A 57671-nucleotide genomic window follows, 5' to 3' on the forward strand; every position below is an offset into this window, starting at 1 on the left:
CTCTATGGCCCCGGACGCACACAGCTGTTCGAACGTCTGCGGAGCGGCCACGCGCGGGTGCGCAGCGAACCGCCCTTCTGGAGCAACAGAGTGCATGTCGACGATGCCGCTGCCGCCATTGTGCATATTCTCGGTTTACCTGATCCAGCACCGCTTTATCTAGGCGTGGACAACACGCCGCTCCCAATTGCCCAGCTGTATGGTGAGCTAGCGCGCGAGCTCGGCGTGCCCCCGCCCGGCGAAGGGCCCGCACCGCAGGGTATCGGGAGCAAACGGCTTTCCAATACGCGGTTACTCGCGTCCGGATTCTCACCGCGATGGCCCGACAGCCGTGTTGGCTACGCCGCACTCATAAATAAGTGACGATCAAGATTTCTTGTTCGCCTTCTGATCCGCCATCGATTGTTTTTTCGTTTCTAGCATGGGCGCTTCCAGCTCTCGCAAATCGATGTCCTTGGACACGACCTTTGAAAACATTTCATCCTCTTCCTCTTTTATGTGGTGATTGGTAAATTCTCCAAGCACGGTAAAGCGAGCGTCGTATAAATCATCGCCAGGCTTCATTTTTTTCAGTAGTGCAATGAGATCCTTCGCACTGCCGTGCTCTACCTTACCTTCGTCCAACATATCGCCAAAGGTATCCGGATCAGCCTTTCGTAGAAATGGATAAAAATGATTCTCCTCGATTTCTGCATGCGCCGTGAGCGCCATACAGGCGTGCTGAACTATTTCATTCTTTTTCGCATCATCTTTGGCTGATTTAAACTCTTTGAATAGCGCCTGAACCTCGCGATGATCATCAATGAGCATTCCAAGCACGCTTTTTTGAGCGGCAGGCGCATGTGTTTTGTTCATAGCCATTTACATTTCTCCTCGTCTATTCCACGATATGTGCTCGTGGGCGGAAGAGAATAAGCAAAAGCCGTGCCCATCTCGAAAAATGTGCAGAGCCAATTGCAAGATCGCACCACACTAGGGTTTACACGACTGGGCAGCGGGAACAAGGCAAGAATCGCTCGCAAAATGATTATGCAAGTAAAGCGATACAATGAGAGTGTCAAAACTTCCAACAAGGATAACGTGAAGCCTACGCTTTATACGCTGCTGCAAGAACGCCTCGACGGTAAAGAGTTTATCGAAATAAAAATTTCAGAATTGGAAGCCATTGCAGGTGATGATTGGCTTTTGGAGGTAAATGAGCAAGCGATGAAGCTAAACGTTATCGTCGAACCGCATCCTAGCGAGAGGTTGTCGGTGCTTGTTACTCATTTTGTAGATTGAACGGGCGCAAGGCCCTACTGTCAGATCAAGCCAAAAGTACTTCAAATAAAGCTGTCGACACCAAGGGACTATGCCGTACTTTAACTAAAGCAAAAACGCCATTAACGCATCATCATGGCGTTCCATTGCGACATGAGTCTGTTTTCACACCCAATAATTACGCCCTTTTCCGCGTTCAGAACGCTTATTCAAGCGCTTTCATTGCCTGCGTCAGCGTTTGTGACGTCCCCGCATAGTCGGCCCATGGCCTATTACCGACGTCCATGCGCTCGTGAATGTTGCGCAGATGCCATTGATCGGAACGCGATAGTTTTTCGACCTCAGCCCACTCGATAGGCACAGAAACACCCAAGCCGGGACGAGCTCGCAACGACCAGGCCGATACGGTCGTGGCGCCGAAACCATTGCGAAGATAATCAATAAAGATTTTTCCCACACGGTTGCGTTGGCCGCTTTTTGCGGCGAAGCGGCTTGGCAGCGTGCTTGCCATATGATTCACAACGTCTTGCGCGAAGCCTTTGGCGGTATCCCAATCATGGCGCCGCTGTATCGGCACGACAACGTGGAGGCCTTTGCCGCCGCTGGTCTTGACGAATGATGCAAGGCCAAGCTGTTGCAAAAAAGCGCGCAGAACCAGCGCCGCTTCCTGCATAGCCGACCATTCCACGCCCTTACCGGGATCCAGATCAAAAATCAGGCGGTCAGGCTTGTTTATGTTGGATTTAACGGCATTCCAGGTATGAAACTCCAGCACATTTATTTGCGCGGCAGACATTAGCCCCTGCGGCATGGTGATCTCAAGCAATGGCTCGTGATCTGGGTCCAGCTTGGCCGGCATGGGGCGCACGCCGGTCATACCCGAGGTGTTCATGTGTTTCTGAAAAAACAACTGGCCTGCCACGCCCTCTGGTGCCCGAACCAGCGACACAGGTCTGGCTTTAAGGTGCGGCATGATCAGCTTGGCGACCAGGGCGTAGTACCGCATTACTTCGATTTTGGTAAGCCTCGTCGTTTCATCCACAACTCGCTCAGGATGGGTAATTTTGAGCGTGTTGAGCAAAGCGTGTTGCTGACTGGAGGGTGACCCGCTCGTCGTTGCCATACTGCTCTCCCTGACAATTGCCTTCGCTGGTTTATCTGTCCGCAGCCCCTGAAACACGGCATGTCGAATATGCCCGTCTCGCGTCCATTCTGCAAATGAAACCTCCGCCAGAAGTGACGGTTGCACCCAATGCACTTTGCGATAGCCACCGGTCGTATCTGCGAATGGGCGCTTTGAAGCCAGCAACGTGTCAAGCTTGCGTCGGATATCTTTAAGACTTCGTTCATCGAAGCCGGTGCCGACATTGCCCGCGTAGCGTAACTTGCCTGTTTCGTCGTGCACCCCAACCAGCAGTGACCCTATCCCTTCACGCGCGCCCTTCGGATCGGTAAAGCCGCCAATGACGAATTCCTGTCTTAGCGTGCACTTTAGTTTGATCCAGTCACCTGAACGTCGCGTGCGATAGCTTGAGTTTTTTTTCTTGCCGATGATGCCTTCGAGCCCCATGCGGCACGCGCTGGTGTAGATGTCGCGAACTTCTACCTCAAAGGCCGCGCTGAAACGTACAGGGCTCTGGGCGACCGATGGCGTGCCAGCCTGCAGCAAGGCTTCGAGCTTCTCGCGACGCATCCATAAAGGATCGCCTCGAAGATCATTTCCATCGCAGTAGGGCAGGTCAAACAAAAAATAAACAATCTCACTGCCTTGACCTTGATCGAACGCGGACTGCAGGGCCTGGAAACTGGGGATTCCGTTTTGGTTAAGAACAACGATCTCGCCATCGTACCAACCATCAGGAAGCTTCATGTTCTTTAGCGCTGTGCACAGTTCGCCCAATCTGTCGGTCCAATCATTACCGTTGCGCGTATATAAGCGTGGCCGCGTTCGCTCAATGCGCGTAAGCATGCGATACCCATCAAACTTGATTTCATAGATCCAGTTTTGGGTATCAGTGGGTGGGCTATCCACCAGCGTGGCTAGCTGGGGCGACAAAGTGGCAGGCAGCGCGGAAGGCCTGCCTGTGCCGTTTACGCCGTCAGGAAACTCATCCAACACACTACATTCGCTTGACGCGCGCGCATGGCCGTCCTGCTTCTTGAACAACAGCCACGACTTCTGCTTGCCGCCCTTGCCCCCCATGCGTACAAGCACCCAAACGCCTTGCAACTTGTGTCCGCGAAGCTCAAACTCCAACTTCCCCTTGAGATAGGCTTTTTCGGCATCCCCGATAGGCTTCCAATATCCCTCGTCCCAAATAATGACCTTTCCCGCACCGTATTGTCCGGCTGGGATCTCGCCTTCGAACTGATTGTAAGAAATAGGATGATCTTCAGTCTGGACCGCCATGCGTTTGACGGAAGGGTCAAGACTGGGGCCTTTGGGTACAGCCCAGCTCTTCATTGTGCCGTTTATTTCCAGACGAAAATCATAATGCAGTGTGCTGGCCCAATGCTTCTGAATTACAAAAGAAGGCTGCTTGGCATTGGCCTGCCCTACTTGATCGGGTTCTGGCGTCTTACTGAAATTACGCTTGGCTTTGTAAAGCTCCAAAGGGTCTGATTTGGCCATCCCGACCTCCTAGGCCGCTTTACGCCCGCGTGGTGGCGATTTTTTCGCAGTCTTTTTTGCGGTGACTTTTCTCTCTGTCTTGGCTGTAGTTTTGCTGCCCTTCGCCGAGTCGGTGGTCTTGCCTGCGCGGCGCGTCCCGCCGGTTTCGGCGGATGTGCTGGCAGACTTGGCTTTTGCTGAAGCCTTTGTGTTTGCTGCCTTGCTTGTGCTTTGAGGGGCGGGCTTTTTAGAGGTTGATTTCTTGGAACTGCCAGTATCCTGGCCTTTGTTCTTCCCTAGACTGCGCTGCAGCATTTCCGTCAGGTCGAGTATTTTTGCACTGCCGGTCGTCTCTGTATCTTCTTCCACATTATTGACGGACTCGGTGTCGCCGCTTTCGACCTTCTCTTTGACGAGTTGCAGTATCTGTTCCTTGAAGCTATCGGTAAAGGCATCCGGCTCCCATGCCCCGCTCATATCCTTGACCAATTGCTCCCCCATGGTCATTTCCTTGGCCGTGATCCCGGTCGATTCCGTGCCTTCCTCAGGCAGCCCCAGTTCGTCCCAGGGGCGTATTTCATCACCCCAGCGCAACAGGTTCAGGATGAGAGCAGGACCACAAGGCATCAAGATGGCAAGATGCTGTTTTGTCTGAATGACAACCTTGGCAATGCCTACCACGCCAGTTTTACGCAGCACTTCGCGCAGCAAGGCATACACTTTGGCACCTTTTGCGATGGGCGATGTGTAATAAGGGCGGTCAAGATACACGAAGGGAATGTCGTCCACAGAGACAAATCTTTCTATTTCTATTGTCTGTGTCGTCGTGGGGTAGGCAGCCTGTATCTCTTCTGCTGAAAGTACGACGTACTGGCCTTCTTCGTACTCCACGCCCTTGACGACGTCGTCGCTGTCGATTTCTTTGCCTGTTGCTTTGTTTATGCGCTTGTAACCCACAGGATCCATGCTGCGCTTATCCAGCCAGTCAAAGTCTATGCCCTGACTGGCGGTTGCAGAATGCAATGAAATGGGAATGTGAACAAGGCCGAAGGAGATTGCCCCTTTCCACAAAGCTCGCTTGCTTGTCGCTGCCATGATCGCCCTCCACCCTCTATCGCGTTAAGAAATGTGAGCAAACAGTGTGCCCAGCATCGCGGTCTCAAAGCGCCTGCTCACAATGACTGCGTACAACTTTACATAAGCACGCCCTCAGAACCGGCGCCTAAACAATAAGCATGAAGGTCGACGCTGTTGGTGCGAGCCTTTTTATGCACGCAAATCGACCAGGCCTTTCGGGGTATCCAGCGTCACCGTAAAATACGGATCAACCGCAGTCGCCAGCGGCATTTTGAAACCAATTTCATCCCATAAAGCCTGAAGCCTCTCTGGTTCAGGATGGCCGGCTGAGCACGCAACCACGCTGCACGGCGCACTTGGCAAAGTACGGGCGGGGTGTGTTGCGGTGCCCCAATCAATAAACAGCGGCGCAAAAATCCCATACTCGTTTACAGCTGCCGGCATAAGCAATTGCCAGCGTAAGGTTTCGCCTGAGGCAGTTTGGCGGCTTAGATGCTTCACCTCTGCCGCTACCCCGACGCGTTGGTAAGCGCTCAGAATGCCAGGAAAGTGATGCGCCTGGCTTTGCACAATGAAGCGATGCAGATGAGGTTGGGCCATTTGCTCGAGCACATTACGCAACCCGGTGCGCGTGTCTGAAGTCGGGTTGGGGGCTATCAGTTCAAGATAGAGATCGCTGCTGGTGGCAACTAACTTGTTGTGCGTGCCCAAATCAGGATGAACGCCACCGCTGGCAACCGGAATACCCGTCAGGTCAGTAAAGTACTGCGAAAGGCTATCAAGATTGTTGCCCGCCAGCATGAAGTGGTCAATGTTGTACATCGGCTTTTCCTTAGTTTTGTATATTTGTGGATGTTTAGCGCAATCAATCTTGATGGGCAGAATTGGGGTAAAAGCTTTCCCGAACAATCTCCTCAATATCGTTCAAAACCTCAGCAGGAACCATCAAAGAAAACTGCTTGCGTCTGCGCATTGAAAGACGCCCTTCCTCACTGACGATCATACGGATAAGGCTCATGGCATCTTTGTTGCTAATATCGTATTGGTTATTGATCCGTGCCAAAGCGCAGTCAAAACGCTCCAGATACTGCACCTCTTCGACCAGTGTATGGTCAAGCGCATAGTGAGCCATACGCAGGCCAAACTGCGCGATCAAAGTACCGTCCCAATACCTATAGGGGTCACCTGATGCCGTAAGGGTCGCGTCGATATCCCGATCAGTGACCTCATTGACCTTCCAAAGCTTCCTAATTGCAACTGATACAGACTCAAGGCTATTTAAATACTCACCTTCATGCTGCTGAAAAGCCACTGATACCGGCAAGATTAGGCCTTCTTTAACAAGCCCCGCTCGGCACAAACCGTGGTGAATCAGAAAGCGAGAGATCCTGCCGTTGCCATCAAGAAAAGGGTGATTGAATACGAAGCCAAAAGAGACCATGAAGCATTTAAGTAGCGCTTCTCTGCTATTGCTTGGGTATGGCGCATTGGCATAATGCAGCAGCCCCTGCATCAGACTCAAATTGTGCTCTGGCGCGGGAGGGATGTAAGTAACATTACTCGCCCTCACATGGCGAGCTGCTTTCTGCAACCAGTTTTGTCTTCTTCGAAAAGAAAGCTCTTGCAAAAAGGGGTTGCTGATAACACCCGATTGCAACTCAGCAAGGTATTGCTCGGTGAGGTCTTGGGCGTGATGCGCTTGATGCAACAACTGCACAAATCGCTGCGCCTTGTCCTCTGAGAGAGATTCGCCTTCGATATCAAAGCTGCTTCGCGTTTCAGACAAATAAGCCCAACCCAGTGCTCTGTCGAGGTTGCGTGGCCCGCCCACGCGCTCAACAAAACTGGCCAAATCGGCAAACAAGTCGCGTCTTAAAAGTTGCTCAAGCTCGGACGTACGTCGGATTGTTGGGCAAAAACTAAAATCACCCAAGCCGTTCTGGTTAACCTTGAACTTCCGGTTTCTACGGTTAGATCCGGTAACGTACTGCGCCTCATCAAACAGATCTACGTAGGCACTGGCCCTGACATTTGCGGCAAGCTCCTTTCCCGTAAACTGTTCATAGAGAAAGCCGATAATTCTGGCGTACTTTCCATTTGGATTGGCGTTCAGGGCTTGTTGCACAGATTGTTGTGAAAGCTTGGCGCTTATAGCCTGAATAGCTTCAAGGTGAATGCCCTGATGCTTGATGGCGAAAACAAGATGACCGATCGGATCGTCATTTTCAATAGCCATAGAGATCGGCACCCTCAATGAGTCTGAGGCGGAGACCACGGCCTGAACACGACGATCAACGATCGCAAGTCTGACTTTACCAGCGACCTTAAGCCCCATCTGGTCGATCAGATACGTGTAACCTATATTCATCGCGCTGCCGGGAAAAAGTTATTTGTAACTGTATTTTGTTATTTTTTTGGTATATTTACAAGATTATTTTATTCTAAAGTAAAGTAAGTATGTGAGATGTGGCATACATACCCACTTTCAGTCTGTCGGATCCATTAATTGCACCGGTCCAGATGCTGGCTCGCCGGCCCAATAGTCGTGCTGGGTAAACCGCGCTCATGAGACGAAGAAACGATATTCGAGATTTTGACGTCTTGTGCTTATATATGTTTTTGCTTTTCGGTCGCGAAGGCGGGTTTGAGGGCTGCCAACCAACCCAACACCCCTCGACCAGCCACCCGCCCACTGGCAAAGCTGGCCGTCAGTAGATAGCCACCTGTCGGCGCCTCCCAGTCCAGCATTTCTCCCGCGCAAAATACCCCGGGCAGTGCCTGTAGCATCAAATGCTGATTCAACGCTTCAAACTGCACACCACCCGCAGTGCTAATGGCTTGCGCCAGGGGCCGCATACCATTAAGGCTTAGGGGTAATCGTTTGATACCCGCGGCCAGCGCATGCGGGTCGTTAAACACGGTTTTGGGAAGGCATTCGTGCAGCAACGCCGTCTTGACGCCGCGCAGACCCAGGCGACTGCTTAGGTGGCTGGACCATGAGCGGCTGCCGCGCGGGCGGGTGACTTCAGCCAGCACCTGCGCCGGGTCGCGATCAGGCAGTAAATCAACATAGAGCGTAGCGCCCCCCTCGCGCAGCAGGGTATCACGCAGGTTGGAGGACCACGCGTAAACAAGCCCACCTTCCACACCATCTGCAGTGACCATGCATTCGCCACGACGCATGTTGAAGTCGCCCTGCGGTGCCAAGGCTATGGCTTTAAGCGGCTGACCTGCAAACCGCTCTGAAAAATACCCCGACCACTTGGTAAGAAAGCCGCAGTTGGCGGGGAGCAGCGGTGCGACGGCCACGCTACGCGCCTCGAGCACGCTTTGCCAGGCGCCGTCTGATCCCAGGCGCGGCCAGCTGGCCCCTCCCAAGGCCAACACCACGGCATCGGGACGCGCACTGACCGCACCCTGCGGCGTATCAAACGACAAAGCGCCATCCTCGGACCAACCGTGCCATTTATGCCGCGTGTGAAACTGAACACCGCTGGCACGCAGCCGATGCAGCCACGCGCGCAGCAAGGGTGCGGCTTTCATTTCTTGAGGGAACACGCGGCCCGATGAACCAACAAAGGTTTCGACACCCAGATCCAGGGCCCACTGGCGCAATACCGTTGCATCCAGCTGATCCAGCCAAGGCGAGACTTGCTCTGCACGATCGCCAAAACGAGCCCGAAACGCGGCCGATGCTTCACTGTGCGTTAAGTTCAAGCCACCCCGCCCAGCCAGCAGAAATTTACGGCCTACCGAAGGCATAGCATCGTACACAGCAACGTGTACACCCGCGTTGGCGAGTTCTTCGGCCGCCATCAACCCGGCCGGGCCAGCGCCTATTACGGCTACGATATTAGAAGGCATGAGATAAAAATTAATGAATTGCGCAGACAGCGACAGCAAAAATGCCACGGTATCACACGGCATGCCAAGTATGACTGCCACGCGTCAACCATCTTGGCTGGCGTGTCCAGTTAATTGTCGCTGAACCTATGACTTTGGGCCGGAACACCAGAGCAGCTTGGGCTATATTGTGATGGTGTTTTTTTTCGCTATCGAGATAGTGACTGACGCGCACGGACTCGTGCGCGACTATGCTTTCAGCCCACCGGAGCAACAGCCTTGCCAGTAATCCTACTTCTTCCAATCGCAGCCTGTATTTGCGCGTTTTTTGCTTTTCGCGCTGCAAAACGCGCTCGAGTGGCATGGATAGCGGCTGCCGTCGCACTGCTGCTGCTTTGGGGGTGGTACTTCTTGGCGCTGCTAAACATGAGCTTGCCGGACTGACTCACACACATTCGAAATAGCACCGTACTATTTAGCGCGTGCCAATCAGACAGCGAGCCCGCTCAACAATGGTTGGCTCGAGGCGTTTTCCGCCCCCAAGGTAGCCGCCGGGCATAGGCTTTTTTTAGGATAGACATGAGCATTCATTCGAGTTTTGCGGGCGTTTTCCCCTATCTGGCTTCTCCGATAAAGGAAAACGGTGAAGTTGATACCGAGGTCCTTCATCGCTTATGCGTTGACCTCATTGGCCATGGCGTGCACGGATTGACGCCGCTAGGATCAACAGGTGAGTTTGCGTATCTAAACCCCGATCAAAAGCGCGTCATTGTTGAAACCACTGTTGCAGCCAGCGCAGGCCGCGTACCTGTCGTGGCTGGCGTTGCTGCCACGACGACTGCAGATGCTGTGCGTCAGGCAAAAGAATATGAGCGCATGGGGTGTGACGGCATTCTTGCCATGCTGGAGGCCTATTTTCCTATAGACCAGGAGGGTGTATTTGATTATTTCAGGCAAATTGCCAATGCGGTAGATCTGCCCATCGTCATCTATACCAACCCCAATTTTCAGCGATCTGATCTGACTGCAGGCGTTATTGAGCGCCTGAGCCATATACCGAACATTCGCTATCTGAAGGATGCTTCCACGAATACAGGCCGGCTGTTGACCATCATGAACCTGGTTGAAGACCGCATGCGCATTTTTGCAGCGTCATCCCACGTGACGACCGCCGTCATGCTGCTGGGCGGCGCGGGCTGGATGGCTGGCCCGGCATGCATCGTACCCAGGCAAAGTGTTCAGCTGTATGAATTGTGTCGCGACGAGCGCTGGCAGGAAGCCATGGTGCTGCAACGCGAGTTGTGGCGGGTTAATCAGGTTTTTGCGGATTATCGGCTGGCAGCCTGCATTAAGGGCGCACTGCAGATGCAGGGTTACGACATGGGTGTGCCGCTGCATCCGCAGGCACCGTTGTCAGATGAAGGCGCGCGCGCTGTTCGTGAGGCTTTGGTGTCGGTGGGGGCTTTGTGATCCAAGGAAAGCGCGAGCCACGTAATAGTGCGGCTCACATCTGACTCACGACTGCACGACACAGAGCCCGTCAGTTTAAAACACCCAAGTCAGACTCTTCCAGCTTTTGTACTTCTCCTAATTCGAGTACGGCGTCCACTGCCCAGGCCCCTGTCGGCGTCGCGATCACGGGGTTAAGATCCACAGACCTAAGCCGTGACCCAGCTTGGGCGGCAAAGACGGATAGCCTTGACAGCATTTTTGCCAATGCATTGAGATCAACGGCGCTACTGCCACGAACGCCTTCCAACAGGGGCAAGCTCCGTATAGACCTAATAACCTCGTGCGCCTCACTGACACCAAAGGGACAACGGCGCAGAACGACGTCCTTGAATACCTCGACGTGCACGCCACCAAGCCCGAATAAGGCCATGGAGCCAAAGATGGGGTCATTCTGAATACCCATGATGCACTCCACACCCTGCCCGATCTGCTGGGACACCAAAACACCATCTATTCGCGCATCCGGTACTGCCGTTCTTGCACGAGTAAGCAGCGTTTCATAACCACTAGAGACCTCTTCGACGGAACTCACATTAAGCAACACGCCGCCAATCTCGGTTTTATGCAGGATATCGGACGAGAGAACCTTCATGACAACGGGATAGCCAATTTGTGCGGCGGCGTCTATGGCTTGCGCGACGCTTGTGCACGCATAGTCTCGCGTAACGCTTATGCCCGCCTCGGCCAGCACACGCTTGCTCATTGCCTCGTTTTGGGTTTGCTCGGGCAAAAAGAAGTGAGGAAGATCATGGGGTAGAGATGATTCGCCAGCCGCAAATGACCGGCCTAGTCTACCCATTGCACCAAGTGCACGTACTGCACGCCCTGGGTCGTCGAAAACTAGAAAGCCGTCTTCTTCGTACCCAGCGATGACATCATCTGATGCCAGGACCGACAATATATAGAGTACGTCGGGTCGTGCGTTACGAATTCGGCGAAGCTCAGTGCGCAGACCGGGCACAATCGACGCTACGCCCCCAGCATGGCTAAAGAATATCAGCAGCGCACTGTAGAGATCGGTTTGCACCATTTCAATACCGAAATTACCCGTTAGCGTCATTTCATTCAGGGCTTGCGCCGTGCAATCAACAGGATTTCGTGTCGACGCAAACGGTAACATGGCTTGCATTCGGGCACGGGCATCAGAGGGGACTTCAGGTAGCGCGACACCGTACTGCTCTGCATCATCCGAAATAATAATGCCGGCGCCGCCGCTAACCGTTAGCACCCCCAACGTGCTTTCCTGGGGATAAATGCCCCGCGTTGCCACTTTCGCTATGTCCAGGGCCTCTTGCGCGCCGTTGACTCGAATTACGCCAAATTCGCGCAATATTGCATCTATTACCGCATCGTCACCCGCCAAAGCCGCCGTGTGTGACTTCGCAGCTTGCTTGCCCAGCGCAGATCGGCCTGCTTTAAGCATAATTACAGGCTTTCGGGCGGCTTTAGCCAACTGCAAGGCGGAAATAAGCTCAGGGCCGTTACGCACACCTTCGATGTAGCTGATGATTATGTCTATGCCATCATTTTCGGCCATCCAGCCGATCACCTCGGCCACCGTGATATCAACCTCATTGCCAGTCGCAACAAAAGTGGATATTCCAACACCCTGTCCACGAGCAGCACAAAGCATATGGGCTCCATAGGCACCAGACTGCGTGGCGATTCCTATGCGGCCCGGAAGAGGCCAACCCGTCTCAAGAGTGGCCGTGAACGTGCCCCAAAAATTATTCTCCGCATTGAACACGCCAAGGCTATTTGGACCCAGAACACGCATGGAGCCAGCAACGCGCGCTATCTGCTGCTGCAGAAACTCCCCTTCCTGCCCGGTTTCTGCGAAGCCCGAGCTGAAAATTACAGCATTCTTGACACCAATGGATTCAAGCTCCTTGAGCGCGGCAGGGACTTGATCAGCCGCCAGAGCCAGAATTGCCACGTCGGGGCATGCTGGCAACAACGACACGTCAGCATAAGCTCGCAGACCCTGGATCGTCTCACGCTTCGGATTGATGGGGTAGATGTCTCCGGCGAAACGCCGCTCGAGCATGTACTTCAGGGCTCGGCCGCCTATTCGATGCGGATCGTTCGATGCACCAATAATGGCCACGGATTTGGGTGCTATGAGTGAAGATAAGGAAGAGAAATTTTTCATGGAGAGCGCTTAATCTTGGTTAATGTTGAGGCTGCCTTCTACAGCGTACTGGCGGTCCCGAACAGCGTGCTTACCTGACTGGAAAGCACACCACCATTTCCATGACATAGCGCTATTTCGGGCTCTTTCAGTTGCCGCTCCCCAGCATCCCCGCGTAACTGTCTGACAGCTTCAATGATTAGAAACAGCCCGTACATGCCCGGATGCATACATGAAAGACCACCTCCGTTGGTGTTTACTGCCAGCCTGCCGCCAGGCGCCAAAGCACCATCCTGCACAAACCGTCCACCCTCACCTTTGGGGCAGAAACCTAAATCCTCAAGAAACAAGATCGTATTGATCGTGAACGCGTCGTACAGCATCAGAAGATCGACATCCGTCTGTGACACGCCTGCCATTTCGAACGCGCGCGGCCCACTTTCTGTCGCTGCAGTTACGGTGAGATTGGGCATTTCTGAAATAGACCGATGCCATTGCGCCATGCCACCACCCAAGAAATAGACAGGTGGCTGCTTGAGGTCTTTGGCACGATCTGATCGGACCATGACGATGGCACCTCCACCATCGGTGACCAGGCAGCAATCCAGAACCGACAACGGATCCGACACCAGCCTTGCCGACAGAACGTCATCCAGGCTCAAAGGGCCCCGTGCATATGCTTCAGGGTTAAGATTAGCCCAAGCTCGAGCAGCAACCGCTACCTCGGCCAGCATTTCCCGAGTGGTGCCATATTCATACATGTGGCGAGCAGCGGCCATGGCGTAACCGTTTATGGGCATGCGAAAGCGATAAGGCTCTTCTTGCCACTGTTTTTCCGCCATTGAAACCAAGCGCCCACCGGCACTGCGCTGATTCGACCCATAACAGATCAACGCGGCATTACAAAGCCCAGCTTCCAGAGCCAGGGCCGCTTCAATCACATGCATTTCAAAGCTGGATCCGCCCACGTTAGCGCCACCCACAAAAGTCGGTTTTAGCCCCAGATATTCGCAAACTGACAAGGTAGGGAAAGCATGCGCAGAGCTGGCCGAGAACACGGCATCAATGTCTTGAATGTTAAGACCTGCATCACTTATGGCTCGTAGTGCCGCGCCGCCCAAGTTCTCCATTGCACTGAAACCGGGCACACTCCCCACATTGAAGCTGCCGATACCGGCGATCGCGACTTTTCCTCTGAGTGTACGGGTCATTATTCTGCTCCCTGCAAGGGTGTGAAGACGACTGCCGGAGCATCGTTGATATCAACAATACTTGCCTGGACGGGCGTGCCGATCGGCACGGTTTCCTGACCCACTATGAGCGACATCATGCGCACACCTTCTTCCAGATCGATCAGTGCTACGTTGTAGGTTTCGGTTTTACCTCTGTTGACGGTGATGGAATAAACCGTACCGCGGCCTGATGCCTCGACCCAGTCAAGGTCGGTCTCACCCGTGGACGGGATCACAAGGCGCGGATAGAAAACGTACTTTCCGGTAGCTCGCGATCTTTGGATCATGAATTTTCCTTGCTGTAGGTAAGACTTGAACTGCGCTTCAGGGCCCATAACTGGCTGCTGGTTCATCAGATGTTTCCTCTACTCTAGTAATTCAATATCTCTGTTCCGTCTTACGAAACATAATTCCATATGTTTTCAATCTAATTTCATAAATTTAATTATATGATTGCATATCACCGTATATCATCGATAATACTGTATCAGAGTAAGTGATACTTGCTTATTTAAATACCTGTAAGTTCCGTCATACGGAACAATATACACATTTCTAAGATTTAACAGGGGACGAAGCCTCCTGCATGCCACACCCCAAGCGCAAACGGCAAAAGGTTCGTGCGTCTTATAGCGCAGAGACATGCAGCAATCTCTCCAGAAGATCAACTCAACAAGGAACAACGAGTATGTCGTCTCTCGATACTGAGCTAGATGAAACCGAAGATCTGATTCGGATGATTGATGAAAGCGCGGCACATGTACTGAAAGACGATCTCCTTCGTGCACGCAAGCAGCGGTTCACCACTCCGGGGTTTGAAAGAGCAAAATGGCTCGAATTTTCTGAACTCGGTTGGCTCACTCTGTGTATCGATGAGCAAAAGGGAGGGCTGGGGCTGGGTATGCGTGAGCTCTGCACTCTGGCACATAGACTTGGTCAGCAGCTGACACCCGAGCCGATATTGGCTTCAGCCTTGATTGCCGACGTTCTGCCAGAAGCACATCAGCGAGACCTGTTGGAATGCAAGCAGATCATCCTGCCTGCGTTCGTAACCTACGGGCGACCCATGCCTGTCTTTAACAACGGCAAGATAACCGGGTATATCGACTGCATTCCCTATGCACTGGGTGCCGATGCCTTTCTCGTTCAGGCCGAGGGTGGCGCCGCCCTGGTTCGACCTGGCGAAGCGGGTGTATCGCTGATTGAACACAAGACTCATGACGGCGGGCATTTCTGCAGCTTGCGGCTCGAAAAGGTGCCGGCGCAGTGGCTATCGAGCGACATGACAACTATTCGGGAACAAGCCACGCTGGTTGTTGGTGCTTATCTGTCTGGCCTGTCTGAAAGAGCTTTCCAGATCACGCAAGATTTTATCAAGGAGCGTGTGCAGTTCGATAAACCAATTGGCTCCTTCCAAGTCGTGCAGCATCGCATGGTTGACCTGTTTCTCGAACTGAAACTGGGGCGTGCTGCACTAGGTGCAGCAGCCAACGGCTTTGCCGATGGCCTACGAAGCAGCGCATTGGAGCTTACAGTGTCATTGGCCAAGGCGCGTCTGAGCAGAGCCAGCAGCGTGATCACGCGAGAGGCTATTCAGCTTCATGGCGGCATAGGCTATACGGACGAAGCCGACATTGGCCTGTACCTGCGGAAAAGCATGACTATGTCCGGTACGTTTGGCACGGAATCATTTCACCGGAACCGTGCATTTTCACTGATGGGAGCCAATCATGGCTGATACACAAGACATGAACACACTGGATAACGCCGAATTCCGCTCCATGTTGAGAAGCTGGATCGAAGCCAACTACCCCCCTGAGATCCGCTCACCTGCCAAACGCCTGCATTTACGGGATAACTGGCCTTGGTACAAAGCCCTTTCAGAAAAAGGCTGGCTGTGCCCAGGCTGGCCACGTGAACACGGTGGCATGGGGCTATCGGCTGAAAAGCAGGTCATTATGACCGAGGAGTTCGAACGGCACGGTTGCGCACGCCTGAATGACCATGGTGCCACCATGCTGGGGCCACTGCTAATTCGTTATGGCACCCCATCGCAACAACAGCACTTCTTGCCGAAAATTATCTCCGGCGAACACATCTGGTGCCAGGGCTATAGCGAGCCAGGTGCCGGGTCAGACTTGGCATCACTTCGCACAAAGGCTGATCGAGACGGTGATCAATGGGTTGTCAACGGCCAGAAAATCTGGACCACCATGGCCAATGACGCGAACTGGATATTCCTACTTGTACGCACGGCTTCTACGGCGCGAAAACAGGACGGCATCAGTTTTTTACTGGTGCCCATGGACAGCCCGGGCGTTACCGTCAGACCCATACTGAACCTGGAAATGCACGATGAATTCTGCGAAGTTTTTTTCGATAATGTACGGGTACCGATCGACAACCTTGTAGGCGAAGTAAACAAAGGCTGGTCCATGGCCAAAGCACTCCTGGGCTTTGAGCGCATATTTATTGGCTCTCCTCGTCTGTCTGATTACGCCTTTTCACGCTTGCTCGAATTAGGCCGCCTCTACAAGCTTGAGGACGATCGTGCCTTCCAGGAACGGGCCTCTCAACTATTCCTTGACCTCGAAAACCATAAGACGCTTTTTGCTGAGTATCTGGACTTGATTTCACGCGGAAAACAACTTGGGCCCGACGTGTCATTACTAAAAATCAACCAGTCTGAATTATTTCGGCGCATCACCGAATACATGCTGGAGCTGACCGGAGAAATGGGTGGGGTAATCGAAGGGCTGGGCCATGACGGCGCGCTGAACGCTTCCGCACAATTCTTACAGGCCCGGGCAGCCACCATATATGCGGGTAGTTCTGAAATACAGCGGAATATCATTTCCAAAACAGTCCTCAACTTGCCTTCCTGAGTAAAGAAAGCCAAACAGAACGTCCGAGAAAACACCTAGAAATAAAAACAAATGAATCAAAGAAAGTTGTGATCGTGACCGATGCCAATGGCAGTGTATGGCGCGGAACCCCATCCAACACTTAACAACTATTTTGATGTGATCAGTGTGCCCATTGATTAATTTTCGCTACAACGTTTATCGCACTACGGAGGAGACACCACATGCGTAAATCAACCTTAATAGCAGTAGGTTTTGTTAGCATTATGAGCATCTTGGGTTCAGCCCAAGCAGAAAACTATCCTGAGCGTCCCATCAGCCTGATAATTCCGTATGCGCCAGGCGGCATTACCGATGTATCCATGCGCATGCTCGCCCAGAAGCTGGAACAGCATCTGGGCCAAACAATAGTCGTTGAAAACAGAGCAGGTGCAGCCACAACCGTAGCAAGCAACTACGTCAGCCGCCAAAAACCTGATGGCTATACGCTATATGCGGCATCAGTTTCGCTGCCTTTGAACAAATATCTGCAGAAAAGTGTGCAATATGATGCATACAAAGACTTCACTGTGCTCTCGGGCCTCGCAGACTCGCCTTTCATTCTCGAGGTCAGCTCTACGTTAGGCATAAAGACCATGGACGAGCTGGTCAAGCAAATTCGTGAGAACCCGGGCAAATACACCATAGGTGCTTCAGGTGTTGGTGCCATGAATCATATTGCAGCAGAAACCTGGATGAAGCAGGGGAACCTGGACGCATTATTGGTGCAATACCAAGGTGGAGCTCCGGTGCGCCAAGCCATTCTGGGAGGCGACATTCATATGACTTTTGCCACACTCAACGAAGCGCTTCCATTAAAGAATGATGGCAAAGTAGAGTTTGTCGCTGTGACTACAACAGAAAGACTCAGCGCGTACCCCGATGTTCCTACTGTTAAAGAGTCAATGGGTCTGGATAATTTCGAAGCGGTTTTCTGGACGGCACTGCTGGCGCCACAAGGGATAGATGAAGCTCGCGCAGAAAAAATCCGCACGGCCATGCGAGAGGTTGGTAAAGACGACGAGTTGCGTGCCAAGTTGAAAAACCAAGGCGTCACTTTGAACGTCACAGATGCGCAAACCACTGTAGAACGCATGAAGGGAGCAGAGAAAACATTCGGCCCGATCATCAAGGAGTTTCAAAAAGGTCAATAAACTCGCGGCACACGATCTTTACGTACATAAACAGGGCGAAATCGAGCACTTCGATCCGCTCTGTTTATTTATTTGGCTGTTCTTATTGGCCTTGCTTCAGCATCATCTTAATGCGGTGCTGCTCCTGTATCAAAGCGGCAGCGAGCTCGGCTTCACGGTCGGCAATTCTTTCCCTTAATGCCGTTACGCTAATAGCCGCAATGACATTTCCGTGTAAATCGTAGATCGGGCAAGCAATGCCACCCAGCTTCTCTATCACGACATCAAGTAGCATGACATAGCCCTTCTGGCGGGCCAGCTGAATTTGCTCCACGATGACCTCGCGCGTCAATCGAGGATAAGACTCGGCAGCACGGCTCAACGTAATTTCTATGATGGCATCATGCTCTGAGGTAGGCGCCCATGCCAGCAGTGCCATGCTGCCTGCACCAATGGCGAGCGGACGACGGGTTCCGATTTCCATCATGCGACTACTGATAGGATAATCTCCGGTCATTCTGTCAACGCAAATTGCCTCTGTACCCGAGCGAACCGAAAGCAAAGCAACATCACCAGAAAGATCAGCCATACGCAACAGACTGGGGCGAACCAGCTCCCGTAGATTGGGAAGCCGTGAATTCACCGCCATGGCTGTGACCTCGGGACCAAAGGTGTATCTGGGCGGGTTCCCAGAGCGCTGTATGAAATCGTTTTTAGAAAGTGCGTCCAGAATACGTAAGGCCGTAACGCGATTTAAGCCAGTGGCATGGGAAATCTCGTTAAGACGCAACGGGGCGCGCTCGGACAGCAAGCTGAAAATCGCACAGACCTTGTCAATTGCATTACCTTGAGCCAGTTTCATGGCTTTTGACATGGAGGCCGGTTTCTTTGTGACCATAAATTGTTATCAATGCAGTGAAAGTCGTACCCAGCAGACGTTACGGGTCAAGTAAATGACTCGAGCCTTAAGGCATTGCAGAGCTTCTGTTCGCGCCAAGTTTAGTAAGCGCCAGTCTATTCAATGCTGCATACGCTCACGTCATCGGAAGAGGTTAATAACAAACTTGAAGTGAGTTGTCTGTGTGATTAACCCACGGCTACTTGGTCGCTGCATGTTAGCACTCTCATCCCTGAGCGACAAAAAACCGTTTACGTCACTTTATGCTTATATTATGCGATCATGGACGCTCGACTAATCCATCTTGCAACGAGAAAACACAGCGTGGCATTCCGCTGATAAAGACCGCTTACTTCACATAGTGCGGCAAAAATAATGTCAGATCAGGAACGAGAATCAAGATTAGCAACAAAAACAGGTCTGCAACAATAAACCAGGTTACTCCGGCAAAAACTTGGGCCAGCGTGACCTTGTTACCCAAAATTTCCTTAATCACGAATACATTTAGCCCGACTGGCGGCGTAATTAGCCCAATTTCAAGAAACTTCACGAGCAGAATACCAAACCATATCAGGTTAAGGTGTTGGGCTTCCATGATTGGCAGCACGATAGGCAGTGTCAGCAGCATGCACCCAAGCGGGTCCAAAAACATGCCAAGAAAAAGGTAAAGCACGGAGATGATAAGCATGAGCACAATTGGCCCGACATCCATGCCAGTGATCAACTCAGACAGAAAGCTCGGCACCCCTGTCATGGACAAGAACCTTGTCAGCAAGGCCGCACCTATAGCAATAAAGAAAATAGACGCTGTGCCTCGGATGGTTTCGACGACGGCTTGGCGCACCACGCTAAGGGTCAACGCACGCTTGAGCAATGCGATAAGAAATGCCAGAGCAGCACCGACCGCACCCGCCTCGGTCGGAGTAAAAACGCCAGAAAACAAGCCACCAAAAACGCCAACGACCAAAAGCAAAAACGGCCATACATCGAGCAGGGCACCAAACCGCGAGGACCAGGACGGCTTTTGAGCAAGGCCTGGCGCCAGGCTGGGTGTGATTTTGACGCGAACAAAAATGACAATGGAGTAAAAAAGTGCCGTTAATATGCCTGGCACCACACCTGCGATAAATAACTGGCCAATCGAAACTTCCGCAAAAACCCCATACACAATCATAATAATACTGGGCGGAATCATCGATCCTATTGTTCCTGCTGCGGCAACGATGCCAGCCGCGAATCCGGGCGCGTATCCCATGCGCATCATTTCAGGGACCGCGATCCGGCCCATAGCCGCTGCAGCGGCTAAGCTGGAGCCGGTAACGGCAGCAAAGCCGGCCGCACCAGAAACCGATGCAATGCCCAGGCCTCCCGGAAGACGCCCCATCCACAGCTGTGCGGTCCGAAATAGGCTTTCTGTAATTTTAGAGTAATAGGCCACATACCCCATCAAAAGAAACATAGGGATAGAACTGAGCGTCCAGTGAGCAGTAAACTCGTAGGGAATCTGGGCCAAGGTGCCCCAGGCTGCCCTGGAACCAGCCAGTAGCCAAATACCACCAAACGCTACGCCACCCAGCGCTACACCAACGGGTATACGCAGCATCAAAAGCAGAACGACGACACCCAGCCCCGTCAGGCCTAATGTTATTTCATCCATCAATCATTTCCTTCGAGATGCGCCAGTTCATCAGGCACTTCGTCGGTTTCAACCATGCCGGTACGGATGCTGTCTATGCCTTTAAATACCAGCACAATGGCCAAGAAGGCAAACCCCGCCACAGGAAGGAATCGCGAGGGCCATGTAGGTACAACAATAATGCTGCCGGCATAAGAGCCAACACGAAGAGCGGAGAGGGCCGGTTTCCACGCGGCAAAGGCTCCACAGGCGCAATAGACGGCAGCAAGCAGCAAAGCCGCTGGATAAACAACCCGGCGAATCCGATGCACCATGTGCGCGTACACAATCTCCACGTGCACCAGACTGCTGCCAGGCCGTTCCAATGCCGCTAGCGGCAAAAATGCGACCGCTGTCATGTAGTAGTAGCTAACCATTTCCATGGTCAAAGGAACGGGATAGTTAAAAATGTATTTGGATACCACGTCGATGCTTACATGCAGCATCATCAAAATCAGGCCAACAGCACCGACGAACAATAGGATCCGGTCCAGCAATCGGAAAATTTTCATATGAACTCCGGGCTGATCACACAGGCCAAGTTACATACCATAGGTCGCTGGGTCGACCTTGGCATAGATTTCGTCTTGCATCGCCTTCACCAGGGCGGCCTGATCACCATGCGATTTATCGACGAGGCCTTCCCACTTTACGAGTAAAGAACGGTATTGCGTAATCCATTTGTCTGCGTCGTCGATTTTCAGACGATCCTTGGCAATGGAGGAAACTTGTTTCAGATCTCGCTCAACAAATTCATTCTTTTGTTTGACAATGGACTCGCTGGGTTCAACGATTTCGACGCCATGCTCTTTTGCATTTGCAAGCGCAGTATCGTCGCTTTTCATATACCCAAACGTCACACCCATGGCTCCGACTGCCGAGCCATCAAGCAGGATTTTCCGTTGTTCGGTGGTCAGGTCGCTCCAGAAACCCTGATTCATCGTAAATAGTGACATCGCGGCATAGGTACCCAGAGGCAGCATGACGTCATACTTGGCAACGTCCCAAAGACTGTATGACTGCAGCGCCGATGGCGAAAACACCGCAACATCGACACCGCCCCGATCCAGAGCCTCGAACATCTCCGCAGCCGACACGTTAACGGATGTTCCACCTATATCCGCCGTCCAGCGATCCCAAACAGTGCCGGCAGATCGGTATTTTTTGCCCTTCAAGTCTTCTGGGCTGTTCAGTGCCACCTTGGAAATCAAGGTATAGGGCGTTGTAGAGTAGGAAGATGTAAACACCAACCCTTTGTCGGTAAACTCTTTGCGGCAAGGCTCACAATCGAGCATGACGAACTCTGTGACCGCAGCGGCAACGGCTGGCGGATTACTGGACAGCATCGCCAAATTGGAAATAAGCTGAAAATAGGGGAACTCGGCTGGAAAATAGGTTAGCGCTAGGACACCGATGTCGGCGATACCGTTCTCGATACCAGGCAGCGTATCTTTCGCACCCAGCAACGCGCCGCCTGCCCAAAACTTGAAGTCAATTTCGCCCTTGGACGTCTTTGTCACATAATCCATAAATGGCTCATACCCACCCGTGACCCCAGGATGCTTAGGCGGATGCCAGCTACTTGCTCGGATAGTCGTCTTTGAAATAGCCGAGCCCGCAACTCCCATTGCCAATACGCCGACAATAAGAACATGGGTAAATCTAGAACTTAGCTTCATGATGTTGTCTCCTAATGAATATCATTGTTGTTCTATGCAGAATGGTGCGAATAAGCGACTGCTTCGAAGCCCGACACTATTTCTGCGAGGGGCAAGACCGTACAGGTATCGCCCGACTAAACCCGGTAGCGCTCAATAACCTCTGGATCCGGATCACAGCCCAGACCTGGTCCCAACGGAATCGCTATCGAGCCATCACTGCCCACCGTTCCGACCGCACCAAAAAGCGGTCTGTCCAGATCGACACCAAATATTTCTATCCCCCCGATGTTAGGGAAAGCGGCAGCAAGATGCAGAGTGGCCAGCAAGCCGGGCCCGAAATAAGGCGAGTGAGGTGCCAGCTTGCGTTCATGTCTGGCCGCAGCTTGGGCAACCAGAGAAAACTCGCTGATGCCTCCCATTTTCGTAACGCTAGGTTGAAAATAATCCACCACGCCTTCATCAAGCAGAGGAAAAAACGACCAAGCATTAGCCAAATTCTCTCCGAGCGCCAGCGGAATGTCGACTGCGTTTCGGAGTCGTGCCAGCCCGGTCATGTCTTCTGGCGGCCAAACTGGCTCCTCGAGCCACTTCAACTTGTAAGGCAGCAACTGATTCGCCATACGTATGGCCTCTTCAGCGGACCACTCACAGTTCACGTCCAGTGTCAGACCGATCTCATCTCCTATTGTTTTGCGAGCAGCAGCAACGGCCTCGACCGTAATCTCGTGCAGCTTGATACTTTGATATCCTTGCCGAATAGCACGTTCACATGCCCGACTGACGATATCCGGTTGTTGCAGGCGCATAAAGCTTTTATAGGCCGGAACCGATGAACGCGGCTCCTGCGCGAGCAGACCCGCAACAGGCTTGCCAGCGCGCTTGCCCGCTAAATCCCACAATGCAATGTCCAGACCGCTCAATGCATACTGCACCGGCCCGCTGCGTCCGAATAAATGCAGAGACTTTTTGAGACCGGCCATTAATGTTGCGAAGTCGGTGGCATCCTTGCCCAGAGCCATGGGCTTGACCACGGTCTCCATCGCGGCAATGCTCGCCGCGATGGCGTTATAGCCAAACGCCTCCCCCCATCCGACCAAGCCATCTTCCGTCTCTACCCGGATTAACAGATAAGACAGCTTTGACCAGACGGTTCCACCAAACCCGGTCAGGGGCCCTTCGTGCTGATAAGGGATAGAAACTTGAATAGTTTCGATAGCAGTTATTTTCATGAATAGTCTTCCAGAACACGTCTTAAAACTCGTTTCATGCAGCGGCCTCGCGAGCCCCTCCCAAATAAATTCGGCGGATCAACTCGCTATTTTTTATTTCCTCTGCGGTCCCCTCCCCACCAATAGTGCCGGCTTCGACCAGATAGCAGTAATCGGCAACCTGAAGCGCTTCTTTGACCAGTTGCTCTACCAACAAAATAGCGACCCCCCGATCAGTCAGATCTTTCGCTACGGCAAGAATGCGATGCACTACCAGCGGTGCAAGTCCGCCTGAAGGCTCGTCCAGAATTAATAACTTGGGATCGCCGATAATGCCCTGGGCAACTGCCAGAATTTGCTGCTGTCCGCCACTCAGGCGCGAAGCAAGTTGTTGTCGCCTTTCACCTATTTCGGGAAACAACTCGTACACGCTTTCCAAGCGGCTTCGGTCACCATGAGGATTTTTGGCGTACGTTCCTAACAGCAGGTTGTCTTCTACAGTTAGGCTGGTGAACACGCGATGTCCCTCAAGTACACTCACCAATCCCTGTTGAGCAATGGAGCGCGTATTTGTCCGGGTAATATCCTGACCGGCAAAGATCACCTTGCCTGCCTTCTTTGGGATGAGGCCTGCGGCAGCATGCAGCATGGTGCTTTTCCCTGCACCGTTACGGCCCAACAGCACGACAAACTCGCCTTCGTGCACCCGGAAGTCCACGCCATGGACGACTTCGGCTTTATCGTAGGCAACATGCAAGCCGGAAACCTCCAACAAGACGGGAGAAGAAGAATGGACTCGTTGACTCGAAGACACTTTACGCTCCCAGATATACGCGAATCACCTCAGGATCATTTCTGACTTCCTCTGGTGTGCCGCTTGCAATGCATTTGCCAAGATTAAGTGTGGTAACTTGATCGCTAATGCGAAAAACAAAGTCGGTATGATGCTCCACGATCAGCACACCCAACCCAGCTTCACGCATTGCCATCACGATATCCGCCAATTGTTCTATTTCGTGGCCAGTAAGCCCACCTGCGGGCTCATCAAGAAGAATGAAGCGGGGCAACATGCACAAGCCTCTGGCAATTTCGAGGAAACGCTGCTCGGCATGATCCAGCTTACCCGCTGAGGTATTAATGATGTGACCAAGCCCAACACCATGCAGAATTTCTTGCGCTCGACTCCGCATTTCGCGTTCCTCTGCGCGTGTGGCGCCCAGCGCGAACGCGGTTTGTAGAAATCCTGCCCGAGTATCTTTCCAGCCACCAAGCATGGCATTATCCACCGCGCTCAGGCTGTCCAATAATCTGGGCTTTTGGAATGTCCTGGCTATCCCCAGGCTCGCACGCGCCTGCACAGGCAGCCCGTGTAAAGGCGTGCCGTCTATCTTTATGGTGCCACTGTCGATCGCGTAATAGCCGGACAAGAGATTGAGCAGCGTGGTTTTACCACTGCCATTAGGGCCAATGAGCCCATGAATTTGCCCCTCTTTTAATGCAAGCGATACACCGTCGACGGCATGTACACCCCCGAAACGCTTCTCCACTGACTGAATTTGTATACCTGGCATGGGTTAGTCTCCCCCGCGAGCACGAACCAACGATTGCATCGCCGAACCCTCGTCTGGTGTCACCGGTTTTTGAGCCTGCTTATCTTTTCTGATCGCCGCGATTAACCTGGGCAGATCGGGACTGACCACCTGCTTCTCTCGACGCTCAGGCCAGAACTTTTCACGGATCATTGAGACGACACTTCCTACGCCCTCAGGAATGAGCAACACAACGATTAACAGCAAGGTTCCGTAGAAGAACTGCCCCCACTGAGCCAGTGCCCCCACCAACTCAGGTAACGCCGCCAGAATAATCGTGCCGATGAAAGGGCCCCACATCGACCCCCGGCCGCCGATGACAATACATACAAAAAAGAACAGGCTGAGTTCAAAGACGAATGTTTCTGGAGTAATGTAGCTTTGCAGCGTTGCGAACAACGCCCCTGCCAACCCAGCAGCCACCCCGCTGAACGTGAAAATACTAAGCTTTATTGTAAAGATAGGCACGCCGACAGCAGCGGCAGCAACATGGCTGTCTCGAACCGAAATCAACGCCCTCCCCCACATGAATCGCACTAGATTCCACGACAGCCAACTGATCAGCGCGGCAAAGCCAAGCACCAACCAATAAAGCCCCGAAGGGGTGTCAAATGGCGCAGGGAACGAAGGCACAGGCAAGCCGGCCCCGCCGCCTGTCAGCCCATCCTGGGCAAGCGAGAACTCCATAGCCATCATGGCAAAGGCAATGGTTGCCATGGCGAAATAAAACCCGGGCAGTCGCAACGACGGAAGCCCCAGAAAAAACCCGCATACCCCACCGAGCAAGGCTGAGCACGCGGTGGCGAGCCACGGGTCAATGTCATAATGCCCTGTAAGTATGGCATAGCAGTATGCACCGATCGACAACAGAGCGACGTGTCCAATAGACAAGATACCCGCATAGCCAACTGCTAGATTCAAGCCGCAAATCAATACCCAGTATGTACCGATCAGCGTGGCAATATGAAGGTGGTAAGGATTGGCAACCCAGAAAGGTAAGGTCAGCAGCACAGCTGCCATTACCATAAACCTTCCATTAGTTTTTGAGAGAATGTTCATACGTGCCTTACCTGTTTACTTCCGAACAAACCTTCTGGTTTGATAAGGAGAAAAGCCATCAACAACCCAACCGCAATTGTTTGTTGATATTCGCCGCCAAAAAAATAAGTGGCAAAGGTAGAAAGCAACCCCAAGGCCAGACCGCCCACAATGGCGCCCAGGTTGCTGCCTAGACCACCCGCAGCCAGCGCGATGAAGCCGTACAGAGTGAGCGTAAGCCCCACAGCAAAATAAGCGAAGGTCAACTGTCCGGCTGCAAACCCGACCAATCCACCCAATAGGCCGGCTATCCCGTATGAAAATGCCCTGATCCGATCCGTTGCGATCCCTCGCGCGCGTGCGGCGAATGGGTCTTCGGCCACAGCAAGAAAGACCTTGCCGAAAAGGGTGTAGCGATAGAAGCAATCGAGCGCCAGCGCGACCAGCACCACCGACCCAATTACCAACCAATACTTTTGATCCCATACCCCCGCTGTGTAGTCTTGCTCCAGCAATCGAGGAAATGCGCGTGGCTCAGTTCCCCACCACAAGCCCACCGCCTGCTGCACGATGGTAGCTAGGGCTAGAGTGCTAAGCAGCCACAGATGCTCCTGCGAGCGAGCCAGGATGCGGCGGATCGCTATGAGCTCCGTGAGAATGCCAAATACAATGGCCACAGCAATAGCGCCCAGCAGACCAACAACTTTGGGAAGACCAAGATCTCCTATCAGAAATGCGCCAGCCACGCTGCTCACCATAAAAATATGACCAGTCGTGATGCTCAAAACTTTTGACGTTGAATACATGACGTTGTACGCGAGCGCGGCGGCAGCGTACAGAGATCCGATAGCAAGCCCAATGACCAAAACACCAAGCATGTGAACTCCTTGCACGGGTGCGTAGACGGACCGCGCTGCTCCGGCTTCTTGAAACGAGCCGGCAACAGGCGGTAATTAACTACGGAGCAATCTGGAAGCTGCCGTCATCAAACGTGTTGGCAAGATTCAGCACCATGGCGTCATCGGGAAATCCATTATGGCTTTCAGGTGACCAGGTATAGGTGGCATATGCACCTTTGAAGTCTTTCGTACCTTCAAGCACCTTCTTGACCTCTTCCGGATCTGTGCTGCCTCCCGTTGCCTTCACGACGTGCTCAATAATCTTGACCGTGTCATAGCCGAGGGCAACCCACCAGAAGGTGAAATTGATTTTTTCGGTACCAAGCGCCGGGCGGATCTCGTCCATCAGCTTTTGCGTGGCTTCCGGAAGCTTCCCGTCCTTATAGGTCGTGCTCACATAGCCAGCAGCAAACGTGTTGTCCCAGTATTGTGGTTTGTTGAGCAGGTCGCGAATGGGCGAGCCCATCAGCGCCGGATGACCGACGATGGGTACATCCCACTGCATATCTCCGCGGGCATTCAGGATACGTGCCAGCAGTCCCGTCGACGCGGACCAGGGCATCAAAACATCAGCCCCTGCCTCTCGAGCCTTCTTTATTTCGTCGTCTACGCTGGTTTTGTTGGGATCAATCAGTACGGAATAAACAGGCTTGATGCCATCTTTTTCTAGAAGCTGCGCCGCGCGCTTGGCCGATGAAGCGCCGTAGCCTGTAGTATCGCCGATTACCGCTATCTTTTTATGGTTGAGCTTTTCAATGGCATAGCGATTGGCCGAACTGATCCACTGTTCATTGGTATTGATTACGCGAAAAGCGTAGGGATACTTCTTGGGATCAGTCAGCTCATCCACCGTGCCGATAATGAGGTTAGGAATTTTGGCGCGTGTGAGAATAGGTACCGTCGCCAACGACTCGCCTGAGTTCACAGGCCCGATGATAAACGCCACTTTCTCACTGAAAGCGAGTTCCTTGGCGAAGTTTACGGCTTTGGTGGGATCTCCTACTGTATCGCGCGTAATTAACTCAAGCTTCCGACCTTCAACCCCGCCCGCTTTGTTGATTTGATCAACTGCAAACTGCACACCCGCATTCTCGGCAATGGCGGCAGATGACAAAGGGCCGGTCAGCGACGAGAGCCAACCAATCTTAATGGGCCCCTCTTCTTTCGCCTGCGCCGTAGCAACACCCAGAACCAGTGCCAGCGTCGCAGCGCCTTGTACGGCTAGCGTAAATTTTCTGAAAAGATGTCTCATCCTGTTCTCCTTGATATGTTTTTTATAATTCACACTCAGGCGCCAAGCTTGGGGCCAGGGATTCGATAACGGTCTATGCGGTTCCAATCAAAGGTAAAGCCAGCTCCTGGACGATCTGGAACCCTGATCATCCCATCGCTCTCAACCACCATTTCTTCGTTAAAAAGACGCGCAAACCAAGGCATATGCTCACACCATGTCGCGTTAGCTGCTGAAGCCACGATGTGCAAACTATGTTCGGTAAATATGTGCGGCGATACAGGTAGGTCCAACGCGGCAAGATATCGCACCGCCTTGAGCATTTCGGTGTACCCACCCATCCTCTGCAAATCGGGCATAAAGACTGACGCCGCCTTGTTCTGCGCCATGCGCTTTATTCCATTGCTCGTATATTCGGTTTCTGCGCTGGCAATGGGCGTATCAAGTTTGCTAACCAGCATCGCCGCAGCGTCATCATCCCAAGTCGGAACGGGCTCCTCAAACCAAGCTAGCCCGAAGCGGCCCAGTTCTCTACCCAGCTTGAGGGCCTGTGCTGCCGTCAAACCCTGATTGGCGTCAGCCATCAGTGTGACCCCTTCTCCGATCGTTGAGCGCACTGCTTCAACCCTGGCAATATCGTCTCGCCAATCAGGCGATCCGAGTCGCATTTTCATGGCCTTAAACCCTTGAGCCACGAAGCCCTGTGCTTCTTCGCACAATTCGTCTTTACTCGATGACAGCCAGAGCCCGCCGCTGGCGTAAACAGGAACGCGTTCGCGATAGGTGCCAAATAGCTGATGCAGAGGACGATTGGCGGCCTTACCGATGATGTCCCAGCAGGCAATATCTATGGGGTTGTACGCCAGTACGGAAACCCCACTCTGACCGTAAAAATTACAGCTACGAATGAAGTCATGCCATAGCGCCTGCACATCATGCGGATTCCGATTTATGACTAGCGACGCCATGGACTCCGTAAATTGTGCGATGGCTGCTAATCGGGCTGGATCGAAACAAAAGCCATAGCCTTCTCCCTTAATTCCAGCGTCTGTCTCAAGTGTGACAAGAAGGCAACACACAGACGATATTTCGTGAATGGAAGTCTTGAGCGTTCGTTCAAGCGGTAGCGCCACCAACGTCGTTTTCAGGGCTGTAATACGTATATCCAAAGACACCACATCTACTCCTCGGTTGAGTAACGGGCGTGCTCTAGCTGATCTAAAGCAACACCATCTGGAATCGTTTAATACCTGCTCTTTGTACTTGTGCCTTTGTCGTCGTCGGATACGCCTCACGTGACCAATCAACAAAAACTTCACTCTATCTTTGCTCGAATTACCGCAATGCCTTCACTTTACGTTGTGCTTGCTATATGTCTTCCTGGCCATCACACATCGCTAAGGCCGGCTCCCGCTTCCGCGCTTTCCCGGACGAAAAAGACAACTCTGCGCCTGCAAATACACTTAGCTCCCTAAGTGCTGACGACTGAAAAGGCATCAGGCGTGCACAGTTGGAAAGCTCCTGCGATACCCGCTCGGTTGACTCGGCATCCAGTTGAGCAGAGTGCCCGGTTACCACTATGCAACCCAACACATTTCCGTCTTCATCCGAATAGTTAGCCGCAACAGCGGTCAGGCCATCGTAGAACTCATCGCGAACAGTAATTACGCCTACTTTCTTGGCCGCTTCGAGGTTTTCAGAAAGCGCTTGCCATGTGCGCAATGTTTGATCGGTGAACGCCTGATACGGTTCAGGGCCCAGCAACTTTCTACTTGTTTCGAGGTCCAGAGATAGCAATAATGACTTGCCGGGCCCTGATGCGTGCAAAGGCCCACTAAGCCACGGCTCGTAGTAAGGGCTTAGGGAACCAGGTGCCTGAATCACATCAAGCACCAGACGTTCACCGCCGAAGAACACCACCAACACAACCGTGCTCGATAATTGGGTAGACAACTGTCTCAACAAGTGTGCTGATTCACGCCGAAACTGCTCAAGTGGATGCCGCAAAGACAAGGGCCTCATCGCCTTAGGCGAGGCCAAATACCGCTTACCGTCGCCAATGCGCAAGACTTGGCGAGCCCCTTCAAGCGCACGCAGAAGACGCAGTGTGGTGCTTTGATCTAGCTCTACACGCCCAGCGATTTCACCCAGAGACATAGGCTGCCTTGCTGACAGCAGCACGTCCATCACAGCCAGCCCACGCAACAACGTTCCAGCCAGCGCCGGGCTGCGCTGCCCGTCCGACATATCGTTGGCATTCTGAACAACATTTTTTTCCATTTTGCTATCTTCAATTCAGTAACGCTTTGATCGATGAACGCCAGGTCTCGCGGCGCGATTCGGTGAAGAACCGCACCCAGAGCAGCCCCGCCGCCGTATAGGTATGCTGTGTCCCCGCGCCCAGCAATGAAATTCTCATGCCTGTCTCCTGATGTCACCAAGAGGAGCCGGTAGCCCCTTACATAAAGTTCGGCCATCACACCTAAATCTTGCTCCCATATTTATCCTGCCGACGTGTAGGAAGTTTTGACAATGGTATAAAATTCGGCGGCATATCGACCCTGCTCACGAGGGCCATAAGAAGAGCTTTTGCGTCCGCCGAACGGAAGGTGAAAATCCAGGCCGCTGGTGGACTGGTTAACCTTAACTATGCCAGCTTGCGAATGGCGCTTAAAATGGGTAGCGCATTTGAGGCTGGTTGTACAGATTCCTGAAGACAAACCAAAATTCGTATCATTCGCTACCACCAGAGCCTCGTCATAATCTCGGACGCGGATAACCGCGGCAACAGGGCCAAAAATTTCCTCACGGGCAATACGCATGGATGACTGAACGCCGGTAAACAGCGTTGGCTGCAAGTAAAAGCCAGGCGTGCTGAGGTCAAGTCTTTCGCCGCCGCTATGCACTACGGCGCCCTCCTGCTTACCCACCTGAATGTATTGCATGTCAATATCCAGTTGACGCTGATCCACAACCGGGCCGATGTCGGTATCTTTCTCTAATGCGTGGCCAATTCTCAGCGTACGCAGACGGCGATCTACCGCCTGAACGAATCGATCGTGAATGCTGTCCATCACAACAAAACGGGAAGACGCAGTACACCGCTGTCCGGCGCTATAAAATGCACCATTTACAGCGCACTCAACAGCCACATCCAGATCGGCGTCATCGAGAATGACCAGTGGGTTCTTGCCCCCCATTTCCAATTGCATGCGCTTCATTGTTGCGCCCGAAACGCACGCTTTAGCAATGCTCCGTCCGGTTGGCACAGAGCCAGTAAATGTCACGGCGTCAATTTCCGGATGCGATGTAAAAACAGCACCAATTTGCCGGCCACTTCCCATGACCAGGTTCAATACGCCTGCAGGCAGACCTGCTCGATGCAGAATCGATACCAGCTCCCATGCGGAGCCCGGAACCAACTCGGCAGGCTTGAAGACGACACAGTTGCCGTAAGCCAGCGCGGCGCCTATCTTCCAGGCAGGGATAGCGATCGGAAAGTTCCAAGGCGTGATCACGCCCACAATGCCCACGGGCTCCCGTGTGACCTCAGCATCGCTGCCTGGGACGAGACCCGCTAAGCGTTCGCCACTTATACGCAATGCTTCGCCGGCCATAAAGGCAATAACCTGAGCCGCACGGCCAACTTCGCCTATTCCTTCAGGTAAAGTCTTACCTTCTTCGCGAGAGAGCAGATGGCCAAGCTCCTCAGCCCGACTCGAAATTTCCTTTGAGGCGCGCATAAGAATATCGTGGCGCATAAGTGGTGTACTGACTGACCACGCTGAAAATGCGGCACGGGCCGCCGTGACCGCCGCTTCAGCCTCGGCAGTAGAAGCCCGCGCATACTCGCCAATAATGTCGCGCGTATCGGACGGGTTCACATTCATATTAAATGATTCACCGTCTACCCATTCGCCATTTATGAGGTTGCCATAACGTTTTGTCATCGCTGTCCCTGCCAGTAAGTTAGCGTCCAGCCGCGATAGCGGCTTCACGCAGGCTCGTAAGCGTGTACGAAGGATTAATTGCCTCCGGATCGATCAAACAATGGATGATAGAAGGCTTGCCAGATGCCCGAGCACGCTCAAAAGCCGGCGCAAACTCTTCGGTTCGTTCAACGCGCTCGCCGTGACCACCAAACGCAGTTGCATAAAGAGCAAAGTCCGGGTTCTTTAACGTCGTGCCACTAATACGCCCGGGGTATTCGCGCTCCTGATGCATACGTATGGTGCCGAACATGGCGTTATCGACAATAATCACGATGATGGGAAGGTCGTACTGAACGGCTGTCGCAAATTCTTGGCCGTGCATCATAAAACAGCCATCGCCGGCAAACGCCACAACCATACGTTCGGGTAAAACTCGCTTCGCGCCCACTGCTGCTGGCACGCCATAGCCCATGGATCCGGAGGTCGGCGCCAGTTGGCTGCCAAACTTCGTAAAATGATGGAAGCGATGAACCCAGGTGGCATAGTTACCGGCACCGTTACAGATAATGGCGTCTTCGGGCAGTACTTTATTTAGATAATCCATCACCTCAGCCATTTGTAGCGACCCTGGCGAATGGATTCCCTTGGTATCGCTCCATGCCTCGTATGCCTCACGCACACGTGCACGATATTCACTTCGTGATTGCGATGGGGGCACATCCAGCTTATCCAGCTCTCTCACGAATAAGGCGGGCGCAGTATTGACGGCCAGATCAGGCTGATAGACCCTGCCAAGCTCGGACGGGTCAGGATGCACATGCACCAGTATTTGGTCACAAACGGGAATATCAAACAGGCTGTAATTCTGGCTAGGTACTTCAGACAGGCGACTGCCAATCAGCAACAGTAGGTCAGACTCCTTTACCAACTCTACAAGCTTGGGGTTGGGGCCAAACCCGAGATCACCGGCAAAGCTTGTGTGATTAACCGGAAAAAGCATCTGTCGGCGCAAGGATACAGTTACCGGAATGTCCCACTTGGCAGCGATGTCTGCAAATTTCGTTACTGATGCTTCCGTCCAGCGCGACCCGCCCAACACGACTAGCGGCTTCTTCGCCCTAACAAGCAATGCCCGCAAGTCATTCATTTGCTCGGCTCCCGGAAAAGACTCGACAGCTTGTGCAGGCCGGGCATCCTTAACCGAAGCAGTATCAACCAACATGTCTTCGGGCAGCGCGATTACTACAGGTCCGGGACGCCCCGATATCGACAAATGAACCGCGCGGGAGACAATTTCTGGAATACGTGCCGCGTCGTCAATTTCTGTAGCCCACTTTGCCAAGGGCTTAAATACGGCGCGGTAATCCAGTTCTTGCAAGGCATCGCGCTCACGTACACGCCGTTCGACCTGCCCCACAAAAACCAGTAACGGCGTTGAGTCGTGATAAGCAATATGCACGCCGGATGCTGCATTGGTAGCACCTGGTGCCCGTGTCACAAAACAGGCGGCAGGCCGTCCGGTCAGCTTGCCGTGCGCCTCGGCCATCATCGCTGCACCACCCTCCTGCCGGCATACCGTGAGCTTGATATCGGTGTCGTGCAAAGCGTCTAACACAGCCAGAAAGCTTTCTCCTGGTACGCAGAAAACATGATCTATGCCATGGATGCGAAGCTGATCAACAAGAATTTGTCCGCCCGTGCGTTGCAGGGGAAGCAAAGATGCATTGTCCATTATTTGGCCCCGTATATTTTTTGGCGCTGACTTGGAACTTACTGCATGAGCATCATCATGGAACACAGCTTCAATTAATGCAAGTAAGTTTTCGCACAATGATATAAATTATTCAGACAGTGCAAAAATATAGCTGCCAGCATCTACAGCGTTGTACACGGCGAACGCCTCTCTGTCTGAATTCCGGCGCAGCGCCGTAAGTAAGCACAGGAATATCGAAACAATATCAATCGACCGAACTTTACTATTGGCCGAAAACGGTGGATCAGCCTATTGTTAGGTTTCGCGCCATACGCCCATGCCAACATCAGGCAATCACGAACATGGAGAATCACACAATGGATCTAGGACTGAACGGGAAATGGGCAGTCGTCTGCGGGGCCAGCAAGGGTCTGGGTTATGCCTGCGCCCATGCACTGGCTCAAGAGGGCGTCAATATCGTGATGGCCGCACGCTCAACGGACGCGCTTGAAAAAAGTGCCGAGCGACTTCGTCAGGAATTCGGTAAAGAAGTCATTACTGTTTCCGCTGACGTAGCGACGGCAGAGGGACGCGCGAGCATACTGGCCGCCGCACCACACATCGACATATTGATCACCAACGCCGGCGGGCCACCTCCCGGTGATTTTCGCTCACTGCAAAAAAGCGACTGGCTGTCCGCGATTGAAGCCAATATGCTCGCTCCCATCGAACTAATTAAGGCTGTCATTGACCCCATGATCGAACGCAGGTTCGGCCGAATCATCAATATCACTTCTGCTGCAGTCAAGTCGCCGGTCGACATGCTGTGCCTATCAAACGGCGCACGAGCGGGGCTGACCGGATTTGTTGCCGGTGTGTCGCGGCAGGTGGCAGAGCACAACGTCACGATCAACAATCTTTTACCCGGAAAATTCAACACCGACAGGCTGCTGTCCAATAACCAGAAGCGGGCGGAAACCGCCGGTGTTACGCTGGAGCAAGAGGCTGCTCGGCAGGCTAGTCTCATCCCTGCAAGACGTTTCGGCACCCCACCTGAGTTTGGCCATGCCTGCGCTTTTTTGTGCAGCGCCTACTCGGGCTATATCACTGGACAAAACTTGCTCATCGACGGCGGTGCATACCAGGGTCTACTGTAGCGTTGCTGCTCGTCGGCTTGCGGGCCAACGAAGGCGTTGGGCTTGAGTCGCTCCATGAGCAACTTCCTCTACTCGGTCTGTCACAATGTTGGCCGCCCACTTTGCCGTATCCGCCAGCAGACACCTGCTTCAGGTGTCTGCGCCGGTCAGGGCGCGAAGCGTAGTAGGATCAAGATAGTCTGCGTCCAGATCCGAGAGATGCGTGCAGCCTAGCAACGCCAGATTTCGGTCGATTTCCTGACTGAGAATATCCAGAACTTTCCCCGCGCCCTCAACACCAGCGACCGAAGCACCATAGAGCACCGGCCGCCCGATAAACACCATGCGCGCACCAAGCGCTATCGCCTTGAGCACATCGGTGCCGCGTCGGAACCCGCCGTCAATCATGACTGGATATGCCTCCGGAACAGCTCTCTTGATTGCCGGCAGTGCATCAAGTGGCGCCATCGCGCCATCGAGTTGACGCCCCCCGTGATTGGACACAATAATGCCGTCCATGCCGCGCTCTACAGCAACCTGTGCATCGGCCGGGTGCAAGATGCCTTTAATTACCAGCTTGCCCGGCCAGCGCTGACGAAGCCAACTCATGTGTTCCCAGGTGAGCAATTCTCGGCCACCACGAAATCCATGGGTGGGCTCTTCAGTAATTCGGGGGCCATGCTCCTCATACAAGTTAAGGAACCGCGGAACCCCTTCATTAATCAAGGTTTTGAAAAACACATTAAACAGCCAGTCAGGGTGACGCACACCATCCAGAAGCAAGCGCAGGCTGGGCCGAAAAGGAATCGTGAACCCGTTGCGCTGGTTGTTCTCCCGGTTGGCGGCCACGGGCGTGTCACTGGTGACGACCAGCACGTTGACATCTGCCTTAAGCAGCCGCTGCACAATGCGCTCCAGTCTGTCGAGATCGCCCGGAAAGTATCCTTGGTACCATGCTCCACCAGGGCCAGCCTGTATGTCTTCCAGTGCCACATTTGATGCGCCGCTCAGCACATAGGGCAGCCCCCTGGATCGTGCAGCTATCGCAAGTGTCATATCGCAATGTCGACGGCAGATCGCCGTGACACCCATAGGAGCAATACCAATGGGTGAAGCATACTCATTTCCCCACAGCCGCACAGACTGCGATCGGTCCGCGACACCAGTCAGTCCACGTGGCCTGAAACCGAGACGATCAAAACACGCACGGTTCCCACTTACACTCAAACCATCCTCTGTACCTCCGCACACATACTCGTATACAGCATGCGGCAGTTTTCGGCGAGCAGCCTTATCAAAGTCTGATAAACAAAGAAAACCGTTGAGACTCAAGGCGTCGCCTCCATTAGATTGCGCTCATCACGCGGAAACAAGCCACGTCTAGTGATTGGGAAATCTTCCCCGAAAAAACTCATATTTCCGAGCTAGCAATAAAATAAAACTCCAGCTGATGCTGTCCAAAACTGCGGGGTAGCATGCGATAACTCGCAGGGGTACGACTCAGTTTGATCGGGGAAGCCACTCCAGCGTATCCGTCACGCTCTACAACCATGTTGCGATCTGCTGTGCCCGACTCTGCACATAACGTTCTGAATTGCCGGTCGCGACTACTTTCTCATCACCATCAATATAGAATCACAACCGACGCCCCCGTGGTTTTGCGCGACTCTAGATCCGAATGCGCTTGTGCAATCTCGTCGAATGCATACCGTTTGGTAATTGAGGCGCGGATCTTCTTTTCGCGGACCAATTGAAATAACTCTTGGGCGGCAGTAGCTAATGCCTCCGGCGTCGAAATATACGTACCAAGGACTGGTCGCGTAAAGTACAGAGAGCCTTTGTCCCCAAGCATGCGGGCATCTATGCCCGTTACTGCTCCAGACGAGCTGCCAAAGTTAATCATGAGCCCGCGGGGCTGCAGACAGTCCAACGAAGTTTCGAACGTAGCCTGTCCTACACCGTCGTAGACGACTTCAAGTTTTTTTCCGTCGGTAAGCTCCAGCACACGCTCGGCCACGTTCTCAGTCGTGTAATTGATGATTTCCCAAGCGCCATTTTCCTTGGCTATGCGAGCCTTCTCCGGACTCGACGTCGTGCCTATCAGCTTGACCCCCAGAGCACGGGCCCACTGGCAGGCGATCAGGCCCACGCCACCGGCCGCAGCATGAAACAGAATAGTCTCGCCCTCTGTCAGTCTATAGGTCTGTCGAAACAGATACTGGACAGTCAGGCCTTTTAGCATGAGCGCGGCGGCTTCATCAAAACCAACGTCATCAGGCAGTCGAACCAACTGACGTGCCGGCACGTTGCGAACTTCAGCATAGGCGCCTATAGGGCTTTGTGCGTAAGCCACCCTATCACCGGGCTTGAAGCCATCAACACCCGCTCCTACGCTCTCTACGATACCCGCCCCCTCAAAACCCAAAGGGTGTGGCAGCGGCCGCTTATACAGACCGGTACGCCAGTAAATATCTGTGAAGTTGATACCGATGGCGCGCTGCTGGATCCGGACTTCACCCGCTGAGGGAGAAGGCACGTCAACGTGCACGGTTTCGAGTACCTCAGGACCACCATGCGCACTTATTTGCACAATTCTGGAGCGAACTGTCATGATTTTTTTCCTTGCCATCAATTGCTGTAACCAGGGTTTTTTCGATCCAGATAGCGCAACATCGCAGGCCACTCCATCAGCCCAAAAGGTCGGCGCGTAGTTGGCTGATACAAATGATGCGTCTTGTTTATGACCGCTTCGGGGGGCATGATGAGGCGTGCGCCTGAAGCCATGGCGTCAACTTGTGCCCGACAGGCCATTTCGAGCCAGTAAATCGTATTGAAGGCTTCGGCAATGCTTGGCGATGCCACGAGCAGGCCATGACTGCGAAGAATCATGACATCCTGCGTTCCCAGATTGGCAACCAGACGCTCGCGCTCATCTACGTCGATAGCCGGGCCTTCATAATCATGATAGGCGATGTCTTTAAACCGCATGGCGGTCTGGGTGATAGGCAGCAGGCCTACCTCCATGGCTGAAACCGCCATGCCAGCGCGCGAGTGCGTGTGAATCACGCAACCTACGTCGTGACGAGCACCATGGACAGCACTATGGATCACATAACCCGCCACATTGATGCCATGGTCGTCATGCGGATTGTCCAAAATATTGCCGGCCAGATCGATCTTGACAAGACTGGACGCGGTGATTTCGTCGTACATAAAACCATAAGGGTTTATCAACAACTCGTCGTCAGTGCCCGGAATGCGAGCAGTGATGTGGTTGTAGACCAGATCAGACATGCCATAGAGAGGCATCAGGCGATAGCACGCGGCGAGGTTGACGCGCGTTTCCCATTCTGTCTGGCTATATTTTGAACTATTGTTCTGGCTACTGTGTTCGGACGGATTTGCACTCATGATCAATTCCTTGAAATATTATCAATTTAATCAACAAGAACTTAAGGCTGATTATCGAAGCCATCAGCCACCATGACTTCGACCAGGTTCGGCTCGCCACTTGCAATAGCGCTACGCAAAACACTGGCAAGCTCACGTGGATCAGTCACACATTGCGCTGTCATTCCCAGACCGCGTGCGACCGACACGAAATCGATGGGCGGGTCTTTCAAATCCATGGCCACAAAACGATCTGTATGGCGGCTCGCCAGGAGCCGTTCCTTGATGATCCGGTAGCTGCGATTATTGATGATCACATAGGTGATAGGGCGCTTAAGGTGAGCTGCAGTCCACAACGATTGAATACTATACATGGCGCTGCCATCGCCTATCGTTGCCACGATGGGGCGCTCGGGTTGTGCAAGACTGGCTCCTATTGCCCCCGCCATGCCGAACCCCAAACCTCCACTCGATAAACCATAAAAGCTGTTTGGATCCCGCATCGGCAGAAAATCCATCAGTGCAGGCGTTGAAGTAAGCGCTTCTTCAACCACAACGGCGTTCTCGGGCAAGGCATCAACGATGCTCATCATGAGGAAGCTTGGATCAATAGGTGTGTCGCCAGCCCGTGCAAACGCCGCATGACGGGCGGCGTCGCGTCGTGCTGACCAATTGCGAGCACTCAACGCCGCAGTGCGCTCACGCGCGGCAACTGCTTGCGCCTCACCCTGACGAGAGCGCAACACAGGCAACAAGGCATCGAGTGTTTCCTTCACGTCAGCACGCAATGCCATCTCGGTCGAATAATTCTTGCCGAGCTCCCAGTCTCTTTCACTGATGTGCACTACCGGCATGCCCTCTGGCAGAGGTTCGACTGGGCTGGAAGGCGACATGCGCAAAAGGTCGCCACCCAAACAGAGTAGCAAGTCATGTTGCAACAAAGTCTCGCGCACGCGCTTTTGGTTCCGCGTAAGATCGCCCATGCAATTGGGATGTTCAGATGGAAAACGCGCGTTATAGCCTATGGGCTCTTGGTAAACCGCCGCGCCCAACAATTCTGCTAATTCAGCCGCCTGGCGGAAGCTGTTTCGGTGCGCGAGTTCGCGTCCTGCAATAAGCACAGGGTTATCAGCGCCAAGCAAGCGATCTGCCAGCTCGACTATTGCGGCATCTGATGGCCTCACTCTTGCATCTACGCGGGTTGGCGTTCCCAGATCAAGCTCGATTTCATCGTCCAGAATGTTGCCGGGCAAGCTGATAAAGACAGGCCCCATCGGTGGCGTCATGGCAATCTTGGCTGCGCGATGCATAATGCGCGGCAGGTCTTGAATGCGCGTGACCTCTGTTGCCCATTTGACCAGGGGCTGCGCAATTGGAACTAACGGCTCATACAAAAGAGGCTCCTGCAGGCCATAGCCGACCTCGTACTGTCCAGCAGTGACTATCACCGGGGAGCCCGAAAACTTGGCACTGTAAAGCGCACCCATGGCATGTCCAAGGCCAGGCGCACAGTGCAGGTTCACAGCCACCAGCTGATTCGATGCGCGCGCATAGCCATCCGCCATGCCAAGTACCACAGATTCTTGCAGGCCCAATACATAATTAAGCTGAGGAAACTCAGGTACGGCTTCCATGATTGCCAGTTCCGTCGTACCCGGATTGCCGAAAAGATGCGTAACGCCTTCGTCAAGCAATAACTGCAGGAAGGCCCGACGGCCACTAATCTTTTGAATTGACATGGGATAGGCTCTCAAATTAAGACGGGGCATCGTGTTCGAACCCGATGCGGGGTGCCAGAACATCGGCAGTTATGTCATCCACCGACGATACTCCGCACAAGCGCATAGTGCGAACCAGCTCGTCGGACAAAATCTCGAGCGCGCGATGAGCGCCCTTCTCGCCTCCGGCTGCGACGCCATACAAGGCAGGCCGTCCGATCAGAACGCCTTCAGCGCCCAAAGCGCGCGCTTTGATAATATCTGCACCTCGGCGCACACCACTATCCAGCAGCACCGAAACACGCCCAGCCACAGCGCTAACAATTGCAGGCAACGCGTCGAGCGACGCTAACGCCCCATCCAACTGCCGACCACCGTGATTGGAAACCACCAATCCATCGCAGCCAATCGCGGCCACACGCTGCGCATCAGTAGCCCGCAATATGCCTTTAATGATAAGTTTGCGCGGCCAACGATCACGAATGCTCTGAATGAAGTCCCAACTGAATGCGTCGTCATAATTCTTGCCCACAGACGAGGCAATTCCTGAAACACTTTTCGTATCCGGAACGAAATCGATCAGGTTCTCAAGCACCGGCATGCCGTGACGTAGCATGCGCAGCCCCCAACGCGGACTACGCGCAAAATCCAAGACATTACGCGGCGTGTAGCGAAATGGCAGATCAAAATCATTGCGGAAATCGCGTTCTCGCTTTCCGCCCACCGGCATATCGACCGTAATGATGAGCGCCTCATAATCGGCAGCCCGGGCACGCTCAATAAGCGTGTTCAGAAACGCTTTATCACGAAACACATAGGCCTGAAACCATAAGCGGCCCGGTGCTTCGCGCGCGATCGCTTCGATAGACGCCGTAGATGACGTCGACAGCGAGAACGGGATGCCAAAAGCAGCAGCAGCCTTGGCAATTGCAATATCACCACGCGGCCAGCCGAAGCCGATGGCCCCTGTGGGCGCAATCGCCATCGGCAGATCTGAGGGACAGCCCAGTAGCGCAGTCGACGCATCGATGGTCGACACGTCGACTGGCGACTTCGGCAAAAACTTCAGACGATCAAAGGCCAGTCGATTGTCACGCAAGGTGCTTTCGTCTTCGGCGCCTCCGTCGAAGAAATCGAAAACGGCACGAGGAAGACGTCGCCGGGCAAGCCGGCGAAGATCTTCGATGCTGTACGAGCGCGAAATCTCATCAGCCATGAAGGGCTTTACTTGACTGCAGACACTGCTTTACGCATTGCGGCCAGTGTTTCGCTACCCGGCTTGCCACGCTCATCGAGCGCCTTGGCCCAGTACTGCGACGATTTCTCGAACGCCTCGTCCACAACCTTGTTGCCGGCATCATCAAACCGTATTGGTTTCATGCCCTGCTCTTCCATTCTTACGATCGCCTTTTTTTCTGCCTCATCAAAACCTACACAGCTGGTGGTAGAAATTTTCTTACCGACATCCAGTAAAATTTTCTGTGTTTCGGCATCAAGCTTGTTCCAGGCAGCCTTGCTGATCGAATAGGTCAAAACCACACCCGCAAAGTGTTTCTTCACCGTGCCGCTCTTGATCAGCTCTGTCAAACCGTAGTCAAAAGCGCTCTGAGCGGGGAAAATCGCTCCGTCAATCGTGCCACGCGACATACTTTCATAGGTCTCGGGCGCGGAGACACTCACGGGAATCATGCCCAGCTCTTTAACCGTGAAGGCCATAGCGCCCCCTGAAGAGCGCATCTTTAGACCTTGAAGGTCTTGCACTGTTTTAATCTCTTTCCCATTGGACACATAGACATGGTGACGCGTAATGAGCGACAACAAAGGAATGACACCATTAGGATCCCACTCGTGTTCCTGCAGGAACCCACCGTCATGTTCCAGAAGGCTTTGAACCCTTGACAAGAATCATCTGAGAAGGCGCCCGGCAGCTCGAAAGTCGACGATAAAGGCATCTTGTCAAGAATATACGACGGCCCTATATAACCAATATCAGCCATTCCCGTCTGCGTAAGCTTGAGCATGTCCTTGGCCTTACCCAACTGCTGACCAGGGAAATACTGAAACTTGATCTTGCCATTGGTCTCTTTTTCTACTTGCTCCATGAACGGCTGCGTCACTAGCTTATAAATATAGCTGCCATTAGGTAAGCTGTCGGCAATGCGTAAAGTGGTAACAGAATCAGCAGCGTATGCAGTGGCGCCGACTGAGCCTAAAAGCAGTGCAGCCATTGCGCTGCAAAGAGGACGAGTGGTAAAGCGTTTCATGTTTGACTCCTCATTGTGGCCGTAAACGGCTCTGTTTGTAGTAAGCAAGTTTCTACAGAACCCTCATTTCATCATCGAGGGCAACCAGAGAATTATTTGGGGGAAGGCCAACATCAAGCCGATGGCTATAAAGTGGGCAAACACATGGGGCCAGATTCCGGCGAACACTTCCGACACTGGGCGTTTCGCGTAAAAAGCAACCACAAAACAATTCAGACCCATAGGTGGTGTGATCAGTCCAACTTCTGCCGTAACGATAACGATCACACCGAACCAGATCGGATCGAAACCCAGTGCAACGACCAGCGGCAGCACAATCGGCACAGTGAGCACCAGAATCGCGAGCTGATCCATAAATGCGCCCAGAATCACATACACGAGCAGGATTGCGACCATCACCACCCAAGGTGATGCATCCATGGCACCGACCCATTGCACCAGATTTTGTGTGACCATGGTCAGCGTAAAGAAATAACCAAAGATGTGGGCACCCAACAAAATCATTGCAATCATGCAAGTGCCCTGAGCTGCCCGCTTAGCCGCATCCATAACCTCTGCGGGCCTCGCCTTGCCTCGCAGAATGGCGATCAGTAGTGCCCCAAAGGCACCAAGAGCCGAAGCTTCAGTGGGTGTGGCAACACCCGTATAGATCACCCCGGTCACCATCATCATGAGGACAATCATGGGACCAATTACGCGAAGCAACGAGATTTTATCTCTAAGAGACACTCGCGGGCTGACTGGAGCCGCCGCCGGGTTACGTACAGCCAACACGTATACCGTGGCGATGATCGTGATCGTAATGAGAATGCCTGGGATAATACCCGCGATCAGCAGTTTGCCGATATTGGCCTCGGCCAGTAGTCCGTAAATAATCAACACGATACTGGGCGGAATCAACATCGCGAGCGTACCTGAGATCGCTACCACACCCGATGCCATCTTGGGCTCGTAACCATGGCGCAGCATGGCCGGAAGACTGGTTGCCGAGAGCGTTGCCGCCGAGGCCGTGCTCGTGCCGCAAATAGCACCAAAGCCCGCGCCAGCCATAGCAGTGGCCATGCCAAGGCCGCCTCGTATATGGCCCACCCAAGCGGCTGCCGCCCGGAACAGATCGTCAGCGATACCGCTCTTGAGAACTAACTCGGCCATGAGCAAAAACATGGGAATAGTAATCAGCTCATAGGTGCTCACAGTAGAGAGTGGCGTGGTTTGCAGCACGCCCAACACCATATCCCAATTGCCTACAATGAACAGACCAATTGTCCCAGCGACTCCCATCGCAAACCCAACAGGAACCCCCAGCGCGAGTAAACCGAACAGCAGCACTATTATTAAAAATGCGGTCATGTTCTATTCAGCTCCGTCGGTCGTGATCACGGGAATGATGTCAACCACATCGCGGCCAGTCACCAAGCTCAGGATCTGTCCGACAAGTCGGAGCAGCATGCGCAGCACCAGCAATCCCACGCCAAGCGGCACAAGTGCTGAAGCGATCCAGGTTGGCCAGGCAATAAGCCCGGACATGGCATCGCCGCTCACAAAGTTTACATAGGCGCGCTCTGCACCGACCTGAGCAATGAAGAAGAACATTGGCAGGCTCACCAAGCATGTCAGCACCTCGGCAAGCCGGCGACCTCGCAGACTGAAGCGTTGAAGGAGAATATCGAGCCCGATATGCTTATGTAACGCGTAAGTGCCTGATATTGAAAGGAAAAACACGCCAGCCATAAGGTAAAGACCAATCATGTCGTAAGCCCAGATGAGCGGACGATTGAAAATGTAGCGCATAGTCACATCAGCTACCACGATGACCATTATCAGCAACATAAGCACAGCCGCCACGCCATCAAAGAGCTTCTCAATGCCGGCAATCAGTCGCTCAATCGCGTTCATTCGCGCCCTCTTTGTGTACTGATGCAGGCAGACGTGCAGCGGGGAGATTAGTCTTGACCTCAATGAAAAAAGGCCCCTCAGCACGCATCGCCTCTCCGATCACTTCACCAATTTGTACCGTCTCGTTGATTACGCGCACAGGCATACCAAAGGCACTGGCGATACTGGCAAAGTCGGGATTGAAAAGCGACGTTCCAAGATGACGTCCCGGATAATTCCGATCTTGATGGACGCGAATAGACCCATAACAACCATTGTTCAACAGTATGACGACTACAGGCAGACGACGCTCGATCGCAGTAATCATTTCATTGCCTGTCATCATGAAGCCGCCATCGCCTACCATGCAGATTACTTTGCGATGTGGAAATCGTAACTGGCTTGCCACTGCCGCTGGCATGCCATAACCCATCGCGCCCGATATTGGGGCCATCAGACGTTGTGGCCAAGCAAATCTAAAATGTCGATATACAGGTGCTGCAAACACGCCCGCATCGAGACACACGATGGTGTCTGCCGGTGCCAACCGCTCAATCGCATGGGCCACGGCCGTACTGCTCAAGTCATTGCTGTGGTTACTCGGCCATGACGCAATGCCTTCAAGGGTGCTACGCACCTTATCGTTCCAAGACTCGCGCGCCGCAGCCAGCTTCACGGACTCAGGCGGCATCAGGTCTGCAACGAGCGAGACGGGATCGCACACCAGCCCAATCTCGGGCGCAAAGTGCAGGCCAACGATGTGCGGATCAGGATAGCAATGCACCAAAGCCTGGGCCGGTTGTGGCGATTTCGGAAAGGTATAACCCTGGCTCGTAATATCGTCGAGTCGGGTTCCAAGTGCAAGGATCAAATCACTAGAATGAAAGACACCCATCTGATCACTCGGATTTGACAGGCCCAAGTCACCGGCGTAAAGCGCATGCGTATTCGGAAAAATATCATGCCGTCTAAAGGATACGGCCACTGGAATCTGCCAGCCCTCAGCAAAAGCCAGCAGCGACTCGCGACCGCCAGGCTTGTCAAACGCACCCCCTGCAATGATCAGCGGGCGTTCCGCCCCCGTAATAAGCGCCTTTATCTGATCCACTGTCGATGGTGTAGCAGTGGTGGGGACATTTGGCCGTGCCACCCAACTCTGGGGCGTGACGGCCTGCTGCTGCACATCTTCAGGCAGTACGATCACCACGGGCCCCGGCGTGCCGGCGGTTGCCATGCGAACAGCTTTGAATGCAATCTCGGACAGCTGTTCAGGGTCTGTCGCCTCAACCACCCATTTAGCAATCCGGCCAAACATATGGTGGTAGTCGATCTCCTGAAATGCTTCCTTGCGCAAATCTTTCTTGGGAATTTGCCCCACAATCAGAATCAGCGGTATGGCATCTTGCTGCGCAGTGTGCACCGCGATTGAAGCGTTCGTCGCTCCAGGTCCGCGACTGACGAGCACCACACCGGGTCGTCGTGTTAAACGTCCATCGGCGCATGCCATGAAACCGGCCCCGGCCTCATGCCGGCATGTGACCACGTCAATTTGGGGAAACTCGTTTAACGCGTCGAGAATCCCGAGGTAACTCTCACCGGGTACGAGAAAAACACGATCCACACCATTGGCAGCCAGCACGGAAAGCAGGGAGTGAGAGGAAGTATTCAATTCGGCGACTTTAAAAAAAGCTGTTAATCTGGCGGGAATTGGCACCTTTCTGTGTATAGGCTGAACAATAATATGGGTCTTATATTATTTACACAACATGGTATTTTCGAGCCTTTTTCATATACAAACACGCACTTCTAAAAACAAAAAGACTTTGCTCATAATTTAAAAACAACAAAGCCAAATAGTATTGAACGAATCAATTTGTAGTGGCATTAAGCACAGCTGAATGCTTCATTGTTGATAAATGCCTGGGGCGCTCCGGTCAAGGTAATAAATGTTCCCTAAACTGACGAGGCCAGCATCTTCGAATAATCGTCTCGGCTTGCCTCTCTGGCGTTTGTCTTATGACTGTGATCAGCCAAAGGGCCGTCTATTATTTTCTCAAACTGAGATTCGGTCACGCCCAGCTGCTCTAAGCCCGTCGGCAAACCGAGACGCTTAATCATTTGCTCCAACGCCGGTATGACTGCGTTCGCGCGATCAATCGCCATTGCCTGACCTAAACGTGAAAGCTTATCTTCTTGCATTACAGTGGACGCAGTGCGGTTGAACGCTACCACCGCAGGAAGAAAAATTGCATTGAGTGTGCCATGATGTAATTGCGGGTTAATACCACCCAAAGAATGGCTTAAGCTATGCACGCATCCCAAGCCTTTTTTGAAAGGCAAGCGCACCCTGCATCGACGCACTCATCATATTACGCCAGGCGTCTAGATCATTACCGTCACGCGTCGCCTGCTCTATGTTGGCCCATCCTCGTCGCAAACCATCCGGTGCAATACCGTCTGCAGGAGGATTGGCGCCACGCACTACCTCACTACCCGTCCCAGCCGTAGTCGGCACTGCGATAACCGGTGCCGTTGCTGCCGTAATGCGGCTTGCACCATCCTCAGCAAGAGCAAAGGAGCGTAACGAGCCATCATGTTGTGAGCAGACAGCGACAGCTATCGCCAGATCAATTGATGATCCCCCGCCGACCGCAATGATGCCATCGTGCTTACCTGCTCGATAAACCTGAACAGCGTCCGGTATTGGGTGCTCATTGGGGTTGGGAGGTGTTTTATCGAACACACCAATGTTGGTTGGGTAGCTTAACTTTTAAAGAATGCCATCGACGATCCCTCTGCGAGCCTGACTCCAGCATCGGTAACAATTAACGGACGCTTTATACTTAATCGATCGCATTCATCTTGTAGCTTATCCACTGAGCCATAGCCGAAGTGAATCTGCGTTATGTAGCTATTGAGTGACATTTATTTCCTTAACAATACTATGCATACCCATCAATTCAAATCAAGAGGTTGTAACTCCAGATCATTAAGCGGCGGCAATTCAATCTGAATATTGCTCGTATCAATAAGCGCCCCAACTTTATCTCTCTGGACTACCTCAGGAAATACAACCAAAATCCCAATCATAATCACCTGAATAACAACAAACGAAAGGCCAGATCGATATATATCAATAGTCTTTATCCCTTTTATAGTTTTTCCAGAAACTTTATCGACATAGTCTTTTATTGGCGTTACTGAACGCATGAAAAATAGCGCAAAACCAAAAGGAGGAGTCAAGTAACTTGCTTGTAAGTTAACTGCAAGCATCACACCAAACCACACCAGATCGATCCCCAAAGCTGCAGCAGCAGGAGCAAGCAGTGGAATCAAAATAAAAGCAATTTCAAAAAAATCCAGAAAAAAGCCTAGGAAGAAAATAATCAGATTTACGAGAATAAGAAACCCGATGACACCACCTGGTATGCGTAGAAGAAGCTCCTCCATCCACACATGACCGTTGACACCGTAAAACGTTAACGCAAAAACACGCGCGCCAATCAAGATAAACAATACAAATGTGGACAGCCGGGCGGTACTATCAATAGCTTGCGATAACAGTGAAAATGTTAGGCGTCGCTTGCCAAGAGCCAATAGCAATGCGCCCATGGCACCCATGGCACCGCCTTCTGTGGGCGTCGCGATACCGAGCAAAATTGTGCCAAGCACCAGAAACACCAAGGCCAATGGAGGCACCAGTACAATTACAACTGCTCTCGCAATTTGCGAAAAAAGACCAAGCTTAAACTCGCGATCTAACAGCGCCAAGCAATAGCCGGCAATGACACCAAGCCCGCTGCCATATATATTGCGATCCGTCTCCAGCATGTTTGGCGCCAACTTTCCAAGCCCATAAATGCATCCGGCGATGGCGGCGAAAATCAAAGCAATAAGAACAAATAATGATGTCAGACCGATTGTGCCGTCCGGCTCGTTCAGGCGACGTGCTTCACGTGGCAATGCGGGCGCAGCGTGAGGTCGCAGCATCGAAAGACCAAACACATACAAGGCATAAAGTGATGTCAGTATCAACGCGGGCACTAGCGCACCACGATACATATCACCAACCGAAGTACCTAATTGGTCTGCGAGCACGATCAGAATAATGGATGGCGGTATCGTTTGCGACAGAGTGCCCGCTGCCATAATGACCCCAGTCGCGAGAAAACGGTCATAACCATATCGAAGCATGATCGGAAGCGCAATCAAACCCATTGATATTACTGACGCGGCCACGACACCCGTCGTTGCAGCCAGTAATGCTCCGACAAAAATCACAGCATACGCCAGGCCTCCACGAACAGGGCCAAATAACTGCCCTATCGTGTCGATCAGATCTTCGGCCATGCCAGACCGTTCAAGGATCAGCCCCATCAACGTAAAGAAAGGTATGGCAAGCAGCGTCTCATTGGACATCACACCAAATACACGCCCTGGCAATGCTCCCAGAAAATTTTCTGTAAACAAGCCTAACTCAATACCTAACCACGCGTATGCCATGCCAACAGCTGCAAGCGAAAACGCAACCGGGTATCCGAATAGTAAAACGATGACAAGGCTGGCGAACATGACAGGAGCCATGTTATCGATTAGAAACGCGATTAGCATCGGCACTGCCCAAAATCATTATGAAACCGAATAGTCGTCAATTTATTTATCAAGCAGAGACCTTTCTGGCGACTCGATCGTTTCATTTACTGGAGACCGCTCTGAATCATCTTCAGGGTCGACCATATCGCCCCGCAAGATTGCGATTCGCTTTATCGTTTCCGATACCGCTTGTGCGAAAAGCAACACGAAGCCTACTAATATCAACATTTTCGCGGGCCAAACAAGCAACCCTCCCGCATTAGCGGATGCCTCTCGCAGCCTGAGCGAATTTATTACAAACGGATAGCTGTGATAGATGAAAAGAGTAGTCAGTGGCATCAAAAAGAAGACGTGACCAATCACATCAATCAGATCGCGAGTGCGTTTACTGAAGCGAACGGTCAGAAGATCTATTCTGACGTGGCCGTTCTTTAGCAAAGTGTATGCGGCACAAAGCAAAAAAACCGCACCAAAAAGCTGCCACTGTGCGTCCAGCCACGCGTTGGAGCTAATTGAGAACACTTTCCTAACAACAGCATTGGTTGCACTGATCACAACTGCTGCAAGCAGTAGCCAACCTGCGAGTCGTCCGATCACGGTATTTATCGCATCGATAATTCTGCTGAGTTGAAGCAACATGCGCATACGCAGTCAGGCCTTGTAAGACTTGATGGTGTAGCGGGCATCATGCCCGCTATCTTGGACAGCTATGAACGGCGTAGTTGACGAATTATCGTGCTGTCGTAGGCAAACTCAGAAACCTGGTTCCATAAGCTAGCATCCTTCTGGAACGCTCTCTGACTGTCGTACAGCTTTTTGAATTTTGGATTCGTAGCAGACAGTTCTTCGTATAGCTCCATGGTCGCTTTGTAAGCGGCGTCGAGAATGTCGCCGGAAAACGCGTGAAGCTTGACACCGGCACCAACAAGGCGTCGCAACGCTGGAGGGTTCAATATGTCGTAATGCGCAATACTGTCGATGTGCGCATACGCGGCGGCCGAACTCAATGCCGCCTGATAATGCTTCGGAAGTTTCTCCCATTGGGCAGTATTAACGAAGAAATGCTGCATGGATGTTCCATCCCAGAAACCAGGATAGTAATAGTTGGGTGCAATCTTGTAGAGACCTAATTTTTCATCATCGTAAGGCCCATTAAACTCAGCAGCGTCAATAGTGCCTCGCTCTAACGCCGAATACAGGTCACCCACCCCAATTTGTTGAGATACCACACCAAGCTTTGCAAGAACCAAGCCCCCCAAACCTGAGATTCTGAACTTCAAGCCCTTCAAATCATCGACGGTTTTAATCTCTTTACGGAACCATCCACCCATCTGAGTCGTCGTATTTCCACCCGGAAAACCCACCACGTTATAGTCGCGGTAAAAGTCTTCAAGCAATTTCTTTCCTTCGCCATGGTAAGCCCAGGCTGCTTGCTGGCGAGTGTTCAGCATGAAAGGAGCATGCGTTCCAAAGGCAAAAGCAGTGTCCTTACCTGTGTAGTAATACGATGCCGTATGGCAAATCTCGACCGTGTTATCAGAGACCGCATCAAAGGCTTGTCCACCGGGCACAATTTCGCCCGCAGCAAAAACCTGGATCTGAAATTTGTTATCTGTCGCTTCAGCCAAGGCCTTTGACATCACTTCAGCACAGCCGTAAAGCACTTCGATATTTTTTGGGAAGCTGGATACGCATCGCCATTTAATAACGGGGTTGGACGACTGCGCGATTGCGGGCGACGCAATGGCTGCCATGCCGCCCATGGCCGCAGCCGACTTTACCGAGGCGCTAAGAAATTTACGTCTTGAGGTCATACATTGTCTCCACTTGTGCGACCGAATGTTTCGGCCTTTTTTAGAATAATTATGATGCAGTCAGTCTCATAGAAGACTGCGGTTCAAACCTCGTAAAACTGGAAGTACAACGTCAATTGCGGGGCATGAAACCTCTGCCTCTCTCGCCAGAGCCTGGACTTGCCCTAGCACTGCTTCGACTTCCAAAGGACGGTTTGCCGATACGTCTTGCAGCATGGAAGGGCGTAGCCCACGAACGGGGGGTGTAGAGGCTTCTGCACCCCCACGTCTCAGCTGCTCAAAAGCGGCAATACGATGTTCGGAAATGTCATACCCTTGTCCTTGAGCAACAGCAACGATGTCATCAACAATGGCTTCCGCCTGTGCCAATAATTCTGGATCATCCGCCAGACCATCAATCGGCAAGCGCGTCAATGCACACAATGAATTGACCGAGGCATTGCGGAGTAGCTTGATCCAGATTTCTTCATGCAAGCGCGTACTGGCCTCAGCATTGACGCCGCTTTCTAATAACAACTGCACGACGTTTTTCAGCCTGGAGCTTAGTTGCCCATTTGGTTCGCCCAACACCCATCGATTATTACCCAGATGCCGCACGACGCCAGGAGCAATAACCTCGTTGGCTGAATAAACAACACAGCCCAACGCGCGTTCTGGAGTCAGACGGTTCCATAATGCGGCGTCTGGATCCAATAGTGGCAAAGATTCTGGCCTATGACTACCAACCTTCCACCACCACGGAATACCATTTGCTGCAAATACAGCATAACCGTTTTGTCCAGTTAAGTGGCATAACGCATCTGCAGCAGCAGGCTGCCCCATTGCCTTTAACGCAACAAAGGTCACATCCTGCTCTGGGAGGTCTGTGGGCCGATCGGTAATGAAATCTGGTCGGACGATGATTGTTTCGGTGGGCGTCTCCAGACGCAAGCCGTTCATTTCAATTGCTTCTTTCTGGGCACCACGAGCGACTACTGACAGCGTTGCCACACCAGCATTACCTATGCGCCCCAGCAAATAGCCGCCAACAGCGCCTGCACCGAAAACACAAACTTTCATACGGCTAATCCTAACGATGTGTCGAAGACGATAACTTCGTTTTTTGTGACATATTTGATTGGCCCTGCTTTGAATGCGGCAAAATATTAGTGGACCTCCCGCAACCATTTTTACGACTGTGCCCACTGACAAACAAACAAGACACTACCAGACACTTATCAAAAAACCGTGTCCCAATACTACCTTCTAGACGTCACCCTTCATTGCCTGCGTTAGCAAATTCCGCATGTCGTCGCGCGTCGGTGAGCGCGGATTGACCGCGATGTTTCCCGAGAGCATTGCCTCATCGATCACTTCATCAAAGCGATCCTCAGTCAACCCAAAGTCGGCCAAGGTTTGAGTAAGACCAATGTCTTTTTTAAGTTGCTGCACCGCGACAACGGATTGATGTGCGGCATCTCGTAAGCTCAGTCCGTCGATCGGCTGCCCAAACAGTCTGGCTACGCGAGCATAATATTGAAAGTTTGCAGGTAAATTGAACTGCATGACTGGCGTTAACATGATTGCGTTAACCAATCCATGCGGTATGTGAAATAGGTTACCCAGAGGGAGCGCAAAGGCATGCGCCAAACCAAGTCGCACGCGGTTAAACGCGATGCCAGCTAGCGTACTGGCAACAAGCATATTGCAGCGCGCATCTAGGTTATCGCCTTGCAAAACCGCCTTTCTTAAATTATCTGCGATCAGCGATATAGATTTCTCAGCAACGGCTTCTACAATCAAATTGCTGTTTTTATTTACGTACGACTCAATGCTATGCGTCAACGCGTCCATACCTGTTGCGGCAGTAATTGGTGCAGGTAGCGTTACTGTCAGCTCGGGGTCGAGCAGGGCAATACGTGGGCAATTAAAATAACTGCCGATGTTTACCTTTACATCATTTTTAGTATCTGAAAGTACTGACCAAACTGTCACTTCACTGCCCGTGCCGGCCGTTGTTGGAATCGCAACAACGGGGGCACCGGCTCGCACCGCCTTATCAACCCCAAAATAATCTTGAATCGAACCAGGATTCGTCAGCATCAGCGCAATTGCCTTGCCTGCGTCAAGAACGCTACCTCCTCCGATAGCGACTACCCCGTCACTCCCCTTGCTTCGCGCAATGACGAGCCCCGCGTTGACCGAATCCACAGTGGGATCACTTTCAATATCGGAAAAGACCGTGAATGGAATATTCGCCTGCATTAAGATTTGAGCAGCGCGATCCTTAATACCCGCCTTAACAACACCCGGATCGCAAACAAGAAGGACAGACTGCAACCCAAGCTCACGAACCGCATTTGGTAGCGTAGACAAAACGCCTTGCCCGCACCGAATTTCCGTCGGCGTATAAAACTCAAACGTTTTAGTAGTCATAGAGGTACCGGGTTACTGTACTTATAGGTCGCCAAAGTATGGGACACATGTGCCTACTCGCCAATTCCAATTAAGTTAAGGCTGAGTTTTCATCTGCTTAATTCGGATAAACCCTTGAACGCGATGCTATTACCCAAGCACGCCACAAGTTGAGCAATACTGTTCACGTCGCCCTCATGGCGCGCTTGTTCTGTTTAACCCGTAACTTACACTTTGTCGACTCGAAAATGACAACACTGGCCCACTACAACACATAAGCCCACATTGCCCATGAGGCCTACCGATGACAATCAACGTTTTGCGACTGAAACACTGGATCGACCCAAGCTTTGACGAAATAATCCGCGCACATCCAGAGATTCAGTTATCCATCCTGGACCAGGATAGTGCGCCGGAAATCAATTGGGAAAAGCTGAGTCGAACCAACATTTACCATATCTCTGTTGCCAAGGATGAGGTGCCGCCGCAATGGCAGGTGACAGCGAGTCTCTTGGAAAAATGCCCGCAACTGAGAGTAGTGTCTACCGCCGGTGCTGGATACGATACCGTTGATGTCGCTGCATGCACAGAAAGAGGTGTGCTGGTGGTCAATCAAGCGGGAGGCAATGCGGAGTCAGTCGCCGAACATACCTTTGCGCTGATGCTGGCATTAAGTTGCCGCATCGTAGAATCAGACTTTGCCTTGAAGCATAAGAGCGGTTTTTCGCGGGAAGACCTGATGGGGCACGAGCTGGCCGGTAAGGTCCTCGGGCTAGTGGGGATCGGTCATATCGGCGCGCGCGTAGCAGAGCTGGCGAGTGCGTTCAGGATGAAAGTTTTGGCTTTTGACCCGCATCTCGACGACGCAACCATACGGTCTAAAGGCGGTATACCATCAACGTTGTCAGAGCTTCTACACGACAGCGACATCGTCAGCCTTCACTGCCCACGCACGACCGAAACGAAAAACATGTTCGGCGCTTCACAATTTGATCAAATGAAAAAGGGGGCACTGTTCATCTCGACAGCAAGGGGCGGTATCCATGATGAAGACGCCTTGTACCACTCCTTAATCAGCAGTCATCTGGGAGGGGCAGGCTTGGATGTCTGGTTCACCGAACCCCCTTCCCAAGACCACCCGCTCCTCACACTGCCCAATGTCGTTTCAACCTACCACACCGCAGGCGTGACACACGAGGGCAGACGTAATATCGCGACGATTTCGGCACAGCAGATTGTTGATATTTGTTTCGGACGCAAACCGCCGCGGATGATTAATGCGGAGGTATATCCGGAAGCTGTTTCGAGCCTTGTCTGACACCTTACCTCGCGGCAATGAGCGCAACAAACAGTAGGCCCTTTTTCAGGTTAATTCGGACAGGGCAAAAAATCCCTGCCATTCTGGTCACGTGAGTCGGCTTTTGTGAGGATAAATAATGACACGTGCCAAGCTCATTTCTTGTAGCTGACCGATAAACCGGCCCGTACATCTTGTTGAATCCCATATTGTGGAATCGGATAACGCAAACCATTTTTTGAAAGCGCCTGCATTCCCTCCAATGCCTTAACGATATCCAGCGGGGTCAAAGCCATCAGCATCTCCTCGTCAAGAACGCCACCGTAGCGTCTTTCGGCATAACAGGGTATCGACAAACTTGGCTCCCGAGTTTGCAACGCACGCCCCCAAGAGTCCGCGCATGAGGACTCGCCCACGACGCTCCAATCAAAACGTTTATACCCAGCCCATTGGAGACCATTGATGAAATAAATCATTGCCCCTGGTGTTGCATAAAACAATGCGATATCAGGCGCCGCGAACTCGGCAGAGGCTTGCCCGCCTTGCCCCCATTTGCTTAACGGCGCCGCAACTAGCGCCTTGTATTTTCCCTTGGGTACGCAATGCATCGCTTGCTGATGTTTACCCGCATCCTCTTGTGTTGCAAACCAGACACCCGTCATGTGCTTTCCGGACATCCAATCTGGGTCTTGCCCACCTAATCCAACGACCGATCGACATTGGTCTCCAACGAGGTCATCTGCGGTAATTCCCACGGTCCAACCTAAGCGAGACGCTTGGGCGACTATTTGATCCATAGTGTGTACCGCTGTTGGCCTTCTCACTCGCGGCACGGACTCCATCGCTTCAACCGACTCATAAAGACGCATCCCAAAAGGAATCGCTTTTAATTTGAGTGCTTTTTCGAGATCAGCAGAGACTTTCGCGAAATCAATTTCATGCTCGACATTTTTGCTGTCCATGGCTTACCTCAAGGATTTAAATTAAATGCAAACATATAACCATCAAAACCGATGGCATGGCGATAGTACGGAAAAAATGATTCAACGCGCCATTGCGCACAGGGACCGCAAGCCTATTTAATTTTTTTCAGGTACTTGGTTGTCAATAATAAAAAAACACATTAATAATCTATCGTGGCTCAATAGTGAGAAAAAGCTCAATTCTCAGAACTGTAGATAAGCGCTTACTCATACAAAACCCTTAACCCTTACCATCAGTCAACTGCATAATCTGTTCCGCCGCATCTGCATCACGCTTCCACCAAAGGCTATGCTGAGCCATCGCAATAAAATCGCGCACCGCGTTGTTGAACTTTTCTGGCTCTTCTAGATTAACCGTATGGCCGGTCTTCGGAAGCATAAGCAGACCACATGCCGGAATTGTCTTCTTCAAGAATATACTTGGCTGTATGCAATGGTCATCTTCATCGCCCGTAATAATCAGCGTCGGAACACATAAGGCTCTCAGCTCATTTTCCAGATCATAGAGAGACGGACGCTTTGCCTGAACGCTTCTCATGGTGTTCGCCGCACCGATTGGGTCGTGCTGTGCCAGTCGAGATACAAACTGCGCCCAGCCCCGAGCATTTTTATGTTTAAGCTGAATGCGTGATGCGCCACTTCCGTAAATGGGCGCCAATGACTCAGAGCCAATTGATTCAAATTGCCGCGCTGCTTCTTCTGAAAGCGCTTTGAATTCTTCAGAATGCGCGGGTTCCGCACCATAACCTACTCCAGCAATTGTCAACGTTATCGCCCGCATCGGAAAATGCAGTCCGAAATGTAAGGTGGCAAACCCACCCATTGATAACCCAACAATGTGTGCTTTTTCAATACCGGCAGCGTCCATAACACAGGCTATATCTTGTGCAGCACGATGCTGTGAATAGGCCTCCGAGGCTGCCGGCACATCAGATGGGGGATAGCCCCGCGCCGAGAAGGTCAGACAACGAAATTGCCGACTAAAAAATCGCAGTTGCGGCTCCCAGCTTAAGTGATCTCCCGCGAACTCATGAACAAAGATGATCACCTCGCCACTTCCCGCCTCTTCGTAATATAAAGAAAAGCCGTCGTCTGTTTTTGCAAAGCTCATAACACAACTCCTTCTCAGCCATGAGGCTCATGGCGCTATTGGATGGGGGCATCGACTCTATTGCTTAAGTCTGGCAAACTGGCTGCGCCCATACAGCGAAAGGGCGGGATACACAGCCACGCATGCGCAGCATACTCGTGACGAAACTTCTACATAAACTAACGCAGACGACTACCTACTCAGGCTTAATCATATCTTTCGTAATACGACTACGACCTGTCTCTTCACTCTCCAGCGCCTCCGTCTCCTGCATAGACTCCAGACATCGTTTTGTTAAACGCTGATATACCCGCGTGCCAAAGTTTTTATTTGAAATTTCTGCATCGCTCAGACTGCGAGTAACACGGGCGGGGGAGCCCACCACCATGCTGCGAGGTGGAATCTGCGCGCCAGTTTTCACAAAGGCCATCGCCCCCACTATGCTTGATTCGCCAATACGCGCGTCATCCATGACGACTGCATTCATGCCTACCAGTGCATTCTTGCCAATGTAGCAACCGTGAAGAATAACGCCGTGCCCAATGTGGCCGTCCACATCCACAACCAGCTCACCCTCCACAGGACCGTGCAAAACACAGCTGTCCTGAATATTGGCACCCTCACAGATCACAATTCGACCAAAATCACCACGCAAGCTCGCAAGAGGGCCGATATACACACCGGGCCCCACGACGACATCCCCGATAAGGACGGCAGTGGGATGAACATAGGCTGATGGATGCACTACCGGCGTAATGCCGTCAATCGCGTATACCTTAACCATATAACTATTCCTTTTCACCATTAATAGTGCTTAAGTCGAACCCTCGGGCAGCGTCCTCTTTTACTCACAGGGCGCACACATCATCGAATTGATGGACGGGATACGCCAGCCCGTTTGCTGGCACGCACCAGCACATCGCCCATTAACTCTGATTTTTCGACGAACAAGAAGATCAATCCTATCTCATTCGGCTTGCGTCCGGTAAGCAATTTGAGCCCGGCGCGTTGATGGCAATCACCAACCGCCTGGCCCTACAAATTCGCCAAACATCGCCTTCCGAAAAAATTAAGGGTAGCCAAAAGACCTTGCTCTACAATCGACTCATAATTGCCTGCAGCGGTGAGGTGTAATGACACAGTCCAAACATGCCCGTCTGCCAAGAAGCAAAATAATTACAGGAGGAGATGCGGATGTTTTTGAATATCCTGCCATTGGCGCTCGTCGATGGCATCGCCTATGCAAGCTTGCTGTTTCTTGTGTCCATGGGGCTGACATTGATTTTCGGCGTTATGGGCATACTGAACGTCGCACACGGCTCCTTCTACGCCTTTGGTGGCTATGCCGCATCAACCCTTGTGATGCTGCTTGCACCCACCACGCAATCAGCCCTCATCCCCTTGCTCAGTCTGTTTTTGACGGCGATTGTGGTTGGCATCGTGCTGGGCGGTTTGATGGAAGTCGTGCTTATACGCCGAACGCTGGGGTACGACCCTACGCTCAAGTTGCTCATTACTTTTGGTGCGTTCCTGATGCTCGAGGATGTCCAACGCCTGATCTGGGGAGCCCAACCTTATAGCGCAAATGAAG

Annotated in this window: 51 protein-coding genes and 1 pseudogene (2 of these 52 only partly in view); 9 read left to right on the forward strand and 43 right to left on the reverse strand. The window is 52.5% G+C overall.

What is annotated here, in order from left to right; all coding sequences use genetic code 11:
* Positions 1-363, forward strand: partial view of an SDR family oxidoreductase gene (locus tag FQ179_RS14325; RefSeq protein WP_149397990.1) — the 3' portion only. It extends 498 nt beyond the left edge of the window; 363 of the gene's 861 nt are visible here — the last part of the coding sequence; the start codon falls outside the window, past its left edge; its stop codon occupies positions 361-363.
* Positions 364-366: 3 nt separating this feature from the next.
* Here FQ179_RS14325 and FQ179_RS14330 read toward each other — a convergent pair whose 3' ends face one another.
* Positions 367-861, reverse strand: a complete 495-nt coding sequence (locus FQ179_RS14330; RefSeq protein WP_255474998.1) for a hemerythrin domain-containing protein — start codon at positions 859-861, stop codon at positions 367-369.
* A gap of 63 nt (positions 862-924) precedes the next feature.
* On the opposite strand from FQ179_RS14330, the gene FQ179_RS14335 reads away from it, so the two are divergent.
* On the forward strand, positions 925-1281 hold the full coding sequence (locus FQ179_RS14335) for a hypothetical protein (RefSeq protein ID WP_149397991.1): 357 nt from the start codon (positions 925-927) through the stop codon (positions 1279-1281).
* Positions 1282-1465: 184 nt separating this feature from the next.
* Here the strand turns inward: FQ179_RS14335 and ligD are convergent, their stop codons facing one another.
* The 5 genes from ligD to FQ179_RS14360 all read right to left on the reverse strand — a co-directional run bounded on the left by ligD (position 1466) and on the right by FQ179_RS14360 (position 8812).
* Complete coding sequence (ligD, locus tag FQ179_RS14340; RefSeq protein ID WP_149397992.1) at positions 1466-3892, reverse strand: DNA ligase D; 2427 nt, start codon at positions 3890-3892, stop codon at positions 1466-1468.
* Positions 3893-3901: 9 nt separating this feature from the next.
* Complete coding sequence (locus FQ179_RS14345; RefSeq protein WP_149397993.1) at positions 3902-4966, reverse strand: Ku protein; 1065 nt, start codon at positions 4964-4966, stop codon at positions 3902-3904.
* 171 nt (positions 4967-5137) lie between these two features.
* Complete coding sequence (locus tag FQ179_RS14350) at positions 5138-5770, reverse strand: VOC family protein (RefSeq protein WP_149397994.1); 633 nt, start codon at positions 5768-5770, stop codon at positions 5138-5140.
* Between the two features lie 43 nt (positions 5771-5813).
* Complete coding sequence (locus tag FQ179_RS14355) at positions 5814-7316, reverse strand: Fic family protein (protein ID WP_149397995.1); 1503 nt, start codon at positions 7314-7316, stop codon at positions 5814-5816.
* Between the two features lie 239 nt (positions 7317-7555).
* Positions 7556-8812: a TIGR03862 family flavoprotein gene (locus FQ179_RS14360; RefSeq protein WP_149398349.1), complete on the reverse strand. Its 1257-nt coding sequence runs from the start codon at positions 8810-8812 to the stop codon at positions 7556-7558.
* A gap of 558 nt (positions 8813-9370) precedes the next feature.
* Between FQ179_RS14360 and FQ179_RS14365 the strand changes: the two genes are divergently transcribed.
* Complete coding sequence (locus tag FQ179_RS14365; RefSeq protein ID WP_149397996.1) at positions 9371-10261, forward strand: dihydrodipicolinate synthase family protein; 891 nt, start codon at positions 9371-9373, stop codon at positions 10259-10261.
* Between the two features lie 70 nt (positions 10262-10331).
* Here FQ179_RS14365 and FQ179_RS14370 read toward each other — a convergent pair whose 3' ends face one another.
* From FQ179_RS14370 to FQ179_RS14380, 3 genes are read right to left on the reverse strand one after another with little or no spacing between them, the layout of a single operon-like run.
* A complete protein-coding gene (locus FQ179_RS14370) occupies positions 10332-12455 on the reverse strand; it encodes an acetate--CoA ligase family protein (RefSeq protein ID WP_149397997.1) in 2124 nt (707 codons plus the stop codon).
* 38 nt (positions 12456-12493) lie between these two features.
* The gene (locus FQ179_RS14375) at positions 12494-13645 is read right to left on the reverse strand and encodes a thiolase (protein ID WP_149397998.1); all 1152 of its coding nucleotides are present in this window, start codon (positions 13643-13645) and stop codon (positions 12494-12496) included.
* A complete protein-coding gene (locus tag FQ179_RS14380; protein WP_149397999.1) occupies positions 13645-14019 on the reverse strand; it encodes a Zn-ribbon domain-containing OB-fold protein in 375 nt (124 codons plus the stop codon). The genes FQ179_RS14375 and FQ179_RS14380 overlap by 1 nt, the downstream gene beginning before the upstream one ends.
* A 335-nt stretch (positions 14020-14354) precedes the next feature.
* Here FQ179_RS14380 and FQ179_RS14385 point away from each other — a divergent pair, with 335 nt between their 5' ends.
* From FQ179_RS14385 to FQ179_RS14395, 3 genes are all read left to right on the forward strand, one after another.
* Positions 14355-15404: an acyl-CoA dehydrogenase family protein gene (locus FQ179_RS14385; RefSeq protein ID WP_188074618.1), complete on the forward strand. Its 1050-nt coding sequence runs from the start codon at positions 14355-14357 to the stop codon at positions 15402-15404.
* Complete coding sequence (locus FQ179_RS14390; protein ID WP_149398001.1) at positions 15397-16551, forward strand: acyl-CoA dehydrogenase family protein; 1155 nt, start codon at positions 15397-15399, stop codon at positions 16549-16551. Before FQ179_RS14385 ends, FQ179_RS14390 begins: the two co-directional genes overlap by 8 nt.
* A gap of 203 nt (positions 16552-16754) precedes the next feature.
* A complete protein-coding gene (locus FQ179_RS14395) occupies positions 16755-17723 on the forward strand; it encodes a tripartite tricarboxylate transporter substrate binding protein (protein ID WP_149398002.1) in 969 nt (322 codons plus the stop codon).
* Positions 17724-17805: 82 nt separating this feature from the next.
* Here FQ179_RS14395 and FQ179_RS14400 read toward each other — a convergent pair whose 3' ends face one another.
* The 15 genes from FQ179_RS14400 to FQ179_RS14465 form a co-directional block, all read right to left on the reverse strand.
* The gene (locus FQ179_RS14400; protein ID WP_188074619.1) at positions 17806-18576 is read right to left on the reverse strand and encodes an IclR family transcriptional regulator; all 771 of its coding nucleotides are present in this window, start codon (positions 18574-18576) and stop codon (positions 17806-17808) included.
* Positions 18577-18949: 373 nt separating this feature from the next.
* Positions 18950-20257 (reverse strand): TRAP transporter large permease, encoded by a 1308-nt coding sequence (locus FQ179_RS14405; RefSeq protein ID WP_149398004.1) that lies wholly within the window; start codon positions 20255-20257, stop codon positions 18950-18952.
* The gene (locus tag FQ179_RS14410) at positions 20257-20787 is read right to left on the reverse strand and encodes a TRAP transporter small permease subunit (RefSeq protein ID WP_149398005.1); all 531 of its coding nucleotides are present in this window, start codon (positions 20785-20787) and stop codon (positions 20257-20259) included. The genes FQ179_RS14405 and FQ179_RS14410 overlap by 1 nt, the downstream gene beginning before the upstream one ends.
* A gap of 30 nt (positions 20788-20817) precedes the next feature.
* On the reverse strand, positions 20818-21954 hold the full coding sequence (locus tag FQ179_RS14415) for a C4-dicarboxylate TRAP transporter substrate-binding protein (RefSeq protein WP_149398006.1): 1137 nt from the start codon (positions 21952-21954) through the stop codon (positions 20818-20820).
* Between the two features lie 116 nt (positions 21955-22070).
* A complete protein-coding gene (locus tag FQ179_RS14420; protein ID WP_149398007.1) occupies positions 22071-23165 on the reverse strand; it encodes a mandelate racemase/muconate lactonizing enzyme family protein in 1095 nt (364 codons plus the stop codon).
* Positions 23166-23199: 34 nt separating this feature from the next.
* Positions 23200-23958: an ABC transporter ATP-binding protein gene (locus FQ179_RS14425; protein WP_149398008.1), complete on the reverse strand. Its 759-nt coding sequence runs from the start codon at positions 23956-23958 to the stop codon at positions 23200-23202.
* Position 23959: 1 nt separating this feature from the next.
* Positions 23960-24715 (reverse strand): ABC transporter ATP-binding protein, encoded by a 756-nt coding sequence (locus FQ179_RS14430; protein WP_149398009.1) that lies wholly within the window; start codon positions 24713-24715, stop codon positions 23960-23962.
* Positions 24716-24718: 3 nt separating this feature from the next.
* Complete coding sequence (locus tag FQ179_RS14435; protein ID WP_149398010.1) at positions 24719-25792, reverse strand: branched-chain amino acid ABC transporter permease; 1074 nt, start codon at positions 25790-25792, stop codon at positions 24719-24721.
* Positions 25789-26649 carry a branched-chain amino acid ABC transporter permease gene (locus FQ179_RS14440; RefSeq protein ID WP_149398011.1) on the reverse strand — a complete coding sequence of 287 codons (861 nt, stop codon included), beginning with the start codon at positions 26647-26649 and terminating at the stop codon, positions 25789-25791. Before FQ179_RS14440 ends, FQ179_RS14435 begins: the two co-directional genes overlap by 4 nt.
* A 79-nt stretch (positions 26650-26728) precedes the next feature.
* A complete protein-coding gene (locus FQ179_RS14445; RefSeq protein ID WP_149398012.1) occupies positions 26729-27922 on the reverse strand; it encodes an ABC transporter substrate-binding protein in 1194 nt (397 codons plus the stop codon).
* A gap of 35 nt (positions 27923-27957) precedes the next feature.
* Positions 27958-29220, reverse strand: a complete 1263-nt coding sequence (locus FQ179_RS14450) for a mandelate racemase/muconate lactonizing enzyme family protein (RefSeq protein ID WP_370459883.1) — start codon at positions 29218-29220, stop codon at positions 27958-27960.
* A gap of 49 nt (positions 29221-29269) precedes the next feature.
* Positions 29270-30181 carry an IclR family transcriptional regulator gene (locus FQ179_RS14455; RefSeq protein ID WP_149398013.1) on the reverse strand — a complete coding sequence of 304 codons (912 nt, stop codon included), beginning with the start codon at positions 30179-30181 and terminating at the stop codon, positions 29270-29272.
* Between the two features lie 10 nt (positions 30182-30191).
* Positions 30192-30320, reverse strand: a complete 129-nt coding sequence (locus FQ179_RS22750; RefSeq protein ID WP_255474999.1) for a hypothetical protein — start codon at positions 30318-30320, stop codon at positions 30192-30194.
* An 82-nt stretch (positions 30321-30402) separates the two neighbouring features.
* The gene (locus FQ179_RS14460) at positions 30403-31851 is read right to left on the reverse strand and encodes an aldehyde dehydrogenase family protein (RefSeq protein WP_149398014.1); all 1449 of its coding nucleotides are present in this window, start codon (positions 31849-31851) and stop codon (positions 30403-30405) included.
* A gap of 19 nt (positions 31852-31870) precedes the next feature.
* Positions 31871-33565 (reverse strand): thiamine pyrophosphate-binding protein, encoded by a 1695-nt coding sequence (locus tag FQ179_RS14465; protein ID WP_149398015.1) that lies wholly within the window; start codon positions 33563-33565, stop codon positions 31871-31873.
* Positions 33566-33903: 338 nt separating this feature from the next.
* On the opposite strand from FQ179_RS14465, the gene FQ179_RS14470 reads away from it, so the two are divergent.
* Positions 33904-34683, forward strand: a complete 780-nt coding sequence (locus FQ179_RS14470; RefSeq protein ID WP_149398016.1) for an SDR family oxidoreductase — start codon at positions 33904-33906, stop codon at positions 34681-34683.
* A 129-nt stretch (positions 34684-34812) separates the two neighbouring features.
* Here FQ179_RS14470 and FQ179_RS14475 read toward each other — a convergent pair whose 3' ends face one another.
* The 16 genes and pseudogenes from FQ179_RS14475 to FQ179_RS14555 all read right to left on the reverse strand — a co-directional run bounded on the left by FQ179_RS14475 (position 34813) and on the right by FQ179_RS14555 (position 52731).
* Positions 34813-35994 (reverse strand): alpha-hydroxy acid oxidase, encoded by a 1182-nt coding sequence (locus FQ179_RS14475; protein WP_149398017.1) that lies wholly within the window; start codon positions 35992-35994, stop codon positions 34813-34815.
* Between the two features lie 292 nt (positions 35995-36286).
* Complete coding sequence (locus FQ179_RS14485) at positions 36287-37273, reverse strand: quinone oxidoreductase (RefSeq protein ID WP_149398018.1); 987 nt, start codon at positions 37271-37273, stop codon at positions 36287-36289.
* 17 nt (positions 37274-37290) lie between these two features.
* On the reverse strand, positions 37291-38073 hold the full coding sequence (locus FQ179_RS14490) for a class II aldolase/adducin family protein (RefSeq protein ID WP_149398019.1): 783 nt from the start codon (positions 38071-38073) through the stop codon (positions 37291-37293).
* A 41-nt stretch (positions 38074-38114) separates the two neighbouring features.
* The gene (locus FQ179_RS14495) at positions 38115-39791 is read right to left on the reverse strand and encodes a thiamine pyrophosphate-binding protein (protein ID WP_149398020.1); all 1677 of its coding nucleotides are present in this window, start codon (positions 39789-39791) and stop codon (positions 38115-38117) included.
* A 16-nt stretch (positions 39792-39807) separates the two neighbouring features.
* Positions 39808-40986, reverse strand: coding sequence for an alpha-hydroxy acid oxidase (locus FQ179_RS14500; protein ID WP_149398021.1), 1179 nt, complete (start codon positions 40984-40986; stop codon positions 39808-39810).
* An 8-nt stretch (positions 40987-40994) separates the two neighbouring features.
* Positions 40995-41507, reverse strand: coding sequence for a TRAP transporter substrate-binding protein DctP (dctP, locus tag FQ179_RS14505; protein ID WP_255475027.1), 513 nt, complete (start codon positions 41505-41507; stop codon positions 40995-40997).
* Positions 41508-41509: 2 nt separating this feature from the next.
* On the reverse strand, positions 41510-42034 hold the full coding sequence (locus tag FQ179_RS14510) for a hypothetical protein (protein WP_149398023.1): 525 nt from the start codon (positions 42032-42034) through the stop codon (positions 41510-41512).
* Between the two features lie 63 nt (positions 42035-42097).
* Entirely contained in the window at positions 42098-43384 is a 1287-nt protein-coding gene (locus FQ179_RS14515) for a TRAP transporter large permease (RefSeq protein ID WP_149398024.1), read from the reverse strand.
* 3 nt (positions 43385-43387) lie between these two features.
* A complete protein-coding gene (locus tag FQ179_RS14520; RefSeq protein ID WP_149398025.1) occupies positions 43388-43930 on the reverse strand; it encodes a TRAP transporter small permease subunit in 543 nt (180 codons plus the stop codon).
* A complete protein-coding gene (locus FQ179_RS14525) occupies positions 43917-45578 on the reverse strand; it encodes a thiamine pyrophosphate-dependent enzyme (RefSeq protein WP_149398026.1) in 1662 nt (553 codons plus the stop codon). Before FQ179_RS14525 ends, FQ179_RS14520 begins: the two co-directional genes overlap by 14 nt.
* Before the next feature lie 284 nt (positions 45579-45862).
* Positions 45863-46834 (reverse strand): annotated as a pseudogene (locus FQ179_RS14530) (iron-containing alcohol dehydrogenase).
* Between the two features lie 30 nt (positions 46835-46864).
* The gene (locus tag FQ179_RS14535) at positions 46865-48481 is read right to left on the reverse strand and encodes a TRAP transporter large permease subunit (protein WP_255475000.1); all 1617 of its coding nucleotides are present in this window, start codon (positions 48479-48481) and stop codon (positions 46865-46867) included.
* Positions 48482-48562: 81 nt separating this feature from the next.
* A complete protein-coding gene (locus tag FQ179_RS14540) occupies positions 48563-49147 on the reverse strand; it encodes a TRAP transporter small permease subunit (RefSeq protein WP_149398028.1) in 585 nt (194 codons plus the stop codon).
* Between the two features lie 62 nt (positions 49148-49209).
* Positions 49210-50316 carry a TRAP transporter substrate-binding protein gene (locus FQ179_RS14545; RefSeq protein ID WP_180117425.1) on the reverse strand — a complete coding sequence of 369 codons (1107 nt, stop codon included), beginning with the start codon at positions 50314-50316 and terminating at the stop codon, positions 49210-49212.
* Between the two features lie 66 nt (positions 50317-50382).
* A complete protein-coding gene (locus FQ179_RS14550; protein WP_188074621.1) occupies positions 50383-51375 on the reverse strand; it encodes a ketopantoate reductase family protein in 993 nt (330 codons plus the stop codon).
* Positions 51376-51561: 186 nt separating this feature from the next.
* On the reverse strand, positions 51562-52731 hold the full coding sequence (locus tag FQ179_RS14555; protein WP_149398030.1) for an iron-containing alcohol dehydrogenase: 1170 nt from the start codon (positions 52729-52731) through the stop codon (positions 51562-51564).
* A 283-nt stretch (positions 52732-53014) separates the two neighbouring features.
* Between FQ179_RS14555 and FQ179_RS14560 the strand changes: the two genes are divergently transcribed.
* Positions 53015-54028, forward strand: coding sequence for a hydroxyacid dehydrogenase (locus FQ179_RS14560; protein WP_149398031.1), 1014 nt, complete (start codon positions 53015-53017; stop codon positions 54026-54028).
* A gap of 134 nt (positions 54029-54162) precedes the next feature.
* On the opposite strand, the gene FQ179_RS14565 is transcribed toward FQ179_RS14560, so the two are convergent.
* The 3 genes from FQ179_RS14565 to FQ179_RS14575 all read right to left on the reverse strand — a co-directional run bounded on the left by FQ179_RS14565 (position 54163) and on the right by FQ179_RS14575 (position 56864).
* Positions 54163-54969, reverse strand: coding sequence for a DUF169 domain-containing protein (locus FQ179_RS14565; protein WP_149398032.1), 807 nt, complete (start codon positions 54967-54969; stop codon positions 54163-54165).
* 241 nt (positions 54970-55210) lie between these two features.
* On the reverse strand, positions 55211-56101 hold the full coding sequence (locus FQ179_RS14570; protein WP_149398033.1) for an alpha/beta fold hydrolase: 891 nt from the start codon (positions 56099-56101) through the stop codon (positions 55211-55213).
* Between the two features lie 175 nt (positions 56102-56276).
* A complete protein-coding gene (locus tag FQ179_RS14575) occupies positions 56277-56864 on the reverse strand; it encodes a phenylacetic acid degradation protein PaaY (RefSeq protein ID WP_149398034.1) in 588 nt (195 codons plus the stop codon).
* A 410-nt stretch (positions 56865-57274) separates the two neighbouring features.
* On the opposite strand from FQ179_RS14575, the gene FQ179_RS14580 reads away from it, so the two are divergent.
* Positions 57275-57671, forward strand: the 5' end (the start) of a protein-coding gene (locus FQ179_RS14580; protein ID WP_149398035.1) for a branched-chain amino acid ABC transporter permease. Its footprint extends 509 nt past the window's final position; the window shows 397 of its 906 coding nt (coding positions 1-397); it begins with the start codon at positions 57275-57277; the stop codon falls past the right edge of the window.

The sequence above is a fragment of the Pusillimonas sp. ANT_WB101 genome (assembly GCF_008369125.1).
In the GTDB taxonomy this organism is placed as follows: domain Bacteria; phylum Pseudomonadota; class Gammaproteobacteria; order Burkholderiales; family Burkholderiaceae_B; genus Allopusillimonas.

Bases quoted from the DNA above. Each gene is read 5' to 3' on its own strand.
- FQ179_RS14330 (WP_255474998.1), bottom strand. From the start codon at position 861: ATGGCTATGAACAAAACACATGCGCCTGCCGCTCAAAAAAGCGTGCTT.
- ligD (WP_149397992.1), bottom strand. From the start codon at position 3,892: ATGGCCAAATCAGACCCTTTGGAGCTTTACAAAGCCAAGCGTAATTTC.
- FQ179_RS14345 (WP_149397993.1), bottom strand. From the start codon at position 4,966: ATGGCAGCGACAAGCAAGCGAGCTTTGTGGAAAGGGGCAATCTCCTTC.
- FQ179_RS14350 (WP_149397994.1), bottom strand. From the start codon at position 5,770: ATGTACAACATTGACCACTTCATGCTGGCGGGCAACAATCTTGATAGC.
- FQ179_RS14355 (WP_149397995.1), bottom strand. From the start codon at position 7,316: ATGAATATAGGTTACACGTATCTGATCGACCAGATGGGGCTTAAGGTC.
- FQ179_RS14360 (WP_149398349.1), bottom strand. From the start codon at position 8,812: ATGCCTTCTAATATCGTAGCCGTAATAGGCGCTGGCCCGGCCGGGTTG.
- FQ179_RS14365 (WP_149397996.1), top strand. From the start codon at position 9,371: ATGAGCATTCATTCGAGTTTTGCGGGCGTTTTCCCCTATCTGGCTTCT.
- FQ179_RS14370 (WP_149397997.1), bottom strand. From the start codon at position 12,455: ATGAAAAATTTCTCTTCCTTATCTTCACTCATAGCACCCAAATCCGTG.
- FQ179_RS14375 (WP_149397998.1), bottom strand. From the start codon at position 13,645: ATGACCCGTACACTCAGAGGAAAAGTCGCGATCGCCGGTATCGGCAGC.
- FQ179_RS14380 (WP_149397999.1), bottom strand. From the start codon at position 14,019: ATGAACCAGCAGCCAGTTATGGGCCCTGAAGCGCAGTTCAAGTCTTAC.
- FQ179_RS14385 (WP_188074618.1), top strand. From the start codon at position 14,355: ATGTCGTCTCTCGATACTGAGCTAGATGAAACCGAAGATCTGATTCGG.
- FQ179_RS14390 (WP_149398001.1), top strand. From the start codon at position 15,397: ATGGCTGATACACAAGACATGAACACACTGGATAACGCCGAATTCCGC.
- FQ179_RS14395 (WP_149398002.1), top strand. From the start codon at position 16,755: ATGCGTAAATCAACCTTAATAGCAGTAGGTTTTGTTAGCATTATGAGC.
- FQ179_RS14400 (WP_188074619.1), bottom strand. From the start codon at position 18,576: ATGTCAAAAGCCATGAAACTGGCTCAAGGTAATGCAATTGACAAGGTC.
- FQ179_RS14405 (WP_149398004.1), bottom strand. From the start codon at position 20,257: ATGGATGAAATAACATTAGGCCTGACGGGGCTGGGTGTCGTCGTTCTG.
- FQ179_RS14410 (WP_149398005.1), bottom strand. From the start codon at position 20,787: ATGAAAATTTTCCGATTGCTGGACCGGATCCTATTGTTCGTCGGTGCT.
- FQ179_RS14415 (WP_149398006.1), bottom strand. From the start codon at position 21,954: ATGAAGCTAAGTTCTAGATTTACCCATGTTCTTATTGTCGGCGTATTG.
- FQ179_RS14420 (WP_149398007.1), bottom strand. From the start codon at position 23,165: ATGAAAATAACTGCTATCGAAACTATTCAAGTTTCTATCCCTTATCAG.
- FQ179_RS14430 (WP_149398009.1), bottom strand. From the start codon at position 24,715: ATGCCAGGTATACAAATTCAGTCAGTGGAGAAGCGTTTCGGGGGTGTA.
- FQ179_RS14435 (WP_149398010.1), bottom strand. From the start codon at position 25,792: ATGAACATTCTCTCAAAAACTAATGGAAGGTTTATGGTAATGGCAGCT.
- FQ179_RS14440 (WP_149398011.1), bottom strand. From the start codon at position 26,649: ATGCTTGGTGTTTTGGTCATTGGGCTTGCTATCGGATCTCTGTACGCT.
- FQ179_RS14445 (WP_149398012.1), bottom strand. From the start codon at position 27,922: ATGAGACATCTTTTCAGAAAATTTACGCTAGCCGTACAAGGCGCTGCG.
- FQ179_RS14455 (WP_149398013.1), bottom strand. From the start codon at position 30,181: ATGGAAAAAAATGTTGTTCAGAATGCCAACGATATGTCGGACGGGCAG.
- FQ179_RS22750 (WP_255474999.1), bottom strand. From the start codon at position 30,320: ATGAGAATTTCATTGCTGGGCGCGGGGACACAGCATACCTATACGGCG.
- FQ179_RS14460 (WP_149398014.1), bottom strand. From the start codon at position 31,851: ATGACAAAACGTTATGGCAACCTCATAAATGGCGAATGGGTAGACGGT.
- FQ179_RS14465 (WP_149398015.1), bottom strand. From the start codon at position 33,565: ATGGACAATGCATCTTTGCTTCCCCTGCAACGCACGGGCGGACAAATT.
- FQ179_RS14470 (WP_149398016.1), top strand. From the start codon at position 33,904: ATGGATCTAGGACTGAACGGGAAATGGGCAGTCGTCTGCGGGGCCAGC.
- FQ179_RS14485 (WP_149398018.1), bottom strand. From the start codon at position 37,273: ATGACAGTTCGCTCCAGAATTGTGCAAATAAGTGCGCATGGTGGTCCT.
- FQ179_RS14490 (WP_149398019.1), bottom strand. From the start codon at position 38,073: ATGAGTGCAAATCCGTCCGAACACAGTAGCCAGAACAATAGTTCAAAA.
- FQ179_RS14495 (WP_149398020.1), bottom strand. From the start codon at position 39,791: ATGTCAATTCAAAAGATTAGTGGCCGTCGGGCCTTCCTGCAGTTATTG.
- FQ179_RS14500 (WP_149398021.1), bottom strand. From the start codon at position 40,986: ATGGCTGATGAGATTTCGCGCTCGTACAGCATCGAAGATCTTCGCCGG.
- dctP (WP_255475027.1), bottom strand. From the start codon at position 41,507: ATGCGCTCTTCAGGGGGCGCTATGGCCTTCACGGTTAAAGAGCTGGGC.
- FQ179_RS14510 (WP_149398023.1), bottom strand. From the start codon at position 42,034: ATGAAACGCTTTACCACTCGTCCTCTTTGCAGCGCAATGGCTGCACTG.
- FQ179_RS14515 (WP_149398024.1), bottom strand. From the start codon at position 43,384: ATGACCGCATTTTTAATAATAGTGCTGCTGTTCGGTTTACTCGCGCTG.
- FQ179_RS14520 (WP_149398025.1), bottom strand. From the start codon at position 43,930: ATGAACGCGATTGAGCGACTGATTGCCGGCATTGAGAAGCTCTTTGAT.
- FQ179_RS14535 (WP_255475000.1), bottom strand. From the start codon at position 48,481: ATGTTCGCCAGCCTTGTCATCGTTTTACTATTCGGATACCCGGTTGCG.
- FQ179_RS14540 (WP_149398028.1), bottom strand. From the start codon at position 49,147: ATGCGCATGTTGCTTCAACTCAGCAGAATTATCGATGCGATAAATACC.
- FQ179_RS14545 (WP_180117425.1), bottom strand. From the start codon at position 50,316: ATGACCTCAAGACGTAAATTTCTTAGCGCCTCGGTAAAGTCGGCTGCG.
- FQ179_RS14550 (WP_188074621.1), bottom strand. From the start codon at position 51,375: ATGAAAGTTTGTGTTTTCGGTGCAGGCGCTGTTGGCGGCTATTTGCTG.
- FQ179_RS14555 (WP_149398030.1), bottom strand. From the start codon at position 52,731: ATGACTACTAAAACGTTTGAGTTTTATACGCCGACGGAAATTCGGTGC.
- FQ179_RS14560 (WP_149398031.1), top strand. From the start codon at position 53,015: ATGACAATCAACGTTTTGCGACTGAAACACTGGATCGACCCAAGCTTT.
- FQ179_RS14565 (WP_149398032.1), bottom strand. From the start codon at position 54,969: ATGGACAGCAAAAATGTCGAGCATGAAATTGATTTCGCGAAAGTCTCT.
- FQ179_RS14570 (WP_149398033.1), bottom strand. From the start codon at position 56,101: ATGAGCTTTGCAAAAACAGACGACGGCTTTTCTTTATATTACGAAGAG.
- FQ179_RS14575 (WP_149398034.1), bottom strand. From the start codon at position 56,864: ATGGTTAAGGTATACGCGATTGACGGCATTACGCCGGTAGTGCATCCA.